Below are 55,610 nucleotides of genomic sequence, written 5' to 3' on the forward strand. Positions count from 1 at the left end.
CTGCTGGCCCTGGGTGCCCGGATCGACGCCATGGCCATCGCGGTGTCGGTGGTGGCGCTGTTGCTGGTGAGCGAACTGCTGCTGATCAACCAGATTCCCGATGCCGAAGCAGACCGGAAAATTGGTCGCCGGCACCTGGTGATTGTCCTGGGTCCGGTCAAGGCGACGCGCCTGGTCGCGTCACTGCTGCTCGGGAGCTACCTGCCGGTGGTGATTGGCATGATCATGGGATGGCTGTCCGGGTGGAGTGGCCTGGCCCTGCTGACATTGCCCTTCTCTGTCTGGATCGTAACGCGGCTGCCCCGGGTGATTGATCAGCCTGCGGCCCTGAACGCGGTGCTCGGCGCCAACGTGGCAGTACTCCTGTCCACGCTGGCGCTGCTGATAATCGGCCTCAGCCTCTGAATCCTCTCCGGATTCCACACCAATCTTGACCGGCCTCCTTGCAACCGGACTGACTTTGACCGATGGTTAAAATCGAATCTGGTTGATTTCATTCATGATATGGAGGTCTCCCCATGAGTGTTCTATTGCTACTGATCAGTGCCCTGGTACTGGTCTATCTGGGCATTGGCGGCACCGCCGCCGCGGCCGTTATGACGCTCGCCACGGTGATCGGCCTGTTCCAGGACGGTTGGCACATCGCCAGCATCCTGTTTGGTGGCGCGTTGCTCGCCGTGGCCCTGCTCCTGGTGATCCCCGGTGACCTCAGGCTCGACAAGCTCAGCCGACCACTACTGGGCTGGGTCCGAAACCGCCTGCCCAAACTCTCCGATACCGAGCAGGAGGCCCTCAAATCCGGCTCCGTGGACTGGGACGGCCAACTGTTTTCCGGCAAACCGGACTGGAACAAACTGCTGGATGCCAAGCCGGCGCACCTGACCAGCGAGGAACAGGCCTTCCTCGACGGCCCAGTGGAAAAGCTGTGCGACATGCTCGACGACTGGAAGATCACCCACGAGCATTACGACCTGCCCGACAAGGTCTGGAAATTCATCCGGGAAAAGGGCTTTTTCGGCCTGGTGATTCCGAAGGAGGACGGCGGACTGGGCTTTTCCGCCACCGCCCATTCCGAAATCGTCATGAAGATCTCCACCCGGAGTGTCTCGGCCGCGGTCACCGTGATGGTCCCCAACTCACTGGGCCCGGGTGAACTCCTGATGCACTACGGCACCGACAACCAGAAACAGCATTACCTGCCCCGACTGGCCAACGGTGAAGAAATCCCCTGCTTTGCCCTGACCTCACCGGTGGCCGGCTCTGACGCTGGCGCCATCCCGGACAAAGGCATCGTATGCAAGGGCCAGTGGAACGGCGAAGAGGTTCTAGGGCTGAAGGTCACCTGGAACAAGCGCTACATCACCCTGGCGCCGGTGGCTACCATCATTGGCCTGGCCATCAAGGTCTACGATCCGGACCATCTGGTGGGCGAAAGCGACGAAGTTGGCGTCACCTGTGTGCTGGTGCCGAAGGACACCGACGGCGTAAACGCCGGTGCCCGCCACCTGCCCATGAACACCGTGTTCATGAACGGCCCCACTTGGGGAACCGAGGTCTTCATCCCCATGGACCAGGTGATCGGCGGCCAGGACATGCTCGGCAAGGGCTGGACCATGCTGCTGGAATGCCTGTCCATCGGCCGCTCCATTTCCCTGCCGGCCCTGGGCACAGGCGCGGGCAAGGTTGCCAGCCTGGCCACCGGCTCCTATGCCTATACCCGGGAACAGTTCGGCCGCTCCATCAGCCAGTTTGAAGGCGTCCAGGAAGCCCTGGAACCCATCGCCGGCTATACCTACATGATGGACGCCGCCCGACTGCTGACCTCCGGCATGCTGGACCGGGGCGTTCGTCCGGCGGTTCCCTCGGCGGTGCTCAAATACCGCAACACCGACCTGATGCGCGAAGTGATCAACCACGCCATGGACGTGGTGGCTGGCCGGGGCGTGATCACCGGCCCCCGCAACTTCCTGGCCCGGGCCTACCAGGCCGTGCCCATCGGCATTACCGTGGAAGGCGCCAACATCCTTACCCGAAGCCTGATGATCTTCGGCCAGGGGGCGATCCGGTGCCATCCCTTCATCGTTGAGGAGATCGAAGCCGCCGGCATGGAGGACGAGGACCAGGCCGCCAAGAAATTCGACGGCATCTTCTACCGGCACATCGCCCACACCACCCGGAACGCCCTGCGCGCCCTCGTGCTGGGACTGTCGGGCGGCTTCCTTGAGTCCGTACCCCGGCAGGGCAACATCAAGGGCTACTACCGGCAGTTGGCCCGGTTCTCCGCGGCTTTCGCGCTGATGACCGATGTCACCCTGCTCACCGTGGGCGGTGGCCTCAAGGCCCGGCAGCGCCTGTCCGGACGCATGGCCGACTGCCTGGTGCAGCTCTACTACGCCACCGCCGTCATCAAACAATGGCATGAAGAGGGTTATCCCCAGGATCAGCGGCCACTGGTGGACTGGTGCCTGCAGACCTGCCTGAGAGACCTGCAGCAATCCATGCGCTCGGCGATCATCAACTTCCCGGTGGCACCGCTGCGCTGGCCGCTTCGCCTGCTGGTCTTCCCGCTGGGGGCCACCGGCCTCAACGGACCGGATGACAGGCTGGGCACCCGGGTCGCCCGCTCCATCGTGGACGACACGCCCGTGCGGATGCGCGTGAGCCGTGGGGTTTACCTGAACACGGATCCGGACGATCCGCTGGGCCGGGTTCTGAACGCCTATCAGCTGGCCAATGAGACCGCCGGTATGCGCAGCCGGCTGCACGATGCCATCCGCAACCGGGACGAGGATGAGCTGGACGCCATCGCGCTGCTGATGGGTCACCAGCGCAAGGAACTGGTGGACTGGGCCTGCGAGCAGGGCGTGATCAAGGAAGACGAATGCGACAAACTGGAAGAGGCGCTGACCGCCCTGTACGACGTGATCCGGGTCGATGCCTTCGACGGCGACGGACTCAAGGCCCTGTCCCGCTGTGCCAAAGGCAAACGCAAAGTGGTCGAACGGCCCGCAAAGGAATGATGGCCTGATCGGCAGGGTGCACCCGTTTTCGGGGAGCACCCTGCCGGAACCTCAGCTTCGACCGTTCAGGATGTCCACGATTTCCCGGGTGTCCTTGATGATGGTGTACACCCGATCCTCGATTTCCACCCGCTGGCGACGGCCATCGATGTCGTAGACCCGACCATAGTCCAGCAGCTCCCGATCCAGGTGATCGCCCCGGTGATAATCGAGTTTCTTCTGCCAACCCGGCGGCAGCGACTCACCCCGATCGACCTTTTTCTGCAGTCCCGGGGGCAGGCCATCGTGACCGGGTGGTGTTGCAAGAACCACCGCCGGTGACAGGGCGCCCAGTAAAACGGCGACTCTGAACAACATTCTCATATCGACTCCCGTTTCCGAAAAAATTTCATATACGCATCTTCAAGACGTATCGAGCCCCCGTATCGTTCCCCCAATTACGTACAAATACAACAAGGGCCATGCGGATTTCTGGCGGAAAACGACTTCACAAAATCCGCTTTTAGTTATAAAATTAAGGTTAGTTATTCTTTAATGGCATATATAAATAGGCCGACAAGTTATATGGAACTGAATTTCGAAAAGGTCACCAAGCGTTTCGGGGACCTCGAGGTCATCGGTGAATTCAACACCAGCATACAATCGGGCGAGATCGTCGCACTCGTCGGTCCTTCCGGCTGTGGCAAGTCGACCCTGCTGCACATGGTTGCCGGCTTGCAGTCTGCATCCGATGGGCAGGTGACTGCCGATGGGCGTCCCGTCAAAAAGCCTGCTCCCGAGCGTACACTGGTCTTCCAGGAGCATGCCCTGTACCCGTGGATGACACTGGTCGAGAACGTCGCGCTGGCACTTGAATTTCAAGACCACCCTAAATCCGAAGCGCTCAAGGAAGCCCGCACGTGGCTCGCACGCGTCAAACTTGCCGGGTTCGAAACCTATTATCCCCATCAGGTATCCGGTGGCATGCGTCAACGCTGTGCCCTTGCCCGCGCCTTCATCGCCCGGCCAAAGGTTTTACTTCTTGATGAGCCGTTTGGGGCGCTGGATGCACTGACGCGGATGACGCTTCAAAGTGTGCTTCGGGACCTGATTGAAGCAGAACGACCCACGGTTGTCCTGGTGACCCACGACGTCGACGAGGCCCTCTACCTGGCAGACCGCGTTCTGGTCTTCAGCAACCGCCCCGCCCGCGTGCTTCGGGAAATCTCACTGGGACACATCCCGAAAACCCACGATCTGTCAGCGTTCTCGGATATTCGCCGGGACGTTCTGGGCCTTCTTGGCATTGATACTGACAACTCCACTGATGCTGTATCGCAACTCGAAAAAGGAGAGACTGCATGATTCGCTGGTTAATGACCGCTGCTCTGGTACTCGCCGTTTCAGCCCCGGTATCCGCCGCTGAAACACTCAAAGTGGGCTATGTCCGGGTTATGGACGACGCCCAGGCCATGGTGGCCTACGAGGCCGGGCTTTACGAAAAGTACGGACTGGATGCCCAGCTGATCGAATTCAGTTCCGGCACCGACCTGATCAAGGGCATCGTCGGCGGACAACTGGACATCGGCGTACTGGGCTTTTCCAACGCCTTTACCTGGGCCTCCCGCGGTGCCAACCTTAAAATCGTCGGCGGAGCCCAGCGCGGTTACCATTCCCTGGTGGTCCGTGAAGACTCCGGCATCGAATCGGTCGCCGACCTGAAGGGACGCAACCTGGCTTCCCAGAAACAGGGCAGCACCGCCGATATCGTGCTCAAGGGTGTCATGCTCGAGAATGCCGGCCTCAAGCCGGGCGATCTCAATATCATGGGCGTCGCACCGGCCGTGGCGGTCCAGTCCCTCGTTGGCGGACGTGTCGATGCTGCGTTCCTTTTCGAGCCCTATGACCGCATTGCGCGGCTCGTCGCGCCGGTCAAGCAGATCTACCAGATCGGTGAAGTCTGGCCGTTCCCCTGCATGGTCGTCATCACTGCGGCGGACACCCTGAACAACCGGAAAGACGTTCTCTGGGCGGCCCTGGATGCGCAGCGCGAAGCCATTGATATGTTGGAAAACGACCCTGAAAAGGCCGCGCCGCTGATCACCGATTACTTCATCAAGGAAGACACCATCGACTCCAGGGACCAGGGCCCCATCCCGGCCGTGGATGTGATTACCCAGGCCATTCAGACCAACGACTTCAGCGCCAAGCTGACCGATAAGGACATTGATCGGATGAAGGAATTGGCCGGCATCATGCAGACTCAGGGCATCCTTCCCGATGAAGGAACCTTTGACGTCAACGCCCTGCTGGACCTGTCCTGGCAGAAGGCCCGTGAACTCTGATCATGAGTGACAAGCAAGCCACTGGCGTCGCCAGCAAACGAGCCTATGTCATCGCGATTGCCGTAATCCTGTTTTTCTGGCAGGTAGCGGCCTGGTTCCTGCCGGACTTCCTGATGCCGGATGTCAGCACCGCGTTTCAGAGACTCTGGGAAGAACTCAACAGTGCCGAGTTCTACCAGGGCCTCGCGAACAGCATGACACGGCTGGGTGCAGGCTACGGCGCAGCGATCGTGGCTGGTGTCGTTCTCGGACTCGTTGGAGGATCCCTGAATGCGGTTCGAAGCACCCTGAAAGCCGCCATCATCATCCTCCAATCGATCCCCTCGATTGCGTGGGTGCCGCTGTTCCTCATATTGATGGGTTTTGGCAATCTGCCCATCATTGTTGTGGTCGCCATTGGCGCTTTCTTCCCGACCGCCCTGAGCGTGATGAACGCCACGGAGAGCGTCGAAAAAGTGCATATTGCGGCTGCCCGGGTGATGGGCGCCTCCCGGATGCAAATGCTCAAGCGGGTCTATTTCCCCGCCGTGACACCGGAACTGATCACCGGTGCCCAACTGGCCTTCGGGAACGCCTGGCGAGCGCTCATTTCGGCAGAAATGATCGTCGGATTCAGCGCCGGTCTGGGAAAATCCCTGGCCTATGCGGGAGAAATCGCCGACATGACCGGCGTCATGACCAACATTCTGGTCATTGCCATCCTGGCGGCGGTGATCGACCAGGTGATTCTGGAGCGCATCAAACACCGATTGCTTCGGTACCAGTACCTCTGACCCGAGGACCCCGGCGATCAGGGGGTTCGCAAACCACCCCTGATCGCCTCGTCCACCAGCCACCGACGCAGCACCTGAAGCCCCGGCTCCTTCCGCCGGCTCGTCTTCCAGGCAAAATAGAACCGGTCCCCGGTCATCACTGCGTGGCAGGGCAAGCGCACGAACTCTTCCGAATCCTTGCGGGTACTGAGCATATAGTCGTTGGTCAGGGCGATCCCCTGATGGAAACGGGCGGCTTCCAGCGCCAGCAGCATATGACTGAAATGCTGCACCCGGGCTGTTGAAGGAATGCCCTGATCCACCTCCCGGAACCAGACTTCCCAGTCGCCGGACGCGCGCTCGAAAATGCTGTGCGTGGACAACAACGGGAACCGGGCCACTTCCTCCGGCGTTATCCGGACGTCCTCCACGGTTTCCAGATCCAGCTCCCGACGGATCTTCTGCCAGTAATCCTGGCTGCACACCGGAAACAGACGCTCCACATACAGCAACTCGTAACTGTAGGCCGGCGAATCCTTGTGAATGGTGATGAAACAGTCCGCCACCCGGTCCGACAGCACCGGACTCTCGCTGCTCATCTCAAGCGACAGCTCCAGCTGGGGGTAAAGACGTTGCAGATCCGGCAACCGGGGCACCAGCCAGCGAACGGCGAAGGAACTGAACACCGACAACCGCAGCCGCGAACTCTCCCGACCCAACAACTGCTCACTGGCACGCTCAATCTGCAACAGGGCCGAACCGATGGCATCGAAGTACTGTCGGCCTTCGTCGGTCAGCGACACCCGGCGGCCCGAGCGCCAGAAAAGCCGCTCGCCCAGGTAGGTTTCCAGCTGCTTTATCTGGTGACTGACCGCACTCTGGGTAATGGCCAGCTCTTCGGCGGCGAGCGAAAAACTCTCGAGCCGGGCCACCGCCTCGAATACGGGGAGCGCTTTCAGGGGAGGAAGTTTCATCTATCGAAATTTCTAATGCCTATGGAATATTCATCATTTTATCGGATATTAGCAACATCCTAGACTGCACCTCCAGAGTCAGGGATATGCCAAATCACAGAGGAGGGCATGCAGAATGTCAGGCAAAACCGTCAACAGCGCCATTCTTCTGCTGGTCATTGGCAACGCCATGGCCATCGCCTCCGACGTGTTCATCAAGCTCCTGGAACCCGGCGCCCCGATCTTTCAGTTCGCCTTCCTGCGTTGTGTGCTCACGCTGGCCTTCCTGCTGCCTCTCGCCGGTCAACTGAACCGGGGCCACCTGTTCACCGGACTGAAGATCCACACCCTCCGGGCCCACATCCATCTGGCCGGCATCCTGTGCATGGTCGTTGCTCTGAGCAATCTGCCGCTCGCTACCGCCAACGCGCTCTTCTACGGCGCGCCGATTCTGGTGATGGTGCTTTCGGCCCTGATTTTCCGGGAGCGGCTAACGCCCCTGAGCGTCGTGGCCGTATTCAGCGGTTTCACTGGGATCGTGGTCATCCTGCGCCCGGTGGAATTCAACTGGGCCGCCATCGCCGCCCTCGGCTCCGCACTGGCACTGGCGATCAATGCGGTCATGGTCCGGAAACTGCCGAAGCAGCAGTCAACGGTACACAAGCTGTTTCTCAATTACCTGCTGATCCTGCCGGCAGCCGGTGCCCTGGCACTCTGGGAGGGGGCCGAGTGGTCGCCCGGCATACTAGTGAGTGCTGCCGGGTCCGCCTTCTTTATTCTCGGCTACAACATCACCGTGCTGCTGGCCTACCAGCAAGTGGACGCCAATCAGGTCACCAGTGCCGAATACACCGGTCTGATCTGGGCCGTGCTGATTGGCTGGATCGGCTTCAACGAGATGCCCGATCTCTGGTTCGCCGTGGGCAGTGCCATGATTGTGGTGCCGCTTATTATGGTGGGGTTGCATTCGCGTCAGCGGAGTCAGAGAGTGTTCCGGGCTTATCCGGCGAATAGTTGAGAGTTTAGGACAATGGCTAAGCAAGGAGAACTGAGCTACAAGGATGTTCGTGGGCTTTTGGTTGACGCATAGATTTACCTAGAGCCGGGTTCTTCTATCGCTGCGGTCGCACGAGTGATTAATACCATTAATGCTGGGAATCGTGCCGAGTTCGAATGGATCTACACCTTTGATGCAGGCCACGTTGACAGAAAACTGATTTGGGTTCGAACGCCTTCTGTGGTGAGTGTATATCCCACAAATAGAGCAGAAGTAATGCTCAGCGGTCTTGGTACCGAACTGATAAAGACTCAGGTTTTCTTCGCCATGTACGACTTTAAACGCTGACATAGGCACCGGCGTTACGACCGCTCCCCGGCGCGAACACATTGAGCAGTTGCAGCGACTTAGCTCTTCAAATCCATTGGGAAGCTCAATCTCGAATTGAACGCTCCCGCAATGGCAGGCTCCCTGATTCAGACCTCTGACATCCATGTTTACAAATCTCCTGATTGTTAACGCTGAAGTGTAAGTGTGCGGCCCGACAGCGGCGTCAGGTGGCGGCCGCAAGCCGCAACTTATTTGACTTGTTAACCCCTGAGTTCAAGGTCTTCCCGAATAACTTCCGGATGCCGAAACGCAATCTCGATGAGCGCCTTTGCCGGCCCGGAAGGTTTACGTCGCCCCTGCTCCCATTCCTGCAACGTACGCGGAGAGATATGGAGCACCTCGGCAAACTCTCGCTGTGTGAGACCAGTCTTGCCGCGCGCCTCTGCGACCTCATTTGGTTCCACACGACTGACTCGTGCAGTTTTCCCGGCTTTCATTTCTTTGACAGATTGGAGCAGCTTGTTGCCAAGCTCCTCAGCACTCAGAGTCTCATTACTCATTTTCCAACACCTCACGAATCGACTTCAGGATATGCGCGGGTATATTCTCCTTGACGGCCTTCTTGTAGATCACCAACAGCCAGATCTCACCATTTGCCAATCTGGTGAAGTAGATGACTCGCACCCCACCACGCTTCCCTGAACCCGCTACCGACCAGCGAACCTTTCTACATCCACCGCTACCTGGAATGGGGTCGCCAATTTCCGGATTGGCTGCCAACCAGGCAAAGAACGCACTCCGTTCCTCTTCGGTCCAGATTTTTCTGGCATCTGCTTCGAATGTAGGGGTTTCGATGATCGTGAACACGACCACCAATATACGTCATTGACGGACTTTTGCAAGGTGGCCGGCAGAAGGGTTAACAGCCATCAGGTAGAGCGCCCGCCCGGGCAACCGGCGAGCGCCCCTGCCCCACTTCAGCGATGTGATCCCTCGATCAACGCCCGGCTGTCGAGAATAATCCGCGCAACCCGATACTCCGGCGGGATGTGATTGTCGTACCGGAAGGTCACCCGGTAACTGGTCCGGTGGCGGTCGTGATGATGACGCCGATGGTCATGGCGGTAGTCGCGGTGATGCTTGTGGTGATGCCGCTCATGCCCATACCCACGATGGTGCCTGTCATCCCGATAGCGATCATGGTCACGGTGACGTTCGTGACGCTCTTTCCGGTAATGGGCCTGCATGACGTTCTTTTTCTCGTGGCCCCGGTCGGCGTGCCGCTCCAGGCCCGGGGGATGGACGAAGCCGCCCGCCTGGGCACCTGCGGACAATCCCAGGGCCAGAACTGCAATACCGCTCAGAATGAATCGTTTCATGGCTGTTCTCCCGTCTGTCTCAGAGACTGGATGGATCCGCCGGACAGGTTTTCCGACGGCACTGAGTTCAGGGTATCGAACAGCGGGGAAATGTCAGCGGGCCCGGGCCGGCTTTGCAAAAGCTTTACGGAAACCCGGGGTCGCTTGACGTTTAAGCGTCTTCAGTAACGACAGATCGAAGGTGGGATTCGATGGCGAAGGTGTGGGCGCAGTCGTCGCCAAGCTCTCTGAGCGACTCGGCAAGACGTAACAGGTAGTCGGCATTCGCTCCGCTGGGGCCATGCGCTGAAGCAATCTGGCGGGCAATGTCCGCCTCCGGCGCGTCTCCGAGAAACGCCTCGTTGTCCTCGGTGGCGATATAGACCAGGCCTTCTGCTTCACTGCCATCATCGAAGGTCATGGGCGTGGCGAACCGCAGATACCCGTTCTTCTCACGGACATCCAGATGCTCGAATACGCTGGGGGACACGCGGTAGGCCATGCCGCGGCAGATCGCCCCTGGCTGTTGCACCAGGGTAACCACGCGGCCAGGGGCTTCCGGCGTGCCGCGGTGATCATGGGAGGCCTGCCAGAAACGGCGGACCCAGCCCCGGATCGACGCCGGGCGCTGCTCCAGGAAAGGGAAATCCACCTTGTAGATCAACGAACCATAACCAAACAGCCAGATAGCGTCGACGCCCTCGAAACTGAAGCGGGCCCGGTTATGCTCAACGGTATTGACGGACATAACGAATCACCGGGAACAAGTTCAGGGACACACTATAACGAGGCCGCCTCGGTGGCGGCAACGAAGCCGGCGATGCCGGTCAGCACAATTTCAGCCGCCATTGCCGAGAGGATCAGGCCGCTGATCTTGGACATGATGTTGAGCCCGGTCTTGCCAAGCACCTTCTCCAGGTAGCCGGACAGGTGCAGCAGCACCGCCAGGATCAACAGTCCGGACACCAGCCCCAGCAGGCCCCCGATCACGTCGGGTACGGTTTTCAGCTCCGCGCCGTAGACCATGATGGCACCAATGGTGGCCGGCCCGATCATCACCGGGATGGCCAGGGGCACCACGGCAATGTCATCACGATCTTCCTCGGGAAGGCCGGTTGCATGGCTCCGGGTACCGCTGTTCACCAGGCTGATGGCCGTCAGGAACAGCAGGGAGCCGGCACCAATGCGGAAGGAATTCAGGGTAATGCCGATGGCATCGAACAGTAGCGGCCCGGCAAAGAACAGCACCAGGCCCAGCACGAAGGCAGACACGATGGAGCGGCGAATGACCGACGACTTTTCCGCCGACGACTGCCCTCGGGTGAGCGCCAGGAACATGGTAACCACGAAGAACGGCGCCAGCAGGAACAGGAAACGGATGGTGCTGCTCAGGTAGGTGCTGAAAAAGGTCTCAAACATCGAGGAAATCCGGGCCAGAAAAAACCGTAAGCATAGCCGGTGGCGCGTCCAGCGTCCGTACGCAACAGAACCTATATCTGCCCGTTCGCCTTAAGTATTAGGGAACACTACCTATTCATATCGTAGTATTACCATCCCAATTTTTTGTCCCACTGTTTCTCTGCTGGAGCCGTTATGACCGAAGCCTCCCGAATCCACTGTTCCCGACTGCGAGAGCGCCTGATGAGCGCCGGGGAAGCCGCTGCCCTGATCCCTTCCGGAGCCAATGTCGGCATGAGCGGGTTTACCGGGGCCGGTTATCCCAAGGCCGTTCCGCAGGCGCTGGCGGCGCATATCCGGGAACGCCGGGAGCGCGGCGAAAACTATCGCATCAGCGTGTGGACCGGTGCCTCCACGGCGCCGGAACTGGATGGCGCCCTGGCCGAGGTGGACGGTATCGAAATGCGCCTGCCCTACCAGAGCGATCCGGTGTGCCGCCAGAAGATCAACGAGGGCCGGATGTCGTACATCGACATCCACCTGTCCCACGTGGCCCAGCATGCCTGGTCGGGCTTTTTCGGGGAGCTGGACGTTGCCGTGATCGAGGTGGCCGGCATTACCGAAGACGGCAAGCTGATCCCCTCCTCGTCCATCGGCAACAACAAGACCTGGATCGACCAGGCGGACAAGGTCATCCTCGAGGTCAACCACGGCCAGAGTGCCGGCCTGGAAGGCATGCACGACGTCTATTACGGAACGGCCCTGCCACCGCGACGGAAGCCCATCGAGATGACCCAACCGGACGACCGGATCGGGGAGAAATACCTGTTGTGCCCGCCGGAAAAGATCATCGCCGTGGTCGAGACCAACGCACCGGACCGTTGCTCCCGGTTCAGCGAACCGGACGAGACGTCGAACGCCATCGCCCGCCACCTGCTGGCCTTCTTCGAGATGGAAGTGGAGAAGAAGCGGTTACCGGAAAACCTGCTGCCGCTGCAGTCCGGCGTCGGCAACATCGCCAACGCGGTCCTCGCCGGCCTGAACGAAGGCCCATTCAGCGACCTGACCGCCTACACCGAAGTGCTCCAGGACGGCATGCTGGCCATGCTGCGGTCGGGCAAACTGCGCATGGCCTCGGCCACCGCACTCTCCCTGAGCCCGGAGGCCAGCAAGGAACTGACGGACAACATCGACTTCTACCGGGAACGGATCCTCCTGCGCACCCAGGAAATCAGCAATCATCCTGAAGTGATCCGGCGCCTGGGCATCATCGCCATGAACGGCATGATCGAGGCGGACATCTACGGCAATGTGAACTCTACCCACCTGATGGGCAGCCGCATCATGAACGGGATTGGCGGATCCGGGGATTTCGCGCGCAACGGCTATCTGTCGGTGTTCATGACGCCGTCAACGGCGAAAGGCGGCGCCATCTCCACCATCGTTCCCATGGTGTCCCACGTGGACCACACCGAGCACGACGTACAAATCGTGGTGACCGAACAGGGCCTGGCAGATCTTCGGGGACTGGCACCGCGGCAGCGGGCCCTGAGCATCATCGAGAACTGCGCCCATCCGGATTTCCGGCCCCGGCTGCGGGATTACTTCAAACGGGCCTGTGCCAGTGGTCGCGGGATGCACACCCCGCACCTGCTCGGCGAGGCCCTGAGCTGGCATCAGCGTTACGAGGAAACCGGGCAGATGTGATCTGCCCGGTTTGGAACCAAAGACAGGATCAGCCCGACCGGCAATCCGAGAACAGGTTGAGGTCGGGCTGAATCATTTTGGTCTGGACGTTCATCATCCCCAGCAGTGACGAGAACAGATTGTCCTGACTGACTGGCTTCTGGGCTTCTTTGGCCAGGCAGGCCATATCGATGTGATTGGCCTTCTGGAAGCCATCCGACAGCCACATGACGAAGGGCACATGGGTCTGCTCTTCCGGCGCCACGAGGTAGGGAATGCCGTGGAGGTAGAGGCCGTGTTCACCCAGGGATTCCCCGTGGTCCGACATATACACCATGGCGACGTTGTACCGGGATGACAGGGATTTCAGCATATCCACCGTCTGCCCCAGCATGTCGTCGGTCACCCGGATACTGTTGTCGTAGGCGTTTATGATCGTCTGCTGATCGCAGCTCTGCAACTCGTTGCTCTCGCACTCGGGCTTGAAGACCTTCTGGTCCGGCTTGCTGCGCTTGTAGTATTCCGGGCCGTGGCTGCCCAGCTGGTGCAACACCAGGAACTGGTCGTTTTTACCGTTCTTGTCGATCACCTTACGGGCGCCATCAATCAGCACCAGATCCTCACAGTACTCGCCCTTGCACAGGGCGGGAGTTTCCGGCTTGCTGGTCGGGATTCGGTTGCACATGTCCTTGCAGCCGGACTGGTTGTCCAGCCAGCTGGCGTCAATGCCCGCCCGTACCATGATATCCAGCAGGTTGTCGCTGTTCTTGGCTACCGACTCGTCATAATCGGACCGGGTGACCCAGGAAAACATGCAGGGAACCGAGAAAGCCGTGGCCGTCCCGCAGGAAGAGGCCTTCGGGAAGTTAACCAGGTTGGAGTCCGGCTCGGCCGCCAGCGCATTCAGCCTGGGCGTGGTGTCCCGGTCATACCCATTGAGCGTGAAGTGGTCGGCCCGTGCCGTTTCGCCCAGCACGAACACCACCAGATTCGGTTTGTCCCGCTCCGACGCTGCCGGGCTGACCTTGGCGTCCAGTCCCTTCTGCTGGTATTCCACCGGGAACTGGGCAGCAACGGCCTTGTTACCGACAGACACCAGCGCCGAAACGCTGCTGACCGGTACCACCATGTCCTTGATATCGCGGTGATTCCGGAAGGTCGAGGCCATTTCGTCGTAACTGGTCAGGGCCAGTAACAGAACCAGGGCAATGTCGGCCACGATGGGCAGCAGCCAGTGGGTGATCTTCCGGAATCCCGGCGGCCACTTGATCCGAACGAAATACAGGATCGCCACCGGCACCACAAAGAAAATCAGGGTGTGAATCAGCAGACTGACACTCAGAAGCCCCCGGACTTCATTGACGTCGGTCTCCATGGCGTTCTGCAGCATGTGCTTGTCGATCAGCGTGCCGTAGGCGTTCATGAAATAGCTGCTGAACGCGGCCGCGAAAAACAGGAAGATCAGGAAGGGCTTGAGCGCAAACCGGAAGGAAAACAGGCTGATCAGAAGATGGTTGACCAACAGCAGGAGGAACGCCAGCTTGACCATGAGCAGTGGCTGACCAAAGCCCACATACTCTTCAATCGCCTTGTAGAACGGCGCGTTGTAGAAGGCGGTGAACACGACCGCACAAATCAGGACCAGCCAGTGGGGTTTGAACTGCAACCATGAAGAAGTCCCGGCCCCCTTCGGGGTCGGGATAGAACCTGAGGAATTTAACGCCATACTATTACCAAGACACTACAGAAAGAATGCGGTGAGAATATTGCCTGCACAATCTTAAAGCAAACTTAACGCCCGCTTATTCGCCTTGTACGTACATGCGCCAACCTCCTTCCTGTTTACGCCACTGCCGGTGCCGACGCCGGTGACACCGCTTGCTGTTCGCAGTGATAGCTGGCTGCGTCAAATCGACGCGTCTGCTGGCGAAACTGCCAGGTGAAGCCCGGCCACAGGGTTGTGTTCTTGCCGTTCTCGTTCACATACCAGCTCTTGCATCCCGTCTGCCAGACCGAATCCCCCAGCTTGGCGTGAATGGACGCGTTATAACGGCTGAAGGCGTCCTGCTTCACTTCCACGCTGTTCCAGCCCCGATCCTGCATTTTCCGGAGCGCATCCAGGACGTACTGAACCTGGGATTCGATCATGTAAACCATGGAGCTGTGTCCCAGGCCGGTGTTGGGCCCCATCAGCATAAAGAAATTGGGGAACCCGGCCACGGTAGTGCCCTTGTAGGCCTCGGCCCCTTCGCGCCAGGCATCCAGCAAATCCTGTCCGTTGCGACCGAAGATCATGCCCCGCGGAATCGGCTCCTGGGCCTTGAATCCGGTGCCGTAGATAATGCAGTCCACTGTTCGTTCGACGCCGTGGTTATCAACAATCACATTACCCTTCACTTCCCGGATGCCATCGGTCAGCACGTCGACATGATCCTGGTCCAGCGCCGGGTAGTAGTTGTTGGAGATCAGCACCCGTTTGCAGCCGAAGTGGAAATCCGGCGTCACTTTCTTTCTCAGCGCCTTGTCGCGGATCTGGCTGCGAATATGTCGGCGGGCCTGCAGTTCCCCGAGCTTGAGGATGCGCGGGTTGCCGACAAAGCCCAGCACTCGGCCTTCGAGCATCCAGTAGATGCTCTGGCGGAAGGCGTTGAGGGTCTGCGGGACTTTGCGGAACATCAGCTTCTCAACGGGCCGGATTTCCCGGTCCGGCTTGGGCATGATCCAGGGCGGCGTGCGCTGGTACAGGTCCAGGTGGGCCGCCTCTTTCGCGACTTCCGGTACAAACTGGATCGCGGAAGCCCCGGTGCCGATCACGGCGACGCGCTTGCCCCGGAAATCGTAATCGTGGTCCCAGTCCTGGGAATGGAAACTGGTGCCGGTAAAGGTGTCGATGCCCTTGATGTCCGGATAGGCCGGGGTGCTGAGACCGCCCATGCCGGATACCAGCACGTTGGCCCGGAGTTTGTTCAGCGGCGGTAACGCCGGATCTGCCTGGTCCAGCTCGTCGCCCGGCTTCAAGCCTTTTTTCTTCATATAGTCCCAGAGCGCCGGGCTGTGGGAGGTTTCGAGGGTCCAGGTACTGGCTTTTTCGTCCCAACGGGCTCCGGTGAGGTGGGTGTTCAGCCGGATGTGCTTCATCAGGCCGTACTTTTCGGCGCAGCCTTTGAGGTAGGCCTTGATTTCAGGCTGTGTGGCGAACATCCGGCTCCAGTTCGGGTTCTGTTCGAAGGAGAAGGAGTAGAGGGCAGACTGAACGTCGCAGGCGCAGCCGGGGTAATGGTTTTCGTGCCAGGTGCCGCCGATGTCGTCACTCTGCTCGAGAATGACGAAGTCGTGGATGCCGGCTTCCTTGAGTTTGATGCCCATGCCGAGACCGGAGAATCCGGTGCCGATGATGGCGATCTGCGCGTTCTGTGTCATTGCTGCTCTCCTGCGTTGGCCTGTGTGGCCTTGCCTGTTATTGTCCGGGCGGTCATCATGACCGGTAGACACATGTATACATCAGCAGGTAGACAGCCGTATACATTGCGCACGCAAACAGTGCCCTAATGGCCCTAGCTGACAGATGGTTGTCCCCATTGCGCCTCAATTTCGGGGGACGACAGGTTGAGAGGACACAATGGAAATCCTGACCGGCGGAAAACTGAAACTGATCCAGGCCGCCCTGCGCCTGATCACCGAAACCCGGAGCCTGACGTCGCTGGGGCTTCGGGAACTGGCACGGGAAGCCGGACTGAATCCGAACACCTTCTACCGGCATTTCCGGAACCTGGACGAGTTCGGACTGCAGGTGCTGGGCTACATCGCCGAGGACATGAAAACCGGGGTGCGGGAGCTACGGCGCATGGCGGAATCCTCGGAACAGGCCTCCCATGACACGGTGGTATTCGTCTACCACTATTTCCTGTCGAATCCGGCTGCCACCACCGTCGCCGTGCGGGAACTCCATGGCCCCTCCCCCGTCCTGCGCCAGGCGCTGGAGGCGCAGCTGAATGCCAGTGCCCGGGAGATGGCCGAGGATATCATCGAGCGCGATCTGGTGTCGGGCGTCGACAGCGAGACCATCCACGAGATTTCCCACATGACCATCCGCTATATCCTGTTCCGGGCCATGGACTATCTGGAGAAGCCGGATCAGCGGGAGCGCATCCAGCGGGAGACGGAGCGGTTCATTAATCGACAGTTCCGGGGCGCGATGGTCGATCATGTGTCCAGCAGCACTCTGGAGGCCATTGCCCGGGAATCAGCGTGAGTTAGCCGGTCATTCGTCCGAATTGAAGAATCGCTGGATCTGGTTCGCGTGGGCCTGGCCGTCGCGGTAACCCAGCTCCATCAGGGTTTTGCAGAAATGGTTATCGAACAGGAGGTAGCTCGCCAGGTTGGCGCCGCCATCCGCCACCGATTCGGCCTCCCCGGTCAGGGTTCGGACCAGGGGCGGCAAAGCGCCCATGTGAGGCGCAGCCAGCTCGTCGAGGGGCTGCGAGGGGGAGATTTCCAGAATATCCACCGGATGAAGGTCCAGGTTGGCTTCCTTTAAGCGCTCTGGCGGAATCAGGGCCAGCAACTGGTTGATCATGCGGGAGTGTTCGATGTCGTATTCGAGGGTATCCAGGAACATACCATTGAACACCTGCGCCAGGATCTGGCTGAGGGAAGGTGTTTCCTGCTGGTGATGCCGTTTGGGCGGGCACATGGCGTTGGCACTCACCCCGATTACCAGCACTTTGGTCGCACCGAGTCGCAGCGCCGGGCTGATGTGGGCCATCTGGCGGGTCACGCCGTCGCCGAAGTATTCGCGGTTAATGGCCACCGGCCGGAAAAGGGTCGGGATGGCGGACGACGCCAGGATGTGATCGATCGTCAGTTCCGTGCGGGTGCCGGCGCGCTGGCCCTGGCTCCAGCCTTGCAGGTCGGGCCGTCCCTGGAAAAAGCAGACGTTCTGTCCCGAGGCATATCCACAGGCATTTAACCCGACGGCGTCAATGTGGCCGGCCGAGAGGGTATCCCGAACCCGTTCAAAATCGATGTGTTCCTCGAGCAACTTTCTCAGAGGGCGGTTGTCCAGAAAGGACACCGGTCCACCCTCCGACGGGCGAGCCAGCATGCGCCGGGCAATGCTCGTGACATTGCGCACCATGCTGAACGGATCGGCCCGGAAGACCTGATCCATGGTCAGGCCCGACCACACCTTCTCGAGGTGATCGATGCTGTGGCGGAAGCGACCGCGGCTGCCGGCAATGGCCATCGCATTGATGGCACCGGCGGAGGTGCCGACGATCACCCGGAACGGATGCTCCCAGTCCGGGTACATATCGGCGATCGCCCGAAGGACCCCCACCTGATAGGCAGCCCGGGCCCCTCCTCCGGTCAGTACAATTCCGTTTCCTGGCATCGGCGCCTCCGGAACCGGTTATTCCGTCGTGTTGAACACGTAGGAAGACACTGTGCCGTCCGGGTTGAAGCGCACCACCAGGTCGGTGGTTTCCGCATCGCCGAACGCAGACCAGCGGTATTTGCCGTAGGTCCAGGTGCGCTTGCCATCTTCGACCCCGGTGCGCCAGGGCTCACCGAACATCGTCTGGATCTCGGCACGGGTGGTTTCCCCGATCCGGATCTGGTCCACGTTGTGGGTGGGGAAATCCCGGCCCACCGTGGCACAGCCGGCGAGCGCGGCAAACAGGATGGCAAGCGCGGTGGTTTTCAAGGAACGGGCTGCGACCATTTCAAACTCCCTGTGGCTGACAATTTCCTTCATGATAGTCGCTGAATACGAAGACGCGATTACGGACCCGACAGATTCCCCGGCGACCGCACAGGCAAAAAAAAGCCGCAGGCCTCTCGGCGCTGCGGCAGGGGTACGATCGAAGGGTCGGTCAGTAAAGCTTGGCCAGGGATTTCTTCGCGAAGGCTTCCACTTCTTCCAGCCGGCCCTCTTTGACCTTGACCAGCCATTCCGGATCCTGAAGCAGGGCCCGGCCAACGGCGATCAGCTCGAATTCGTGGTTGTTCATGCGCTCCACCAGTTCGTCGATACCGGCTTTCTCCACGGCTTCTTTCTTACTGGCAAAGGTGCCGCTGATAAAGTCTTCCGTCAGGCCGACGCTGCCCACGGACATGGTGGGGACGCCCGTCAGTTTCTGGGTCCAGCCTGCAAGGTTCAGGTTGGAACCCTCGAACTCCGGCTCCCAGAATCGGCGGGTGGAGGCGTGGAAGATGTCGACTCCAGCCTCTACCAGGGGCTGAAGAAAACGATCCAGCTCCTCGGGGCTGTGCACCAGCTTCGCTTCGTAGTCCTGTTGCTTCCACTGGGAAAAACGCAACATCACCGGGAAATCCGGGCCAACGCGATGGCGCACTTCTTCCACAATCTCGACCACGAACCGCAACCGGTTTTCCATGCTGCCGCCGTATTCGTCGTCACGCTGGTTGGTCCCCTCCCAAAGGAACTGGTCCAGCAGATAGCCGTGGGCACCGTGAATCTCGACACCGTCAAACCCCAGCGCCTTGGCATCCTGGGCGGCATCGGCAAACGCCTTGATCACGTCCTGGATATCGTCCTGTGTCATGGCCTTGCCGTTCGGCTTGCCCGGCGCAAACAGTCCTGAGGGGCTGTAGCCGGGAACTTCCGGGTAGGGCTCTACCCCTTCCTTACGAACGGCCCCGACGTGCCAGAGCTGCGGGAAGATGGCGCCACCCGCCTCATGCACCGCATCGACCACCTTTTTCCAGCCGGCAAGGGCGTCATCGCCGTGGAATCTCGGAACATTGGGATAACCGCTGGCCGCAGGATGGTTCACCGTGGTGCCCTCGGTAATGATCAGGCCGATGCCGGCCTCGGCACGACGACGGTAATAGTCGACCACATCCTGCCCCGGAACACCGTTGGGCGAGAAGTTGCGGGTCATGGGTGCCATTGCCACCCGGTTGCGAAGCTTCAGGTTCTGGGTTTCGAACGGCTCGAACAGCGGGCCAAGATTCATGCTCATGATAATGTGCAACCTCACTAATCTGGTTTCTTAAAGCAACCTTATTAAATCTGGTTTTAAGATGCAACCCTATTCGGTACACTGGCAGGCATGGCCAGAAAACGTTTTGATGATTCCAGCTGCTCCGTTGCCCGCGCCCTCAATGAAGTCGGCGACTGGTGGTCCCTGTTGATTGTGCTGCACGCCATGTATGGCACCCGCCGGTTCGTGGATTTCCAGCAGGAACTGGGCATCGCCAAGAATATCCTGTGTGATCGGCTCGGCCGCCTGGTCGACAACGGCGTCCTGCGGAAGGTCGATGTCGGGGAACACGGCTCACGCTTTGAATACCGCCTGACCGACAAGGGCCGGGATCTGTTTCCCGTGGTCATTGCCCTGCGCCAGTGGGGCGACAAGTGGAATCCGGCCCCGGAACAGGAGGCGCTGGATCTGAGGGACCGCGCTACCGGCCGTCCGGTGCAAACGGTTCTGGTCCGGGATGCCGACGGCCAGCCCCTGAGCATCCGCGACGTCTTCATGCCCGAGGACAGCCTGCCCGAGGCGAAAAAGGGCTAGGCCAGATACCGGCTCTATCCCTGCAAACATCCCGATTTCTTGAGTTGCGTCAATCCGGCCACCAAAGGCCGCCCGGCCGCCAGCCTGAATTGTTTTATATCAAGTTTGTCCATCCCGCGATCATTAATCTGTGTTCATCAACGATTCTGATCAAGGAGATGGCCCATGTCTTACTCTTTTAAACTCGGTATTCTGGCAGCAGCAGTCATGGCGGCTGCTCCTATGGCACACGCTTATGAAGCTGGCGATTTTATTGGGCGCCTGGGAGCGGCAACCGTTGCTCCGAACGCATCCAGTGACGAAATTGCCGGAGGCAGAGTAGATGTCGACAACGACACCCAACTTGGCCTGACCGCAACATACATGCTGACCAATCAGATTGGTGTTGGCATCCTGGCTGCGACGCCCTTCAAGCACGACATCAAGGGCGACGGTGCTCTAAGTGCAGCCGGCAAATTGGCTGAAACCAAACACCTGCCGCCGACCGTGACTCTGCAGTATTTTCCAATGCCCAGCGGCAGCAAGTTCCAGCCCTACGTTGGAGCCGGTCTGAACTACACAACCTTCTTTGATGAGAAGACAGCTGGCATTCTCAAAGGAAAGAACATCAGGCTGGATGACAGCTTTGGTCTGGCCGGTGAGCTGGGCGCCGACTATATGGTCACCGACAAGGTAGGCGTTAACGCGGCGGTCTGGTACGTGGATATCGATACCGAAGCACAGATCGAAGGCTTTGATGCATTTGACGTTTCCATCGATCCGTGGGTCTACATGGTCGGCGTATCCTATAAATTCTGATCCCCGTGCCTTCCGGCGACTCCTGGTCTGTGGGTCGCCGGACGGTGCGTTCTCCTGTGCGGGGCCTCCGGCCCCGCTTTTTTATGCCTGATCAGGCGCTCTGGCGCCGGCCCTGTTGTCCGCTTCCCTGACCGCGACCACCGCTTCTACCGCCAGGCTTGGCGCCGAAACTGCGGGGTTTGCCACCCGGGCGGCCATTACCACCACCGTTGCCACCGCGACCTCGAGCTTTGCTCGGATCGGCCTTGGCTTTGGGTTTCAGGGGCAGGTTGTTCTTCGGTTCGAAACCTTCCACTTCCTTGCGCGGAAGTTGTTTCTTGATCAGCTTCTCGATGCCTGCCAGCAATTTGCCTTCGTCGGCACTGACCAGCGACAACGCGTGGCCATTCTCACCGGCACGACCGGTCCGGCCGATCCGGTGCACGTAGTCTTCCGGCACGTTCGGCAGTTCGAAATTCACCACCTGCGGCAGTTGTTTGATATCCAGGCCGCGGGCGGCGATGTCGGTTGCAACCAGCACCCGGATATCGCCCTGCTTGAACTCGGACAGGGCACGGGTACGGGCACCCTGGGATTTGTTGCCGTGAATAGCAGCGGCGGTGATGCCGTCCTGCTCCAGCTTCTTGGTCAGGCGGTTGGCGCCGTGCTTGGTGCGGGTAAAGACCAGCACCTGCTCCCAGCTGTTGTCCCGGACCAGTTTGCTCAGCAATGCGGTCTTCTGGCTCTGGTCCACCGGATAGACTGACTGTCTGACTGTTTCCGCAGTAGTATTACGGGCCGCCACTTCCACCTGGACCGGATCGTTCAGCAGACCCTGGGTCAGCTTCCGGATGTCATTGGAGAAGGTGGCGGAGAACAACAGGTTCTGGCGTTTGGCGGGCAACAGCGCCAGGATCTTGCGAATGTCGCGGATAAAGCCCATGTCGAGCATCCGATCGGCTTCGTCCAGTACCAGGATTTCCACTTCGTTGAAGCGAACCGCATTCTGCTGGTACAGGTCCAGCAGACGTCCCGGTGTCGCCACCAGCACATCCAGTCCCTTGCGCAGCTTCATCATCTGCGGGTTGATTTTCACGCCCCCGAACACGACGGCGGAGCGGGTCGGCATGTATTTGCTGTACAGGGCCACGCTGTCGTGAACCTGCGCGGCCAGTTCCCGGGTCGGGGCCAGAATCAGCGCCCGTGGGCCTTTACCGGTGCGCGGCTGTTCGGCCAGGCGCTGAAGCAAAGGCAGGGTGAAACCGGCGGTCTTGCCGGTGCCGGTCTGGGCCGCGGCCATCACGTCCTTGCCGGACAACACGGCGGGAATGGCCTGTTGCTGGATGGGGGACGGGGTTTCATAACCCTGGTCGGTGGTGGCACGGACCAGTTGCTCGGACAAACCGAGAGAAGAAAAACTCATATAAAATAAACTCTTGATTGAATCTGCCTCCACGAACACCGTCGATCGGCGAATGCGGGCAGAAGCCATGATGATCCATGGAAAAATGACGACTACGGTCTCACGCCGGTTGCGGCGGGACGTCCTCTGACAGGTCGTATGGATGGTTCGCAAGGGCGGCCTGTGGCCGGAAACTGCGGAATCCCTAGAGGCAGGATGCAGGCACAATACCAGAGGCGGTACAGGAAGACTATAAGTATTTGTGTACTGCAACGCCGGAATCAGACCAGGACGAACGTGAGCGCCGCCGTCAGCAGGCTGGCGAACGCCAGCCCCGACAACGACAGCCCCACACTCCACCGAAAGGACGCATCCACCGCCCGGTAGCCGGTCAACCGCTCCATGATCAGGGCATTGGCGGCAAACGGGGTTCCGAAGGCGGTAATGCCCCAACCGGTGACCATAGCTATGGCCAGGCCCAGCTGGGCGGCGGTTGGCCAAAGCGAACCCAGAATGCCGCCGATCAGAGTGGCAATAATAATCGGATTCATACCCGCCAGCCCGGCGGCAAAGAACACCCAGGGCACACCCGCTGCCAGCAGGGCCCAGAGCCACACCGGCAATTCCGGCTGACCGCTGATCTGGCCCAGTACCACGCCGCTGAGTACCGCCCCGATAAACGCCGAACCACCGACAATCGCCAGCTCATTGCTGACATTGGCCATGCTGGTCATCGGCGGATTTTCCCAATTCAACCAGCCCAGAACCCGATACAACAGTACTGCAGCCAGACAGCTCAGGGCCACCGCATGGGCATAACTCAGCCCGAACCGATGGCTGAGCCAGAGCACACCCACACAGATCGCCAGAATCAGCCCGCCAAACCGCAACCAGCTGCCCGGACCAGCACGGGTAACGCTCTGCTCTGTGCTTTGCAAGGGTTCCGGTTCTCGCCAACGTAGCCCGGCCAGCACCATCAGCACAGAAAACGGTACGGCCAGTGACAATAGCGACAGCAAACTCACCTGAGGCAACAACGTCAGAGTGAGCACCACCGAAATGGAAAGGGGCGAGAACATGGGGGCGACGCCGAACCCTCGCAACACCGCCCGTGTGGCATTGCGGGTAGATTCCGAATCACCATTGCGACGGATACGCTCGCCCACAAGGCTGCCTACCACGGCGACCGAGCCGAAATTCAACGGAACAGACACCAGTGAGGTGCCGAAGGCGAGGCTGAGATATCGGGGTAGAGGCTTACCGCCAAACAGACTGGTGGAGATCTGTTGCAGGTCCTCCGTGCGGGCCAGAACATTCGACAGCAGCATCACCGCCAGCATCAGCCCTGCCAGCCGGGTCACATTACCGGAGGCCGTCCCAATCAGCTCCGGGTTGTACCCCAGAGCGAACATCAGCATGGCCAGAGCCACCACAAACACCGCTCGGGGCACATTACGCATGTCCTGCCAGCCCAGCAGTACCGTCGCACCAGCGGCGGCTGCACCCACATACGTCATTCCTGGCAGGATCGCCAGAACGGCAGAGAGTAAGGCAACGTAGGCTAAAGCGGAGCGGAGTGACAGCAAGACCGTTTTCCCGGACAGATCAAAGGAACCTGAAAAGACGATCTATGTTAAGGAAGCTACCTTTACCACGCTATCAGCAATTATGGGGATGGCGATCACACCAGGCCGTGCTCCCTGGCACTGGCTTCCAGGCGGGCCTGCTCTTGTTTCAAGAGTTCGCTGACCGCCGTTAACTCGGCAATCCGGGCGTCCACCAGGGCCCGTTTGCGCGCCATCACAGCCGCACCCTGCAGGCAATCAATCCGGTCGGAACGAACCGCATCCAGCAACTCGCGGATTTCGTTCAGCGAAAACCCCAACCCCTTGAGCTGCCTCACCATCAATACGCGTGCGACCACCTGCTCCGGGTAGTCCCGATAATTGTTGCCGCTGCGGCCCACTTCCCGAATCAGCCCCTGCTTTTCGTAGTAGCGCAGCGTATCCCGGCTCACCCCGGTGCGTCGTTCAAGTTCCGATATTCTCATGCCAAGCACTCTCCCTGTTGACCCTGGAGCATACTCCATACTTTAGGCTGCGTTCGACTCAATGAACAAGGAACGCACCATGACCATCCTGATCACCGGCGCCACCGGTTTTATTGGCAAATATCTGTGCCTCACCCTGTTGCAGCAGGGGCACGAAGTGCAGGCACTGACCCGCTCCCAATCCAGCCTGACCCAGCTCATCGGCTTTCTTCAACAACAGGGCATCGCCATGGAGCGGTTTTCCGCACTGGAAGGAGATCTTGAAAAGCCTGAACTGGGGCTAATCACCTTGCCGGGCCGCATCGAATGCATTGTGCACCTGGCCGCCCGGTTCGCCTGGAACCTGCCTGAACACGATGCCCGGCATACCAACGTAACCGGCAGCCTCCGGGTGGCGGAACTGGCCCGCCAACTACGCTGCCGGTTGGTGTTTATCAGTGGCTTCATGCTGGCAAACACCGAGCACCTGTCACGGCTTGGGATTAATGGGAGCCATCCGGAGCAGACCGACTGGAGCCGGGTGTACCGGCGGGCCGGTGGATATGAGGCCAGCAAACTGGAATCCGCCTTCCGGTTGCGAGAATTCGTGGCAAGGCATGGGCTGGATGCGGTCGAGATACAGCCGGCGACCGTTGCCGGCCACCGTTCAACGGGGGAACTTGACCCCGCCCAACCGCTGCATGGCCTGCTCGATAATCTCTACCACGGGCGCATGGCCATGATTCCGGGGTCGCCGGACCACTGGTTGCCACTGGTTCCGGTGGATAGCCTGGCCCAGGTGATTGCGGCATCCTGCGAGGCCAATCACGCGCCCGATACGCTGTTGGTGCTGGACCAGAACACGCCCAACCTGGCAGGGCTTTTACAGGCAGCGGCGCAATTCCTTGGTAAGCCTGCCCCCCGAAGGCATCTTCCTATCGGTGTGATGAAAGCTCTGTTGGCCATACCGGGCCTGCCCGGGCTGCTGAAGGTGGCCCCGGAATCCCTGGCATTTATTCAGACCTGCCGTTTCGACACATCCCGCACGGAGCGGTTTCTGGCACAGCAGAACGTACCGTTACCGCCGTTCGCTCAGTATCTGGAAGCAAGCTGTCGACACTACTGCCAGCGTCTCGGTGTCGCCGGAGGAGCAGTAACGAGCGGGGCCTGACTCAGGCCCCGAACAACGCCGAGCGTAGCGGGCGAAGGAAGCCGGTTGAACGGCCTTCGCTCGCGCGACTGGGCTTGCCGTCGAATTCCAGGTAGCCATCCTCGATCGGCTCGAAACGCAGGGTTTTCACGTCCTCCAGGTAGTTCTGGGTGGACTTCCACGGCCCATGGGTGCCTTGCCGGGGCAGGCGATCGTCGGCCCGCTTGATATAGCCCGAGTTCAGGGATCCGAGAATCGTGTCCTCGCCACGACTGTTCTCCGTATCCCGGGCCACCACCGAGTGGTATCCCCGTTTGTCCATCAGGTTGAGCAACCGACACAGATACTCGGCTGCGATATCCACCTTGAGGGTCCAGGAGATGTTGGTGTAGCCGAAGATCATGGCCGCGTTGGGTATCCCTTCCACCATCACGTTCTTGTAGATGATCTTGTCCCGCATGACGACGGGCTCGCCGTCTACCCGTGGCTTGATGCCGCCGAGCATCTGGATCTCCAGGCCCGTTGCCGGAATGATGATGTCCGCTTCAAGCGTCTCCCCGGACTTCAACCGGATACCTTTTTCGGTGAATCGCTCAATGTGGTCAGTGGCAATGGAGGCTTTACCCGACTTGATCACGTCGAACAGGTCTCCGTCCTTGACCACGCACAGCCGCTGGTCCCAGGGGTTGTAGTCGGGCGTGAAGTGGCGCATGTCGGCCTTGCCGTCGAGCTGGCGCCGGATGATCGAGAGGAAAAGCCGGCGCATGGCTTTCGGACTTTTGCGCGACCGCTGATACAACAAACGGGAAATGGAAATATTGCGCGCGCGGGTAAGCCTGTAGGCCAGCTTTTCCGGCAGGACCTTCTGCAGGCCCAGGGTCACCTTATCGGTAGAGGGCAACGGCATCAGATAGGTGGGCGAGCGCTGCAACATGGTCACGTGCGCCGCCTTTTCCGCCATGGTGGGCACCAACGTTATGGCGGTAGCGCCACTGCCAATCACGACCACTTTCTTACCGGCGTAGTCCAGATCCTCCGGCCAGTGTTGCGGGTGAACCACCTGCCCCTTGAAATCACTCTCACCCGGGAAGTCGGGCTTGTACCCGTGATCGTAGTTGTAATAGCCGGTACAGCCGATCAGGAACTCCGTGGTGAAGGTCTGTTGTTCGCCGGTCGATTCTTCTTCGGCTACGACGGTCCAGCGTTTGTCAGCACTGGACCAGTCGGCCGTGATGACCTTCAGTCCGTATCGGATGTGGCGATCGACGTTGTTTTCGCGGGCGGTCTCCCGGACGTAATTCTTGATCGAAGCGCCGTCTGCCAGCACCTTGCCACCGGTCCAGGGCCGGAAATTGTAGCCGAAGGTGAACATGTCGGAGTCGGACCGGATGCCCGGATAACGAAACAGATCCCAGGTGCCGCCCAGTGACTGACGACGCTCGAGGATGGCGAAAGACTTGCCCGGGCATTCCCGTTTCAGGTGGCAGGCCATGCCGATGCCGGAAACGCCGGCGCCGATGATCAGAACGTCAAGGTGATGTTGGCTCATGGTGCGGCCTCATAAAGGTTGAACCCATTCCGGCTCCCACACGACGGCGGGAGCTGGGATACGATGACCCAACACTAAGGGGTTTTCGGGCGCCAGGAATTGGCCCTCACCACAACCGGCATCCGTTCGACCGGTCAGTCGTGGTGGCCGATGGGCCCGTCCCGGAACAGGAATTCTTTCAGGTGCTTGTCCATGGTCGGGTCCTTACGCCGGATCCACTCCAGCACCATGGCCGCGTGCTCCTTCTCTTCGTCCCGGTTATGCTCGAGGATCGCTTTCAGTTCCGGATCCTTGCAGGCATCGACACGCTGGTTATACCAGTCCACCGCTTCGAACTCTTCCATCAGTGAACTGATGGCCCGGTGCATGTCACGGGTATCGTCAGTCAATTCGTTGATCGGTTCGTGGTAGCTGTCACTTGCCATTCTCTTCTCCTTTATTGGATTCAAACCAGTTTGGTATTCGGGGCCTTTTGACCATAGACCACCTGTCGATGGCAGACCAGACCATTCGGGTCATGGCATTGAAAGTCGCTAGCAATTAATCGGTGTCGAAAAAACACCTGAGGCCTTCCGAAACGTCATTTCCGGCAGCGGGACGGCCTCGCCATCCAGTTGCATGGGCATCAGCCGAATATGGAATTCGTCTGACGCCGGCTCCAGAGGCAGCTCGATAACGAAGTGTGCCGGGAGATCGGACAGATCGGAAACAATCCAGCGGAACCGCTTTTCGCCACCACCGATCAATACCCGGTCGACTTCGGTTACTGTGCCCGTTTTCCTGTCCCGTGTCTTCACCGCGTCAAATACGTGCGGTTTGCCGTTCACCAACACGGTGTTTTCGAGCAAAGTGATGGAATGACCCTGCGGGATATCGAAGCCGACCATCAGTTCGGGTTGGAGATGGCCTTTTATCACGGCGACCTCGAGAGTGACCTCTCCGAATTCGAGAATCACGTGGTCTTTAGGACCGGATCCACAGGGGCCACCCTTCAGCACCCCCGGCGGATCCACCGGCTGAAAATAATCGACCCTGACCAGAGCACAGCCGGCCAGAAGGGCAAAGGCAAGGAGCCATGTTCGAGCGGTCGTCTTTACCATACAAAACCTTCCATTGCGGCCCTATCGTCGAACTATGGCATCGCTCTGGAGATCTGGATACTTTTTCCGAAGCCGATGGAGACGGATGATGGTGATGATGTTGGTCACCAGTACCATGCCCTCGGCCAGAGTGCCGCCCAGCGAACCGATGACAAGGTTGTTGAGCATCCACGACAACGCTGCCAGGCCGAGCACGATTCGCAGCGGAATACCTCGCAACATGAACATACCGAAAGTGCCCAGTACCGCAGCAGTGAGCGGGAAAATGTCGGTGACCGTTTTCCAGGTGGCCCAGGCCACGACCAGATTGACGGCAAGCAGCACAGCCAGGAATACCCGGTTGCCCGGATAGCGGCGAGCCAGGGTAATGCGCACGATCACCAGCACCGTCAACGCCGCCGCCGTCCAGCTCTGGAAACAGGCAAACATCAGGGCGAAGGCAACGTTGGCTGAGATCAACAGCACCATCAGTCGGTCGTCGTTCCGGTTGGCAAAACCGGCAATGCAGAACGCCAGGGCGATAACGCCAAAAATCTGCCCGAAGATCTCCGCGGTGCTCATATCGGTTTTCCCTCTCCCCGTCTGTGCCGCGACCCTGCCACAATCGGAGTCATTGAGCCAATCGGGGCTGTATGCGACAGTCCACTCAGTCTAACAACCCGGACGCACTGCCATGAAAACCGTTTTTTCGCCCCTGCACAGCCGTCGCCACGTCAAAACCGAACTGGATGGCGGCCTGCTGATCGAGCCCCACGAGAAGCCTTCCCGGGCAGAAACCATTCTGGCGCGGGTCAGGGACCAGGCGCTGGGTGAGATCCTGGAACCGGAGGAATTCGGGCTGGAACCCATCAAGCGGGTCCACACCGATGACTATCTAACCTTCCTGGAGACCTGCTGGGACGACTGGGTGGCGGACGGCAAACGTGGAGAGATCATTCCCACCTTCTGGATTGGTCGCGGCATGCGCCATCGCCTTCCGAAGGACATCGATGGCCGGGTCGGCTATTTCAGTCTCGGCGCCGATACCTCCATTTCCGAAGGCACCTGGGAAGCTGCCCGGGCCTCTGCCAATGTGGCCCTTACTGCCCAGAAGCTGGTTGCCGACGGTGAACGGGCGGCCTTCGCCCTTTGCCGGCCACCAGGACACCATGCCCACGCCGACCTCTTCGGCGGCTACTGCTTCCTCAACAATGCCGCAATCACGGCGCAGGCATTCCGGGACCAGGGCTACGAACGCGTGGCGGTCCTCGACGTGGACTTTCACCATGGCAACGGTACCCAGGCGATTTTCTACCACCGGAGTGACGTGCTGACGATCAGCCTGCACGGCGATCCCGACCTGGTGTTCCCCCACTTCTTGGGATTCGACGATGAAATTGGTGAAGGCGAGGGCGAAGGCTTCAACCTCAACATCCCGTATCCGCCCAACACGCCCTACAGTGTCTGGAGCCAGGGGCTGGAGACCGCCTGCGAACGTATTGCACAGTTTCAGCCGGAAGCGCTGGTCGTCGCCCTGGGGGTGGATACCTTTGAGGAAGATCCCATCTCCTTCTTCAAACTGACCTCGGCGGATTACCTGTCCCTCGGACAACGGATTGAGAAACTGGGGCTACCAACGGTGTTCACCATGGAAGGCGGCTACGATGTGGACGCCATTGGCGTGAACGCTGTCAACGTGATGCAGGGATTCGAGGGCAAACGCTGAGCATTGCGGGCAATGGCGTTGGAGGAATTGGCCATTGCCCGTAGCTTGCTATTTAGCGAGTATGGGTTACTGATACTCCGACCTGCGGACATTCCATGGAACGTTATCTCAAACCAACCGCTTTTTTCGATTACGACCAGCCGGATGTCCGTGCCTGGATCGAGGCCCAGCTCCAGGGCGTGAAAGCGGATCCGATCGAGCAGATCAAGGTGCTCTACCTGGCGGTCCGGGACGGTATCCAGTACAACCCCTACGTGTTCCGGACCGATCCGAAAACCTTTTCCGCCAGCTATGCGCTGGACAGCGGCGAGACCTACTGCATACCCAAGGCCGTTCTGCTGGGTGCGGCAGCCCGTTCCATCGGCATCCCCAGCCGGCTGGGCCTTGCGGATGTGCGCAACCACCTCTCCAGCCCGAAAATGATCGAATGGCTGCGCTCCGATGTGTTCCGGATGCACGGGTTCATTGAGCTGTTTATCAACGGGCGTTGGGTCAAGGCCACACCCGCATTCAACCGCCAGCTCTGCGAACTGATGAATGTGGCGCCCCTGGAATTTGATGGCGTGAACGATTCCATGTTCCAGGAGTACACCGAATCCGGGGAAGCACACATGGAGTATGTCAGTGATCACGGCGTCTTCGACGACGTGCCCCACGACTTCATCGTTTCCGGTATACGGTCGGCTTATGGCCACCTGTTCGGGAAGGACGCTCCAAACCGGGAAAACCAGAGCCTGGAGCGGGATCTGGAATCCTGAAGTCCCCTTATTCCGGCGTCTGGTTGGTTTTGAAGTCGAGGTACAGAGGGCCGGCGATTTCCTGGTAGACACCCTGGGATTTCAACGCTTTCAGGGACGTTGACAGGGCTTTGACAAACGCCCGGTTCCGCTGGGTGTTGTGACAGGTCAGTCGATCGAAACTCTCCAGAAGCGGGTGCTCCGGGGCGTAGGAGAGTTCCCCGAGCAATGGGCGGATATCCGGTAACGCCGCAATCATGGTGTCGAAACGACCATGCTCGAGCATCGCCAGATTGATCGCGTCGCTCCTCGACCAGAACACTTTCAGATTCCGGCCGGAAAGAATCGGATCCAGATAGATTTCATGGCCGATCACGGCACCGATTTCGCGACCCTGCAGTTCGTCCAGGCTCGTGGGCGGCGGCTCGCCCTTTGTCGAGAAGAGATAATAGACAAACTTCCCGAGTGGGTAACTGGCAACCACCGCATCCTGCCCCAGCTTCTTTTCCAGCACATCGGTGAAGGAATAAATGCAGTCCGCCTGGCCCTGCTGGAATACCATCAAGGCCCGTTTGTAGGGGTAGAAATGCTCGGTGACCTGCCAGGAGGTACCATTGATGGCGCGATCCATCAGACGCTGATAGACGCCGTCCTGTTGCTCGGTCAGCAGGTTACTGATATCCGGTGTCGCCACCCGCACGGGAACCGCCGCACCAGCAGCAAGCGGGACAAGCATCAACGTCATAATGACGCTCAGGATCAGGTTTTTCGGAGATATCATGAAAGAATCTTCGCCTTACGCCACCGATCGGCGTGCCGTCTTTATGTACACACCGGACAGTATACTAACACTCGATCGTGCCCGACATAAGACCTTAGAATCTGTACGGATATTTACCGAATAAAAAAGGCACCGCCACCGCGGTGCCTTTTGACCCTGAACGAGCGAAGCGGGTGTCAGGCCGCGTCTTCGCTATCGTCCTCCACAGAATTCCGGATCAGGTAGTCGAACGCGCTCAACGCTGCTTTCGAGCCTTCACCCATTGAGATCACGATCTGTTTGTACGGCACTGTAGTGGCGTCACCGGCAGCAAAGACACCCGGGATCGACGTCTCGTTGCGGTCGTTCACGACGATTTCGCCATGCTGACTCAGTTCAATGTCGCCCTTCAGCCACTCGGTGTTCGGCACCAGTCCGATCTGGACAAACACCCCTTCAAGGGAGATGTGGTGCTGTTCGCCGGTGTTGCGATCAATGTAATTCAGCCCGTTGACCCGGCCGTTCTCGCCAGTGATCTCACTGGTCTGGCCGGACACGATGATTTCCACGTTTTTCAGACTGCGAAGCTTCTTCTGAAGCACGTCATCGGCGCGCATTTCCGACGCGAACTCGATCAGGGTCACATGACCAACAATGCCGGCCAGGTCGATGGCCGCTTCGACACCGGAGTTACCGCCGCCGATCACCGCCACGCGCTTGCCCTTGAACAGCGGGCCGTCGCAGTGCGGGCAGTAGGCCACGCCCTTGTTCCGGTACTCTTCCTCGCCTGGCACACCCATCTGGCGCCAGCGGGCACCGGTAGACAGGATCAGGCTGCGCGCCTTCAGGGACGCCCCGTTCGCCAGCCGGACCTCGTGAAGCCCACCCGCGCAGGAAGCCGGTATCAGCTTCTCGGCACGCTGCATGTTCATGATGTCCACGTCGTATTCCTTGACGTGCTGCTCCATAGCGGACACCAGCTTCGGACCTTCGGTGTAGGGCACGGAGATCAGGTTTTCGATACCCATGGTATCCGCCACCTGACCGCCGAAACGTTCCGCCGCAATACCGGTGGAAATACCCTTACGGGCCGCATAGATAGCCGAAGCAGCGCCGGCCGGACCACCGCCGATTACCAGCACTTCGAACGGATCCTTCTGGTTGATCTTCTCCGCTTCCTTCTCATCGGAGCCGGTATCCAGACGGGCCACGATTTCTTCCAGGGTCATACGCCCCTGGCCCCAGGACTCACCGTTCAGGAAGACGCTCGGTACCGCCATCACTTCCCGCTGTTCGACCTCGTCCTGGAACAGGGCGCCGTCGATGGCGGTGTGACGGATGTTGGCATTCAGTACGCTCATCAGGTTGAGCGCCTGAACCACATCCGGGCAGTTCTGGCAGGAGAGGGAAAAATAGGTTTCAAACTCGAATTCACCCTCGAGATTCTCGATCTGCTCGATCACCTCCTGGGAGGCCTTGGAGGGATGCCCGCCCACCTGCAGCAGCGCCAGGACCAGGGAAGTGAATTCATGACCCATGGGGATGCCCGCAAAACGGACCCCGATGTCTGTGCCGACGCGGTTAATAGCGAAGGATGGACGCCGAACGTCCTGAGCGTCATCCGTGCGCAGACTGATCTTCCCGGACATCGGCTCGATTTCTTCAAGCAGCTCCTTCAGTTCCTGGGACTTCTTGCTGTCGTCATACGCTGCCACCAGCTCGATCGGCTGTTGCAGTTTTTCCATGTAGGCCTGGAGCTGTTGCTTGATACTGGCATCCAACATAGTGCGAATTCCCCTCTTGATCAGATGTCTGGAAACGGCGTGTCAGGAGTCCGAAACCGTCTCTGTTTAATGTTGGATACACAATAGGCATTGTCTACCTGAGGCTCAAATTAATTGCCCCAAATCGTTTGATAGCGACTACCTATATAAGGTTTTATCCAACCCGACAGACAGATCGCTATCCCGGTCTTCAGATACGCAATTGCCGAAAACTAGGACGAATAGCCAATGTTGGTATTGATGGGGCTCCACTATCATGGCGCTATCCATCAAACCGGCTTGGCACCCCACTCCGGTGAGCGTTGAAGGCACAGCATGTTTCTAGATCGATTTTACTCCGTCCGTGACGGACGCATCTGCATTTCCGCATTCCAGGCAAGCCAGTTCGCCAAGGAAGTGGCCGGGGACTTCAACCCGATCCACGATCCCGATGCGCGGCGTTTCTGCGTGCCCGGCGATCTGCTCTTTGCCGTCGTGCTTTCACGGTTCGGGCTCTCACAGAACATGACGTTCCGGTTTCGCAGCCTCGTCGGCGATAGCATTCCATTGGCCTTCCGCGAAAATGGGGAGCACGGGATTGATGTCTGCGACGACAACGGCAAGGTCTACCTCGAAGTCGAACGAAGCGGCGCCATCACCCATGACGAGCAATTCATCGAGGACTTCACCCGGGGCTACGTGGCCGCCTCTGGCAAAAACTTCCCCCACACCCTGAAGCCGCTGATGGAATCCAGGGGCGTGATGTTCAATCCGGATCGTCCCATGGTGATGTACGAAAGCATGAGCCTGGCGCTGGACACCGTCGATGCCTCCTCGCCCGAACTCGAGTTAAGCAACGCGGATCTCGAAGCTGCGGGCAAGCGGGGCAACGTTACCCTGGAATATCAGCTCACTGCCGACAGCAAGCCGGTCGGCGAAGTCACCAAGCGTCTCGTGCTGGGCGGGCTTCGCCCCTACTCTCCCGAGGCCATGGCCGAGGTGATCGAGGAATTCTATCGCCTCAAAGCCCGGGGCGCCGATTACGGCAGCGAAGCCGCCAGCTCCTGACCCCTTCCCCCAGACGCAAAGAACCCCGGAAAACCGGGGTTCTTTGACGGCTTCGGGCCTGCTCTGCGCAGGCCCTTGCCCAGTGTTTCACCGGTTGAGTGAAACTTAGATCTTGCCAACCAGGTCCAGTGACGGAGCCAGAGTTTCCTCACCTTCTTTCCACTTGGCCGGGCAAACTTCACCAGGATGGTTGCGCACGTACTGAGCGGCTTTAACCTTGCGCAGCAGATCGTCAGCGTCACGGCCGATGCCTTCAGCAGTGATTTCCATCGCCTGGATAACACCATCCGGATCGATCAGGAAGGTAGCGCGGTCGGCCAGGCCCTGACCTTCACGCATTACACCGAAGTTGTTGGTGATGGTACCGGTCTGGTCACCAACCATGTAGTAGTTGATCTTGCCGATGGTCTCGGAAGTATCGTGCCATGCCTTGTGGGTGAAGTGAGTGTCGGTGGAGACAGAGAACACTTCAACGCCCAGCTTCTGCAGCTCTTCGTACTTGTCAGCCACGTCGCCCAGCTCGGTCGGGCAGACGAACGTGAAGTCGGCCGGGTAGAAGAAGAAGATCGCCCACTTGCCTTTCACGTCAGCTTCGCTGATTTCAACGAACTCGCCCTGCTTGAATGCAGTTGCGTTGAACGGTTTGATTTCGCTGTTGATGATGCCCATTAAGGTATCTCCTTCGAGGTGCATTTAACGGTTGATGAAATACGTGATCAAAGATACGGCTTTCATCCGTTTCGTCAAAATTGATTATTTCCAATCCCTGGATAGGAATTCTCTATCTACCGCCGGGATGATAAACCTGTAGAACAACCGGCTGAAATCGCGAACCCGGTCGTGGGGACTACTATGGGGTCTCATCCGACAAGTTCAATCGCCAGAATTCAAAAAGCCAAAAACCCCGCCGTTTCCGAAACTTGTGCTACCTTTTGGTTGACCCGCGATTTCCAGGATCGATCACCGCCATGGCCTACTTCAGCAAGCATTACCACAGCCCCGGGACGGCACCCGGCACATTGGTGTCGACGTCACCTTCCACCCGTCCGGTTTCCATTCACCTGATCGACTACACCGAAGAAAACGTGGAAGAAGAGCGCCTCGCCTCGCCACAGGAATGCCAGGCCTATCTGGAACGGGACACCAAGACCTGGATCCAGGTCAACGGGCCGGTCAACGTGGACACGCTCAGGACCCTGGGCGACATGTTCAACCTGCATGACCTGGCGCTGGAAGATGTGCTGAACAGCGGGCAGCGTCCCAAACTGGAACTCTACGACGATCAGCTGTTCCTCATTGCCGCCATGCCGATCCTTCAGGACGATGCCCTGGAGATCGTCCAGGTCAGCCTGTTCGTCGGGAAAAACTACCTGATCTGCCTGTGTCCGCTGGAAGAGGATCCGTTCGAACCGATTCGAAAACGCATGCGCAACCCCAGCAACAAGCGGTTCGCCAGCCGGGATATCGACTACCTGCTCTATGCGTTGCTCGACCTGATCACAGACTCGGCGTTTCCCGTACTGGAGGCGTTCGGCGACAAACTGGAAGGGATGGAACTGGAACTGCTGGAACAGCCCCGCAAGCAGACCCTGTCAGACATTCACCGCCTGAAGCGGGAACTGTTGTTCATGCGGCGTGTGCTCTGGCCGCAGCGGGAATTGCTGACCACCCTGATGCGGGTGGAAGACCCGCTGATCAACCCGGATACCCTGATCTACTACCGGGACTGCCACGACCACAGCGTGCAGATTATCGAACTGCTGGAAAGCTTCCGGGACATGGCCACCGGCATGCTGGACATCTATCTGTCGAGCATCAGCCAGCGCACCAACGAGACCATGCGTGTACTGACCATCATCGCCACCATTTTCATCCCCCTCACCTTCATCGTTGGTGTGTACGGTATGAATTTCCAGAATCCGGACAGCCCCTGGGCCATGCCGGAACTCGCCTGGTACTACGGCTATCCGATGGTCTGGGGGCTGATGATCGCCATTACCGCCGGACTGGTGTGGTTCTTCAAGCGGCGGGGCTGGCTGTAGCCGGTCGCCTGGGACGCCGGAACAGCACGTAGTTGCCAAGGATGGCCAGCGCTGCGCCGGCAAAGGCGAAACCGGTCCACACGAACCCCTCCAACCAGGTGGACACGCTCAAGGCCACCACGGGGAACAGCACGGTGGCGTAACCGGCCTTGTCGGCACCGAGGGTCCGGATCACCGTGATGTAGCTGAAAAAGGCAATGATGGAACCGGGTATGGCAAGGAACAGGGTGGCACCCCAGAACACAGAGCCCTCCGGCAGCGTCCATTGCACCCCCTGAACCAGGCACCAGAGGCCAAGCGCGGCAGCCCCGTAGGTCATCGCCCAGGCGTTGCCCGCCAGCAGCGGAATGTCTGCCGACCGGACCTTCAGGCTGATCAGGTTGCCCAGTGAGAACCAGAAGGTACCCGCCAACGCAAAGGCCAACGCCGCTGGCGTCGCCTCCCCGCTCCGGAGATCATGCCAGAACAGCAACGCCACACCGGAAACGCCCAGCGCCACCGCCGGATAAACCCGGGGCGAGGGACGCGTGCCCAGGAACAGCCGTCCGTTAAAGGCATTGAACAGCGCCGCCAGGGAGAAGATCACCGCCAGCAAGCCGCTGGTCATGCTCTCGGCCGCCCGGTAGATCAACAGGAAATTGATGCTGTAGAGCGTCAGACCCTGCAGTACCAGCCAGCCGTGCTGACGGGCGGTAAAGCGCGGCAGCCGGCGCAGCAGTGCCAGCCCACCCAGGGCCACCGCCGACGCCAGAACAAACCGGTAGAACACCGCAAGATCCACCGCCGTCGACTCCACCTGAAGACGGATGGCGGTCCAGGTCAGCCCCCAGATCAGGACCGTCAGTGCATAGTGGGCTCCAATCGGCATTGCAGAATCCTCCGGTGTTCATCGGGAATTCAGCCTAGCCGGAGCGATGACCACGGGCTTGCCAGATCTTGCGCAACGGTGGAAGATTCCTGCTATCAGGTAACGGAAAGATCGGGAGCCGAGCGGAATGGCCGCAGACCGGGAGCAGTCCAGAGATATCGTCACGGCCCTGACCCGGGCCGGGGCGGCGCCACGACGCCTGCTCGAACTCAACGACGGCCGGGCCCTTGCCCACTGGCACAATGAGCGTGGTGAAGCCCGGTATGAACGTCCACGCCACCATGCCCTGAGCATCTACACACGGGGCGGGGAAAAGACCAGCCGACAGGTCAACGGGCGCGCGGTCAGCCAGGGCTTCCCGGGGGCGGTGTGCCTGTTTCCGGCGGGCAGCCAGTCTCAATGGCGGATCGAGGGGCCGTTCGAGTTCCTGCATTTCTACTTCACCGACCAGGACCTGCACCGCTGTATCGAGACCACCTGGGACCGGGAGCCCGGCAGCCTCGCATTGGAAGAGCGTTACCAGATTCAGGATGAGGTCATCGCCAAAGCCGGCCAGCTTCTTGACCTGACGGACTGGGCAACCGCCGACCAGCCCCAGGCCATGGACCACCTTGCGCACTGGCTGATTGTGCAACTGGCCGGTCGGTACGGGACCCGATCCCTTCCGGAACCCATCGTTACCGGGCGTTTTTCAAAGGCCCGACAGCGCGCCCTTGCGGAACGCATCGAAGCATCGCTCGGACAACCTCTGGATCTCGCCACCATGGCCGGCTGGACCAACCTCAGCCCCTACCACTTTGCCCGCCTGTTCCGGGCCAGCTTCGGCCTGGCACCCTACCAGTACGTTCAGGAGCAGCGACTGCTCCGGGCGAGGCGGAAACTTTCCGAATCGGCGGACAAGATCACCGTTATCGCCCTGGAGTGTGGTTTCGGGGACGCCAGCCAGTTCAGCCGGGCGTTCCGGAAACGCTTTGGCGTACCGCCGTCTCGCATCCGCTCCTGATCACACGCGCTGTCATCAGGGAGCGGGCTTCCAGTTCCGGGCAATCAACTGTCTCTCCTGCGACGGATCGACTGCCTCTCCGTCCACCATACGATCGAGAGTGTCGTCCAGAACCGAACCGCCGGTGGCGGTCTGGTATGTTCCGTTGGACTGGGTCATCGCCACATTCCTGCTGGCCACATTCGTCCAACCCTGCCTGTCCGCCCCGTCGCGACAGGCAATGTTTTCCGAGGCGCTCCCGTCACGTTCCAGACGGTACTGGCGGCAGTACTGTCCATCCCGGTTCACAAACGTAAGCCTTGGCAGTATTCGCCCATCGTCCGGAAGGACTCGCGGCTCACCGCTGGGAGTGGCCTCCAGTGCCTCGGCGACAGCCTCCCAGTCGGCCCCCTGGCCTGAATCCGGGAACGGGATCAGCTGTGCAATTCCAAACCCGAGTACCAGGACCGCCGCCACGGCCAGGCCTACCTGCTGATGCAGCCCATGCCGCACTTTCCGCCACCAGGGCAGGGCCACAACCGAAGCCGGTTCAGGGTCGGAAAGCATCTCGGTCACCGCTGTCGGCAACGGTCTTTCATCAATGGCGGAATAGTGTTTGAGCAGTTGATCATCCGCCGAGGCCAGGGCCTCGAGACGCTCCGCCAGTTCGGGATCTTCACGGAGTCGATCACGGAGCGCCTGCATCTGTGCTTCGGGCAGTTCCGAATCCAGAAACGCGGACAGAAGTTCATCAGTGGTGTTCATGGCAATGTCTCCGGTGATGCGGCTTTCAATAACTCACTCAGTGCCGCCCGGGCCCGGGCCAGGCGACTCATCACGGTGCCTTTTCGAATGGCGAGGATCTCAGCCACTTCCCCGTAGGAAAACCCTTGCAGGGCAACCAGTGCAATGATCTGGCGCTGGTCTTCCGGCAACCGGGCCATGGCCGTCTCAACCCGGTTGAGCTCGATTGCCGAGCTCGTCTCCTGTTCGCCCTGAACCACCTGGCCTTCGGACAACTCCGGCCGTTCGGCGGCCTCCCGGCGAACCTTGCGGGCACGACATTCATCAATCCAGACGTTCCGGCATACGCGAAAGGCCCAGGGCCCGATATCGGCGTCCTCCGGCATCTCCCGCGTCAGTAATCGTTCCACGGTGCTCTGTAACACATCGTCTGCGTCCGCCATGGAGCCGGTCAGCGAATAGGCAAACCGTCTCAGGCCGGGCAAAATCTGGGCTATTTCCTGTCGCATGGTTCTCGCTGTTGATCCGTGATAACTGTAAAACGGTTCAGGCGGCAAAATATTCCCGGGATCCGGGAATATTTCTGTCCCGGGGCCGTTAACCTGACAGAGACATTCTTTGCAACGGATACAGACACGATGAAACACCGCTCCCCGATCCGGTTCGTCGGCACATTCGGCCTGATTTGCATAGTGACGGTGGCGGACTGGAGCAACCCCGCGCACGCGCAGGTCCCGGGCGACCTGATCCGCCAGCCCGCCGATACGATCTCACAGCAGGTCGAGGAACGCGTGGAAAACCGGGTGGAACAATCCGTTTCCCAACGCCTGAACCAGCAAGTGGAAGAGCAGCTGTCGACAACGGCCAAAGCCGCCCGAAAACTCAGGGACAGGCTGGCCGTCCGGACATCGTCGGGCAAGGTCGCCTTTCATCAGGTCTCACTGCCAAACGGAGACATTGCCGTCGAACGACAGTGGCTCTTCACCGGCACCGCCGAGGAGATCGCCCGTCTTCGCCAGTCGGACATCCGGATAATCCAGCGGCAATCCCTGGAAAGCCTGGGACTGACGGTGGTTCGATTCGAAGTGCCCGACAACCTGGATTCGAGAGACGCGCTGGCCAGGCTGCTGCCCGACGCGGCCGACCGACTGGACCGGAACCACGTCTACCGGCCCCAGGCGGGGGCCGGGCCCTCCTCTCCGAATAATCCGGAGCCGAATCCCGCGGGAACGTGCCCGATGCCGACACCTGTGGGCATGGTGGATACCGGTGTTGAGGTGGATCACCCAATGCTGAAAGGTGTTCAGGTAGAACAGCGGCAATTTCTGGAGGAAGACGGAGACACCCTGGCTGAACCCCGGAAACACGGCACGGAAGTGGCCGGCATCCTCGCCACTCACTTGAGCGCCGAAGCGTCTTCTGACGCCCGGCTGTTCAGCGCCTCGGTGTTCCATGGCCAGGATAACCGGTCGGACGGGGCAACCCTGGGGCATCTGCTGCAGGGCCTGAACTGGCTGGCCAGCCAACCGGTCAGGGTCATCAACATCAGCCTCACCGGGCCAGACAACCGCATTCTGGAAACCGCCATTCAGGCGCTGGAAAAGCGGGGCATTCTGCTGGTGGCGGCCGTTGGCAACGCCGGGCCTTCGGCGCCGCCGCTTTATCCGGCCGCTTATCCGGGGGTCATCGGCGTAACCGCCATTGATCGCGACGACCGGCTCTACCGGTGGGCCAACAGGGGCAATCAGGTCATGTTTGCCGCCAGGGGCGTCAACATTCGCGTTGCCGATCCCGGTGGCGGACAGTCTGTGCAGAGTGGCACTTCACTGGCGGCACCGGTGGTATCGGCCATGCTCGCCTGCGAACAAACCGGCCAGTCACCGGACACCGCTGTGCAGCTCCTCAAAAACCGGGCCCGGGATCTGGGCCCGCCGGGGCGGGACCCCGGCTATGGCTACGGTGCAGTCGGTCCCTAGCCGGCTCAGAATCCGGCTTTGAGCGTGACGCTGGCCACCGTTTTACGATAATCCTCGGAATCCACAGCGGCGTGATAGAAGCCCTGGGACAGCTGTGTTTCGAGGCTGAAGATGCTGGAAAGGTCCACCGTCCAGCCCGCCTGAAAGACACTGGCGGTCTCGGCGCGGTCCTGGGTTTGGGTCGTGGTGGTGGGGGATGCGAACGGATTGAACAGCGGGTCCTGGGCCGCCGGGTCGGTGCTGGTCAGCACCACATCGTCGTAATCCCGCTTCTCGAAACGCCAGCCCAGGCTGAACCGGTTCCGGTGTCCGGACAGATCAACGGTATGCACGAGTTTCGACCGGAAACGGACCAGGCGGTTGTCGTAATAGTCCGACCGCGCATCCTCCCGGTCACCATCGACACCCAGCAGCACGTGGGAGTGCGCATCGTTGAAAAACAGATACGCTTCGCCGGTCACGCCCTGGATGTCCGCATCCCGAGCCTCGCTGTCCTCAAAGGATTTCCGCTTTTTCTGCACACTGCCCCGCAGGTACACGTCGTCGCTCACCAGTGATCCGATAAAGACACTGGTACGGGCGTAATCGAGGAAAGGGTCCGAATCGAGCGTCGCGTGGGAGAAATGGTAGCTGGCTCCCAGCGTGAACGGATCAAAGTCATAGCCGGCCTCGGCGGACAGCAGATGAATGTCCTGGTCGAACTCGTCATAGGTCTGGTAACGGTTACCGGTGAACGAGTAGCCCAGGTTCAGGTGAGCCCTGTCACCCGGATTCCATTCGCCGTCCACGCCCGCCCCGATCAACCAGGCTTCATCACTCTTGCCGGACGCGGCATTCAGGTTGTCCACCGTCAGGTTGCTATCGTATTCCATCCCTGTCTCAACGTGGCCGCTCAAGCCGGTACTGGACTCGGCCCACACAGCGGGCGCCGATACCGCAAGACAGAGACTCAACATCGTTCTGGAACAGGATTTTCCGTACAGCATGAAACACCTCTTCAGAGCGAAGACAACCGGGTCCTGTTGCAGACCCGGCCGTCACGTTTCAATGGTTCTTAAAGCAGGCCGTCCTGAGTCGCACCCTTGACGCTGCTCTTGACGTTGTTGCGGACCTCATTGCGCACGCTTTCCGATACAGACGCACCCACCTCGCCGCGGGTTTCAGTCCGTACCTCGGTCTTCCGTGCCTCCTCGACCCGGTTTTTCACTTCGTTCTGTTCCCGGGCCGCCGTATCCTGAGACTCCTCGGCTTTTGCCTCGGCCGTCGTCCGCACTCTTTCGCCAGCCTGAACGGCAGTGCTCTTCATCGCCTGTGACTCCTCGCGGGCCTGCTCACGGACTTTCTGGCCGTTTTTGCGCGCCTGCTCCCGAACGGCATCCCCGTGAACGTTGGCATCGCCGGAGGCCGATGCCCCGCCACTGGTTTGCACGCCGTCCTGGCCGCTGGCCTGGGCGCTCATGTTGGCTTGCGCATTTACGTTGGCATCAGCAGAACCGCCAGCCTGGGCCGCGGAAGCACCGGTGGCAACGAGTGAACAGATGGCAAGAGTAAGTAGCTGCTTTTTCATGGTACGTCCTCCTTCTGAATGACCCATTTGGGTGACTTTCATCAGGAAGACGGCTGGGGAGAGAGGTTATTCCATATTTTTTTCAGGCGGTGTCCAGACCGGCACATCTTCCCGCCTTGGTTCGTCCCAGTCCTGCTGCATGGCACCACTGAGCGCTTCCTCAAGTTTCATGAACAACTCGCTGTAACGGGGACTGAAACTGATGCCCTCCTGGATGTCTTTCCAGGCCTCGAACAGTTGGTCTTCGTGGGCACGCTCATTTTCAAAGAAGGCCCAGGTCATCTGGCGGGCCCGCATGGGGTGAACGCCCATTGCGGTCATGGCATGCCCCCCCAGTTCCAGCGCCGAATGATAGGTCTCGCTCACCACATCATCAGCGCCGGCCTGACGGAGTCGATAGCCGTGGCCGCGGTCAAACGCCCGGGCCAGCACCCAGACACCGGGATGAAACTGCTTCACGTGCTCCACCATCTTGACGGCCCGGTCGCGATCATCGATTGCCACCACCAGCAGCCGGGCCTCATCAATGCCCGCGGTTTCCAGCAAATCCGGGCGGCTGGCGTCGCCGAAATAACTTTTCAGACCGATCTGGCGGACGTTCTCGATCTGTTCGATTTCGTGATCAAGCACCACTGTGGGAATGTTGTTGGCCCGGAGCAGGCGGCACACAATCTGGCCAAAGCGCCCGACCCCGGCCACGATCACCGGTGCCTGTTCCTCAATGGTGTCCGCCTCACGATCCGCGTTCTTTGTTCGCCGGTACCAGGGCAACACCACGCGGTCGTAGACAATAAACAGCAAGGGCGTCAGGAACATGGACAGGGCCACCACCAGCGAAAGCAGCTGGGACAGGTCCGTGGGAATCACCCGGTTCTGGACACTGTAGTTGAGCAGTACGAATCCGAATTCACCGGCCTGGGCCAATCCGAGCGTGAACAACCAACCGTTGCTGCCCCGCACTCCGAACAGTAGCGCCAGCGCCCAAAGAATCAGCGCTTTCACCAGAATCACCGTCAGCACCAGCGCCAGCACCGTGCCCCAGTCATCCACCAGCAGGCCGAAATTGATTCCGGCACCCACGGTGATGAAGAACAGCCCCAGCAGCAGGCCTTTGAACGGCTCGATATTGGCTTCCAGTTCATGCCGGAATTCACTGTTGGCGAGCACCACGCCTGCGAGGAAGGCGCCAAGTGCGGGGGACAGATTGACCAGGCTCATCAAAGCGGCAATGCCGATGACCAGCATCAGGGCGGTGGCGGTAAACACCTCCCGCAAACCCGAGCGGACGACATAACGGAACAGGGGGCGTCCCAGATAGAAGCCGCCACCGATCACGGCGGCTACGGCTGCGACCACCACCAGGGCGTGGGCCCAGGCCGGAAGTCCATCCACGAGATTCAGATGCTCACCGGTCGCCAGCCCGGATCCCGACTCCTCTGCTCCGGGAATCACCGCCAGCAAAGGGATCAGCGCAAGAACCGGGATGACGGCTATATCCTGGAACAGCAGCACGGAGAAGGCGCTCCGGCCCCCTTCCGTCTTGCCAAGGCCCTTCTCATTCAGGGTCTGAAGAACGATCGCCGTCGACGACAGTGCGAAGATGAAGCCGACCGTCAGTGCCGTCTGCCAGACCAGGCCAAACCAGAGACCGACCCCCAGGCCGGCCAGTGCCGAGACCGCCACCTGTAATCCGCCCAGTCCGACCAGCCGAACCCGCATGGCCCACAGGGCCTTGGGATCGAGTTCCATGCCGACCAGAAACAGCATCATGACGACACCAAATTCGGCAAAATGCTGGATGGTGGAGGCCTCCTGGCCGACCAGACCGGCCACCGGGCCGATGGCAACGCCGGCAACCAGGTAGCCCAGCACGGAGCCGAGTCCGAATCGCTGGGCCAGAGGCACGGCGATGACCGCCGCAACGAGGTAGATAAAGGCCTGGACGAAATAGGCGGTCATTCAGCTGCTTCTTGTCAGGTGTGGGTTCAGCGCTTCCGGCGATAATCCGGATCGGTCCAGCACACCGGAAGCGGCTCGCCGGAGGGAAAGACCAGTTCGGTTTTTGGGAAAGACTCCGGGTCCTGGGCTTCCTCACCATAGTGCAGGCTGCCTTTCACGCTGTTCACATGGGGATCGAACAGGTCGTTGGTATCCAGTACTTCAATCAGGTGGCCGTTGCTTTTATCCGCGACAAACATGGCAGCACTCCTTTTCCGAACCGTTTTTTTAACGGTAACAGAGAACCGGGTATTGTGCCGGTCCCGATTGCCCGGGGTTGAAAAAAACCTATACCGGTCTAATGGTTAGTTATATACGTATTCAAATTCATCACGAGCAAAAGGATCAACGACATTATGACGATTGATCAGATGCAGTCGATGATTGATAGCTGGAGTGGCCTGGGTGTCTGGCTGGCACTGGTAGCGGCCAGTGTCATCTGGGTGGTGTATGACCTGCAAACCCGGAACAGTCACATTCCCTCCATTATGCAATGGGTCTGGATTCTCACGGTACTTTACTCCGGCCCGATCGGGGTCGCGGTGTACCGCTATTCAGGTCGCAAGGAAATCCCCACGGATAACCTGGCCAGAAAGGGTTTCCGCTCGGTCGCCCACTGCTACTCCGGATGCGGCATGGGTGAGGTACTGGGTGTGCTTCTGGCGGTCGGACTGCTGGCCACAGGTAATTTCTGGGCATCCATCATCACCTTCATCCTGGCCTACATTTTCGGCTTCGCGCTGAACGTCGGGCCGATGATGCAGAACGGCATGGCCTTCGCCGATGCGGTCAAAGGCGCCTTTGTGGCGGAAACCATCAGCATTACCGTGATGGAGGCGGTTGCGATCTCCACCGGGCTGCTACTGGGTGGTCAGGCCGGCATGGGTGACGCCCTGTTCTGGACCTCACTCTATATTTCCCTGTCACTGGGGCTGTTCGCCGCCTGGCCCGCCAACATGCTGCTGATTCATTTCGGCCTGAAGGGTGGCATGGGCGATCCCCGCGACGTTCACGCCCAGCACGCGCACTGCCATTAAGGCAGTGGCAGTCAGAGCCTGATGAAATAGGGCACCGCCATCAGCACCACACCGGCAACGATCAGGGCGTAGACGTTGGCGATGAAATAGGGAATGCCCATCAGGCCAATACCGGCGGCAAGCGGCACGATCGACTTCTGCCGCTTGCCGTACAGTGCAAACCCGAAGCCAATGGCCCCGAACACGATCCCCCAGATCAGTTGCCCTTCACTCTGTAGTCCCACTGCTATCTGTGCCTCCCCAGTCGTGATTTAAACGTTGTCGTTTCATCGCGTACATGCCCGCATCCGCCGTGCGCAGCAGCTGCTCGGCAGACTCTCCGTCCCGCGGATACAGCGCCAGGCCGATGCTGGCCCGCATGGCGAACGACTCACCACACAGCAGCATGGGCGCCGCCAAGGCCTCCCTGAGCTTGAGCAGCGTGTTCTGCGCCGATGATGGGCCGGTCAGGCCGGTCAACAGGACCGTGAATTCGTCGCCACCCATTCTCGCCACCGTGTCCGCTTCCCGGGTATTGGCCTCCAGCCGCCGGGCCACCTCACGCAGCATGAGATCGCCCAGTTCATGGCCCTTTGAATCGTTGATCTGCTTGAATCCGTCCAGATCGAGGTACAGCAGAGCCAGGACTTCACCGCTGCGGCGGGCCGATCTCAACGCCGTTTCCAGGCGGTCGTAGAACAGTGAGCGATTGGTCAGGCCCGTGAGCGGATCGTGGTGCGCCAGGAAGCGCAGGTCTTCCTCAACCCGTTTGCGTTCTACGGCCGTCGCCAGCTGGGTCGCCACGAATTCCAGCAAATCCCGGTCTTCCGTGGAGTAATGCTCGGCGGAGGACAGGCTCTCGACGACCACCGCACCCAGGATGCGTCCCCGGGATTCCAGCGGCACCCCCAGCCAGCTGGCCGCCTGGTGTTCAACCGGGCCCGTGCGCCCAAGCCCGGGTCGGTCGGGATTGCTCCTGGCCAACAGCGCCTGCCCTGTCCGAATCACCTCCGCCATGGCCGAGTTTGCCTGCAGCGGGCCATCCACCCAGGCTTGTTCGCGGTCCGTCGAAAAGTAGGGATAGGAAACCACTTCTTTCTTATCGTCGTAGAAGGCCAGGTAAAGATCGTTCGTGGAAAAGAGCGCGCCGATAACCCGGTGGATCTCTTCGCACAATGCGCTCAGGCTGTCGGCGGCATGGGCGGATTGGGAAATCCGGTACAACGCGTCGCGGGTCTGATCGGAGCGACGCAACGCGGTCACGTCTCGCGCCACCGCAATGCGCACACGTTCTTCCTCTAGCCAGCGGGCAGACCAGAGGATAGTGATCGTGTTGCCATCCTTGTGCACGTAACGGTTTTCAAAGTCGATGTGGGGGGCGCCGGCCATCACTCTCCGGGCCGCCGCGAGCGTGCGCTCCAGGTCATCGGGGTGGAGGTAATCCAGTATCGGCGTACCCCTCATCTCCGCCGGGCGGTAACCGAACACCTGCTCACAGGCGTCGCTGATAAAAACAATGATGCCCGACTCGTCCACCACAAGCACAGGATCAAGCAGCAAATGAACCAGCTTGGGATACAGTTGGTCGAGATTGACGGTGCTAGTCGGCGGCATAGGGATCGATGCATAGGAACTCTCTGACGATCATAGTGCCGTTTGGCGATAAGCGACAGCCGCAGTATGCCGTTGAATGATGCAAATCACGCCCCAAATGGATAGCATTCTAACCGGATTCACCAATTTGAGGTCCTATGAACCCGTCTACCGACGCTCCCAACCTTAGACCCAACGACCTGCTCACGTTCATCATGGCCCTGGCCTGTGGCGTTGCGGTGGCCAACATCTACTACGCCCAGCCACTGCTGGACACGCTGGCCCGCTATTTCGACGTCGGTCAGGGCTCGGCCGGCATCATCATCACCATGACGCAGTTGGGTTATGCCACGGGACTGATTCTGCTCGTTCCGCTCGGCGATCTGCTTGAACGCCGGCGGCTGATCACGGCCATGTCCGTGGTCACGGCACTGTCCCTGGCCGGGATTGCCCTGTCGCCCACTATCGAACTGTTCATCGTCACCGCCCTGGCCACCGGGGTAACCGCGGTGGTCGCCCAGGTCCTGGTGCCGTTTGCGGCCCATATGGCCAGTGACGCCGAACGCGGACGAGTGGTTGGCCGGGTGATGACCGGACTGCTGCTGGGCATCCTGTTGGCGCGGGTGGTGTCCGGAAGCATTGCGGACCTGCTGGGTTGGCGAGCCGTGTACTGGATAGCGGCGGGCATCATGATCCTGCAGACGATCATGCTGGCCCGTCTGCTTCCAAGGGAGCCAGCACAATCGGCCATGCCATACGCCCGTTTGCTGCTGTCAGTGCTGACGCTGATGCGGGAAGAGCCCCTTCTGCGTCGGCGCATTTTCTATGGTGCCCTGGGTTTTGCCGCCTTCAGCGCCTTCTGGACCACCATTCCGTTCCTGCTGGCACAGGCGCCCTACCATTATCCCGATTCCATGATCGGCCTGTTCGGCTTGCTCGGCGTCGCCGGCGCACTCTGCGCCAACCTCGCCGGCAGCCTGCACGACCGGGGCCATTCCCGAAGCGGGACGGTGCTGTTCCAGGCGATGATCGGCGCCTCGTTTGTGTTGATGGCGGTCTACGCCCACAGTCTGGCGGCGATCATCGTGGGCATTATCCTGCTGGATCTTGGCGTGCAGGGTAATCAGATCCTCAACCAGAGCGCGATCTACCAGATCCGCCCGGATGCCCGAAGCCGCATTACCACCGCCTACATGACCTGCTATTTCCTGGGCGGCGCAGCGGGTTCCGCCGGCGCTGCCTACCTGTACCAGTTTGCAGGCTGGACCGGCGCCTGCACGCTGGGCGGCGCTCTTGGGCTGACCGGCGTCCTGTTCTGGCTAACGGAGCCCCGAGAACAGAGCGCCAAATCTGTGTGAATTCCGTACACAAATCGCTACACGAAAAACGGTCGATTTGTCGCCAGATCGGCGCTAGGATTTGAGGAGAACCCGGGCCCACAACAACAAGGCAACCACAATGGCCGACTGTAGGGTGAAACGACCTTGAGCCTCCTGCGAGTTCCTCATTTCCTGGCGCTGCTGTCGCTGCTCGCGGTATACACGACCGCATGGGGCGAAGGCACAGGCACCAACGTCGTCAAACCATCGGCGCCGATCACGGCCCATTTCCAGTACTGGGAGGATCCGGCGGGCACGGCCACCATCGATGACGTCCTCCGGCTCAGTCCCTCGCAGTGGCAGGCTAATAACTCCGGCAACGCCACCTTCGGTATCACGAAATCGGCCTACTGGCTTCGCTTTCCCGTGGTCAACCAGACCTCCGAACGCCTGAACCTTATCGCCGAACTGGCCTATGCACCGCTGGACGACGGTATTTTCCATGTTTTCGAAAATGGCCGCGAAGTCCGCACCTTCCGCACCGGTGACACCCATCAATTCTATCCACGGGACGTCGACAACCCGAACCTGCTGCTCCGATTCTCGCTGGAGCCGGGGGCAACCAAAACCATCTATGCCCGGGTACAGACGGCCGGAACCATGGTCATACCGCTACGAATCTGGCGGGAAAACCGGTTCTTCGAAGCGGCCGCCAATGAACAGAAACTGCACTTTTTCTATTACGGCTGCCTGGCGGTCATCGTACTGATCAACCTGGCGGTGTTTCTCACCCTCCGGGAGCGCCTGTATCTCTACTACGCGCTGGCCGTGGCTGGTTACGTGATGTTCTTCGCGTCCATCAAGGGTTTCACCTTCCAGCATCTGTATCCGGATTTCCCCCAGGTCCACGCCCGGGTACTGCTGGCCTCGATGCCTTTCCTGGCGTTGTTCTCGCTCCTGTTCTGCCGCGACTTCCTGAAAGTTCGTGAACACAGCCCGAAACTGGATATGGCGCTTCGGGCAATGATGGTATTCGAGTTCTCGTTCCTGATGGTGTCACTGGTCATCAGCTACAACGCCGCCATCATGCTCTCCTCCGTGTCTGCGCTCGTTTTCTTCTCCCTGTTGCTTGTCGCCGGTCCCGTCTCCTGGGCGGCGGGCGTTCGCGCGGGTGCCTTCTTCACCGTCGCCTGGACACCCCTGACCATCGGCGTTCTGGCCACAGCCGGCCGGTCGCTGGGGGTATTTCCGGAGAACTTCTTCACCGAATACGCCATGCAGATCGGTTCGGGACTGGAAGCCTTCATACTGACCCTGGCACTGGCGGACCGCCTCTATTGGGAACGGGAAGACAAGATCAAGGCCCAGGCAGAAAGCCTGCGCCAGGAGAAAGCCCGCAGTGAGGCACAGAACCAGCTGACCGAAGCCATGACCCACGACCCGGTGACTGGCCTGCCCAACCGCAACCGGTTTGAACGCATGGTGAATCAGCAGCTGCAGCGACATCCGGGCGGCCACTACATGGTCGGTGTCGCTCGCATCACGCGGCTGGATGAGATCAACCGGACCCTGGGACTGACCCGAAGCGACCGCCTGTTGAAGGATATTGCCGCCCAGATGACCGAACTGGCCGGACGCCTGCCGATCGTCAAAGGCAGCCTGGATCATCATGGTCGCGAGGAACGGGTCTACCAGTTATCAGGTGACAGCTTTGGTGTGTTCGTGGACGCCGAAAGTGCCACAGATAACTTCCAGGCCCTGAACCGGGCGCTGCGGAAACTGTCCGAGCCCATTTACCTGGACAGCCTGGCCATCGAGCTGCATCCGAAGTTCGGCGCCGCAGCCTTCCCGATGCATGGCAACAATGCCGCCCAGCTTATCCGGAATGCCCATGTCGGCATGGAAATCGCGCCCCACGGCCCGTTCGAAACCGGTGTGTATTCACCGGACTATGACATCTACAGCGAGAGCCGCCTGACGCTCATGTCCGACCTGCGGGAGGCCCTGCACAGCAACCAGACCCAGATGCATTACCAGCCCAAGATCGACCTGGCGACGGGACGGGTCGTGGGCCTGGAGGCACTCATTCGCTGGCATCATCCGGAGCGCGGGGACGTTGGTCCGGCGGAATTCATTCCGCTGGCCGAAGAAACCGGCGTCATCCGGGAAGTCACCCGCTGGGCCCTGGACCGGAGTATCCAGGACCTTGCCCGATTGGGGGCCAGGCATCAGTTACTTGGCCTCTCGGTCAACATTTCCGCCCGGGATCTGATGTCACGGGACCTGCCGGCAGTTATCGAGGATCTGCTGGCCCGGTATTCGGTGGCGCCAGAACGACTGACCCTCGAGCTGACCGAGACTGCCGCCATGGAAGATCCGGAAAGCGGGCTCAAGGCTCTGCAGACCCTGGCCAACATTGGCTTGCAGGTGTCCATCGACGATTTCGGCAGTGGCTACTCTTCCCTTTCCTACCTCAAGCAATTGCCGGTGAGCGAAATCAAGCTGGACCGCTCGCTGGTCATGGATATCGCTACCAGTGAGAGCGCTCGCGTGATTGTCGAAACCGCGATCAACATGGCCCATGGCCTCGGTTATCGCATCGTCGCCGAAGGCGTGGAAACCGACGACGCGGCCGAACTGCTGAGGGACATGCGCTGCGATACCCTGCAGGGCTTCTGGCTCAGCCGGCCCATCGCGCTTGATGCCCTCTCGGACTGGCTCGCCGAGCGGCCACATTTCGCAAAATCGTGAATGTCTGCGCCCGCTGCTAGCATCCAGACCAATAAAACATGCCCGATTGCTTTCCGAGGATTGTTGCCTCGATTCGTTGTTTCGCCGCCTTGCCTGCCATTCCGTAACACACATGCAGTGGCAACAGATGTTCCTCACGTGGGTGGCAGAATCGGGCGTGAGGTGCCGCCTCCCAGTGCACCAGGCGATCGAACCGCGCGCCTTCACTCATCCCGGGATCGGTACAGGTTTCCTCAAGCCAGTCCTCGAAAGCCTCGTTCCGGGCCTGGATATCGGCTGTCGTCGGCGCAAAGAAAGCCCGCATGTTATGGAACGAGAAGCCAGAGCCGATGACCAGCAGGTTGTCATGGTCCAGTGCCTGGAGGGCACGGCCAATATCCAGATGGGTCCTGGCATCCAGGGTATTAACCAGCGACAGCTGGACACAGGGGATATCCGCCTCCGGATACATCAGCTTCAGGGGCACGAACAACCCGTGATCGAAGCCTCGCTGATCGTCGAGATTCGCCGGTATCCCGGCTTTCTCCAGCGCCGCCTGAACCTTTCCCGCCAGCGCGGGTTCGCCGGGGCAGGGGTACTGGATGTCATAGGACTCGGGAGGAAACCCGTAGTAATCGTAGATCAACGAAGGCGACGACCCGGAGGTAATCGTCGGTACCGATTCTTCCCAATGCGCGCTGATGACCAGTATCGCCGAGGGCTTAGGCAGGGTTTGGGCAATTTCCGTGAGCCGATCCACCATCTCCCGGTGACCAGGATCCCCCAGCAGCGGCATCGGACCGCCACCGTGAGAAATGAACAGAATATCGGTCGTTTTTTGCATGTTGGTTACTCCCGAAAGGGTGTTCCCGGACAGGTCCGGGAACACCCGTAATCCTGACGATCGCCGGTTATGCCGCCGCAGGCTTGCGGTACCCGGCCCCGCTACCGAGACGCTCGAGCAGGACATTATCCAGCGCGAATCGTCCGCCTCCCTGAATGGCCAGCGACAGACTCACTACAAACAGGGTCAGGGCATACTCATACCCATTGTTGGCCATGAACAGACCGTTCTGGATATGCACACTGAAGATGGCAACCAGCATGGTAAAGGCCACGACCAGCGCCGCGGGCCGGGTCAGCAGGCCCAGGGCCAGCGCCAGGCCACCAAAGAACTCGGCACTGCCGGCCATCAGCGCCATCAGGTAGCCCGGTTCCAGACCAATGCTGGCCATCCACTGCCCGGTGCCTTCCAGGCCATAACCGCCAAACCAGGCAAACAGCTTCTGTGAACCGTGAGCCGCCAGCGTCAGGCCGACCGGAACTCTCAGGACGAGTGCCGCCAAGCCGCCGCTGGAACCAAAAAGTGTTTGTGCAAACCGGGTATTCATAAGGGTCACCTTCAATCTTTCGCTGTTGGATGGTTCTGAAGCCCCGCTCCAGAAGATGGGACCACTTTACTATCCCCAAAACAAAAGACTAAGACGCCCATTGTTGGTTTATTAGCAACGTATAGTTGATAATCATCAAGGACGCCAAAACCAGGACAAGCTCATGGATCGTATCGACGCCATGCGTGCCTTTGTCACCGTCGTGAACGAGGGCACCTTCACCCGCGCGGCTGACCGGCTGGAGATGTCACCGCAGCTGGTCAGCAAATATGTCTCCCAGCTTGAACAGCACCTGGGTGTACGCCTGCTGAACCGGACCACCCGAAAGCTCCACCTGACCGAAGCTGGCACCCGTTACCACCAGCGGGCCGGACAGGTGCTCAACGACATCGACGATCTGGAGAACCAGCTGGGCGACCTGCAGAGCGAGGCCAGAGGCCTGCTTCGCATCAGCGCGCCGGTCTCCTTTGCCATCCGCCACATGGCCCCGCTGCTGACCGGGTTCCAGAAGGCCCACCCGGCCGTGGATATCGACCTGCAACTGAACGACAGGAAGGTGGATATTGTCGAGGAAGGGTTCGATATTGCCCTGCGTATCGGCCACCTGAAGAGCTCGTCCCTGATCGCCAAACGCATCGCCCCGGTGCGGCTGGTCACCTGTGCCTCACCGGCCTATCTGGCAGAGCACGGCACACCGCAGCGGCCGGAAGACCTCCGGGATCACCGTTATCTGCGCTACAGCTATATGGATCAGGATGCGACCGGACAGGTGCACCGGTGGCTGCAGGGGACGGAGACACATTCGGCTGGGGATATGGTCAGCAACAATGGCGATGTGCTGGTGGAGGCCGCCATTGCCGGAGCCGGCATCGCGGTCCAGCCCACGTTCATCGCCGGCTCCGCGATCCGGGAGGGCAGGTTACAGATCATCCTCCCCGATCACGAACCCGAACCGATGGCGTTATACGCGGTGTACGCGCACCGCCAGCTGCTGGCCAGCAAGGTGCGCAGTTTTGTCGACTTTCTCGACGGCTATTTCGGGGAACCACCCTACTGGGACCGGTTCGACTGAGACCGCGTCTCAACCCTCGGACAGGCCTGCCGCCCGCGCCCGGGCCGCGTGCAGCTTCTTGTAGCTCTCCACCAGCCGCAGGTGCTTGTCCAGCCCTTCCAGCTGGGTATTGGTCGGTGTCAGGCCATGGAAGCGCACGGTACCCTCGACGGAACCGACCACCGCGTCCATGGTGTCGTCGCCGAACATACGGCGGAAATTGACGATGTAGTCGTCCAGCTCCAGCTCTTCATCCAGCGTGACTTCCAGTACCGCCTGCATGGCCTGGTAGAACAGGCCCCGTTCCACCGTGTTGTCGTTGAACTGCAGGAACATCTCGACGAATTCCAGCGCTTCCTCGTGCCAGCCCAGAGCCAGGCAGATCAGCAGCTTCAGCTCCAGGATGGTCAGCTGCCCCCAGACGGTGTTCTCGTCGAATTCCACCCCGATCAGGGTGATGATCGTCATGTAGTTGTCGAGCTGGCTGGCCTCCAGACGCTCCGCCAGGTCCGCCAGCTGCTCATCACTCAGGGCATGCAGGTTGAGGATGTCTTCCCGGTAGTCCAGGGCCATGTTGGTGTTGTCCCAGATCAGATCCTCCACCGGGTAGACCTCGGAATACCCGGGCACCAGGATGCGGCAGGTGGGTGCGCCCAGGTCCTCGTGGACCGCCACATACACCTCCTTGCCCAGTTCCTCGAGGATGCCGAGAAGATGCGCCGCCTCCTCCTCGTTGGTGCCGGAGAAGTTCCAGTCACTGAACTCGATGTCCGACTTCGCGCTGAAGAACCGCCAGGACACCACACCGGTGGAGTCGATGAAGTGCTCGACGAAATTGTTGGGCTCGGCCACGGCCAGGCTGTTGAACGTGGGGGGTGGCACGTCGTTCAGCCCTTCAAAGCTGCGGCCCTGCATCAGCTCGGTGAGGCTGCGCTCCAGGGCCACGTGGAAACTCGGATGGGCACCGAACGAGGCAAACACGCCACCGGTTTTCGGGTTCATCAGGGTCACGCACATCACCGGGAACCGGCCGCCCAGGGAGGCATCTTTCACGAGGATCGGGAAGCCCTGTTGTTCCAGGGCCTCGATGCCTTCCACGATCTCCGGATACCGTTCTAGTACATGGCGGGGTACGTCCGGAAGCGCGATTTCCTGTTCGATGATCTGCTTCTTCACCGCCCGCTCGAAGATTTCCGAGAGGCACTGCACCTTGGCTTCAGCCAGGGTGTTGCCGGCGCTCATGCCGTTGCTCAGAAACAGGTTTTCCACCAGGTTGGAGGGGAAATACACCACCTCGCCGTCGGACTGGCGTACGTAGGGCAAGGCGCAGATGCCGCGATCCACCCGGCCGGAATTGGTGTCGATCAGGTTGGAGCCACGCAGCTCCCCCTCCGGGTTGTAGATGGCCAGACAGTGATCATCCAGGATGCCCTCGGGCAACTCGTCCTCCGGCCCCGGCTGGAACCATTTCTCATCCGGGTAGTGGACGAACTCGGCATGGGCGATTTCTTCCCCGAAATACTGATCGTTGTAGAAGAAGTTGCAGTTGAGCCGCTCGATGAATTCGCCCAGCGCCGAACACAGGGCGCTTTCCTTGGTGGCGCCCTTGCCGTTGGTAAAGCACATGGGTGAGGCAGCATCCCGGATGTGCAGCGACCACACGTGGGGCACGATGTTGCGCCAGGAAGCGATCTCGATCTTCATGCCCAGCTCCCGCAGGATGCCGGTCATCTTGGCGATGGTCTGCTCCAGCGGCGCATCCTTGCCCTCAATGAAGGTGTGGTGCTCGCTGTCCGGCTCTACCATGAGCAGCGCCTGGGCATCCTCATCCAGATTCTCCACCGTCTCGATCTCGAACGTCGGGCCGGTCTGCACCACCTTCTTCACCGTGCAGCGCTCGATCGACCGCAGGATACCCTGCCGGTCCTTCTCGG

The 55,610-nt window shown here is 60.0% G+C and carries 56 protein-coding genes (2 of these 56 cut by a window edge); 21 read left to right on the forward strand and 35 right to left on the reverse strand.

The window, feature by feature from the left end; genetic code table 11:
* Positions 1-405 carry the 3' end of a prenyltransferase gene (locus MLD04_RS07175; protein ID WP_248156266.1) on the forward strand. 486 nt of this gene lie to the left of the window's left edge, so the window shows 405 of its 891 coding nt (coding positions 487-891); its start codon lies off the left edge, out of view; its stop codon occupies positions 403-405.
* 113 nt (positions 406-518) lie between these two features.
* Positions 519-3,020, forward strand: a complete 2,502-nt coding sequence (locus MLD04_RS07180) for an acyl-CoA dehydrogenase (RefSeq protein ID WP_248156274.1) — start codon at positions 519-521, stop codon at positions 3,018-3,020.
* Between the two features lie 51 nt (positions 3,021-3,071).
* Here the strand turns inward: MLD04_RS07180 and MLD04_RS07185 are convergent, their stop codons facing one another.
* Positions 3,072-3,383, reverse strand: a complete 312-nt coding sequence (locus MLD04_RS07185; protein ID WP_248156276.1) for a hypothetical protein — start codon at positions 3,381-3,383, stop codon at positions 3,072-3,074.
* Positions 3,384-3,584: 201 nt separating this feature from the next.
* Between MLD04_RS07185 and MLD04_RS07190 the strand changes: the two genes are divergently transcribed.
* Genes MLD04_RS07190 through MLD04_RS07200 form a run of 3 tightly spaced genes read left to right on the forward strand, consistent with a single transcriptional unit; the run spans position 3,585 to position 6,117 of the window.
* Entirely contained in the window at positions 3,585-4,364 is a 780-nt protein-coding gene (locus MLD04_RS07190) for an ABC transporter ATP-binding protein (RefSeq protein WP_248156278.1), read from the forward strand.
* Positions 4,361-5,344, forward strand: a complete 984-nt coding sequence (locus tag MLD04_RS07195; RefSeq protein ID WP_248156285.1) for an ABC transporter substrate-binding protein — start codon at positions 4,361-4,363, stop codon at positions 5,342-5,344. The genes MLD04_RS07190 and MLD04_RS07195 overlap by 4 nt, the downstream gene beginning before the upstream one ends.
* Positions 5,345-5,346: 2 nt before the next feature.
* Complete coding sequence (locus tag MLD04_RS07200) at positions 5,347-6,117, forward strand: ABC transporter permease (RefSeq protein WP_248156287.1); 771 nt, start codon at positions 5,347-5,349, stop codon at positions 6,115-6,117.
* Positions 6,118-6,134: 17 nt separating this feature from the next.
* Here the strand turns inward: MLD04_RS07200 and MLD04_RS07205 are convergent, their stop codons facing one another.
* Positions 6,135-7,070 (reverse strand): LysR family transcriptional regulator, encoded by a 936-nt coding sequence (locus tag MLD04_RS07205; protein WP_248156289.1) that lies wholly within the window; start codon positions 7,068-7,070, stop codon positions 6,135-6,137.
* Positions 7,071-7,185: 115 nt separating this feature from the next.
* Here MLD04_RS07205 and MLD04_RS07210 point away from each other — a divergent pair, with 115 nt between their 5' ends.
* Positions 7,186-8,067 (forward strand): DMT family transporter, encoded by an 882-nt coding sequence (locus MLD04_RS07210; protein ID WP_248156291.1) that lies wholly within the window; start codon positions 7,186-7,188, stop codon positions 8,065-8,067.
* 78 nt (positions 8,068-8,145) lie between these two features.
* On the opposite strand, the gene MLD04_RS17665 is transcribed toward MLD04_RS07210, so the two are convergent.
* The 6 genes from MLD04_RS17665 to MLD04_RS07240 form a co-directional block, all read right to left on the reverse strand.
* Positions 8,146-8,541, reverse strand: coding sequence for a GFA family protein (locus tag MLD04_RS17665; protein WP_282451788.1), 396 nt, complete (start codon positions 8,539-8,541; stop codon positions 8,146-8,148).
* A gap of 95 nt (positions 8,542-8,636) precedes the next feature.
* A complete protein-coding gene (locus MLD04_RS07220; protein WP_248156293.1) occupies positions 8,637-8,936 on the reverse strand; it encodes a helix-turn-helix domain-containing protein in 300 nt (99 codons plus the stop codon).
* Positions 8,929-9,243: a transcriptional regulator gene (locus MLD04_RS07225; protein WP_022990377.1), complete on the reverse strand. Its 315-nt coding sequence runs from the start codon at positions 9,241-9,243 to the stop codon at positions 8,929-8,931. Before MLD04_RS07225 ends, MLD04_RS07220 begins: the two co-directional genes overlap by 8 nt.
* Before the next feature lie 110 nt (positions 9,244-9,353).
* Complete coding sequence (locus MLD04_RS07230) at positions 9,354-9,755, reverse strand: hypothetical protein (protein WP_248156295.1); 402 nt, start codon at positions 9,753-9,755, stop codon at positions 9,354-9,356.
* Between the two features lie 151 nt (positions 9,756-9,906).
* Positions 9,907-10,482, reverse strand: a complete 576-nt coding sequence (locus MLD04_RS07235) for a gamma-glutamylcyclotransferase (RefSeq protein WP_248156297.1) — start codon at positions 10,480-10,482, stop codon at positions 9,907-9,909.
* 32 nt (positions 10,483-10,514) lie between these two features.
* Positions 10,515-11,153 carry a MarC family protein gene (locus MLD04_RS07240; RefSeq protein WP_248156299.1) on the reverse strand — a complete coding sequence of 213 codons (639 nt, stop codon included), beginning with the start codon at positions 11,151-11,153 and terminating at the stop codon, positions 10,515-10,517.
* 174 nt (positions 11,154-11,327) lie between these two features.
* Between MLD04_RS07240 and scpC the strand changes: the two genes are divergently transcribed.
* Complete coding sequence (gene scpC / locus MLD04_RS07245; protein WP_248156301.1) at positions 11,328-12,839, forward strand: succinyl-CoA:acetate CoA-transferase ScpC; 1,512 nt, start codon at positions 11,328-11,330, stop codon at positions 12,837-12,839.
* A gap of 28 nt (positions 12,840-12,867) precedes the next feature.
* Here the strand turns inward: scpC and MLD04_RS07250 are convergent, their stop codons facing one another.
* On the reverse strand, positions 12,868-14,484 hold the full coding sequence (locus tag MLD04_RS07250; protein WP_248156303.1) for a phosphoethanolamine transferase: 1,617 nt from the start codon (positions 14,482-14,484) through the stop codon (positions 12,868-12,870).
* A gap of 176 nt (positions 14,485-14,660) precedes the next feature.
* Entirely contained in the window at positions 14,661-16,238 is a 1,578-nt protein-coding gene (locus MLD04_RS07255) for a flavin-containing monooxygenase (RefSeq protein ID WP_248156305.1), read from the reverse strand.
* A 199-nt stretch (positions 16,239-16,437) separates the two neighbouring features.
* Between MLD04_RS07255 and MLD04_RS07260 the strand changes: the two genes are divergently transcribed.
* On the forward strand, positions 16,438-17,070 hold the full coding sequence (locus MLD04_RS07260) for a TetR family transcriptional regulator (RefSeq protein WP_248156307.1): 633 nt from the start codon (positions 16,438-16,440) through the stop codon (positions 17,068-17,070).
* 9 nt (positions 17,071-17,079) lie between these two features.
* On the opposite strand, the gene MLD04_RS07265 is transcribed toward MLD04_RS07260, so the two are convergent.
* The 3 genes from MLD04_RS07265 to MLD04_RS07275 form a co-directional block, all read right to left on the reverse strand.
* The gene (locus MLD04_RS07265) at positions 17,080-18,210 is read right to left on the reverse strand and encodes a patatin-like phospholipase family protein (RefSeq protein WP_248156309.1); all 1,131 of its coding nucleotides are present in this window, start codon (positions 18,208-18,210) and stop codon (positions 17,080-17,082) included.
* 18 nt (positions 18,211-18,228) lie between these two features.
* Positions 18,229-18,540 (reverse strand): outer membrane protein assembly factor BamE domain-containing protein, encoded by a 312-nt coding sequence (gene bamE / locus MLD04_RS07270; RefSeq protein WP_248156311.1) that lies wholly within the window; start codon positions 18,538-18,540, stop codon positions 18,229-18,231.
* A 151-nt stretch (positions 18,541-18,691) separates the two neighbouring features.
* Positions 18,692-19,804, reverse strand: a complete 1,113-nt coding sequence (locus MLD04_RS07275) for an NADH:flavin oxidoreductase (RefSeq protein ID WP_248156313.1) — start codon at positions 19,802-19,804, stop codon at positions 18,692-18,694.
* A 90-nt stretch (positions 19,805-19,894) separates the two neighbouring features.
* On the opposite strand from MLD04_RS07275, the gene MLD04_RS07280 reads away from it, so the two are divergent.
* Entirely contained in the window at positions 19,895-20,359 is a 465-nt protein-coding gene (locus MLD04_RS07280; RefSeq protein WP_248156314.1) for a winged helix-turn-helix transcriptional regulator, read from the forward strand.
* A 165-nt stretch (positions 20,360-20,524) separates the two neighbouring features.
* A complete protein-coding gene (locus MLD04_RS07285) occupies positions 20,525-21,157 on the forward strand; it encodes an OmpW/AlkL family protein (RefSeq protein WP_248156316.1) in 633 nt (210 codons plus the stop codon).
* 91 nt (positions 21,158-21,248) lie between these two features.
* Here the strand turns inward: MLD04_RS07285 and MLD04_RS07290 are convergent, their stop codons facing one another.
* The 3 genes from MLD04_RS07290 to MLD04_RS07300 form a co-directional block, all read right to left on the reverse strand.
* Positions 21,249-22,559 (reverse strand): DEAD/DEAH box helicase, encoded by a 1,311-nt coding sequence (locus tag MLD04_RS07290; protein WP_248156318.1) that lies wholly within the window; start codon positions 22,557-22,559, stop codon positions 21,249-21,251.
* Between the two features lie 260 nt (positions 22,560-22,819).
* The gene (locus MLD04_RS07295; RefSeq protein ID WP_248156319.1) at positions 22,820-24,124 is read right to left on the reverse strand and encodes a hypothetical protein; all 1,305 of its coding nucleotides are present in this window, start codon (positions 24,122-24,124) and stop codon (positions 22,820-22,822) included.
* 95 nt (positions 24,125-24,219) lie between these two features.
* Entirely contained in the window at positions 24,220-24,588 is a 369-nt protein-coding gene (locus tag MLD04_RS07300; protein WP_248156321.1) for a MerR family transcriptional regulator, read from the reverse strand.
* Positions 24,589-24,667: 79 nt separating this feature from the next.
* Between MLD04_RS07300 and MLD04_RS07305 the strand changes: the two genes are divergently transcribed.
* The gene (locus MLD04_RS07305; protein ID WP_248156323.1) at positions 24,668-25,738 is read left to right on the forward strand and encodes an SDR family oxidoreductase; all 1,071 of its coding nucleotides are present in this window, start codon (positions 24,668-24,670) and stop codon (positions 25,736-25,738) included.
* A 1-nt stretch (position 25,739) separates the two neighbouring features.
* On the opposite strand, the gene MLD04_RS07310 is transcribed toward MLD04_RS07305, so the two are convergent.
* The 4 genes from MLD04_RS07310 to MLD04_RS07325 all read right to left on the reverse strand — a co-directional run bounded on the left by MLD04_RS07310 (position 25,740) and on the right by MLD04_RS07325 (position 28,927).
* Positions 25,740-27,266, reverse strand: coding sequence for a flavin-containing monooxygenase (locus MLD04_RS07310; RefSeq protein ID WP_248156325.1), 1,527 nt, complete (start codon positions 27,264-27,266; stop codon positions 25,740-25,742).
* Positions 27,267-27,400: 134 nt separating this feature from the next.
* The gene (locus tag MLD04_RS07315) at positions 27,401-27,691 is read right to left on the reverse strand and encodes a ferritin-like domain-containing protein (protein WP_248156326.1); all 291 of its coding nucleotides are present in this window, start codon (positions 27,689-27,691) and stop codon (positions 27,401-27,403) included.
* 108 nt (positions 27,692-27,799) lie between these two features.
* Positions 27,800-28,366 (reverse strand): hypothetical protein, encoded by a 567-nt coding sequence (locus MLD04_RS07320; protein WP_248156328.1) that lies wholly within the window; start codon positions 28,364-28,366, stop codon positions 27,800-27,802.
* A 21-nt stretch (positions 28,367-28,387) separates the two neighbouring features.
* Positions 28,388-28,927, reverse strand: a complete 540-nt coding sequence (locus tag MLD04_RS07325) for a YgjV family protein (protein WP_248156330.1) — start codon at positions 28,925-28,927, stop codon at positions 28,388-28,390.
* A 112-nt stretch (positions 28,928-29,039) separates the two neighbouring features.
* Here MLD04_RS07325 and MLD04_RS07330 point away from each other — a divergent pair, with 112 nt between their 5' ends.
* Together MLD04_RS07330 and MLD04_RS07335 are read left to right on the forward strand one after the other, a co-directional pair.
* Positions 29,040-30,071: a histone deacetylase family protein gene (locus tag MLD04_RS07330; RefSeq protein ID WP_248156332.1), complete on the forward strand. Its 1,032-nt coding sequence runs from the start codon at positions 29,040-29,042 to the stop codon at positions 30,069-30,071.
* Between the two features lie 95 nt (positions 30,072-30,166).
* Positions 30,167-30,829, forward strand: coding sequence for a transglutaminase-like domain-containing protein (locus MLD04_RS07335; protein WP_248156334.1), 663 nt, complete (start codon positions 30,167-30,169; stop codon positions 30,827-30,829).
* 7 nt (positions 30,830-30,836) lie between these two features.
* Here the strand turns inward: MLD04_RS07335 and MLD04_RS07340 are convergent, their stop codons facing one another.
* Positions 30,837-31,589, reverse strand: a complete 753-nt coding sequence (locus MLD04_RS07340) for a substrate-binding periplasmic protein (RefSeq protein ID WP_248156336.1) — start codon at positions 31,587-31,589, stop codon at positions 30,837-30,839.
* A 176-nt stretch (positions 31,590-31,765) separates the two neighbouring features.
* Complete coding sequence (gene ahpF / locus MLD04_RS07345; RefSeq protein ID WP_248156338.1) at positions 31,766-33,352, reverse strand: alkyl hydroperoxide reductase subunit F; 1,587 nt, start codon at positions 33,350-33,352, stop codon at positions 31,766-31,768.
* A gap of 315 nt (positions 33,353-33,667) precedes the next feature.
* On the opposite strand from ahpF, the gene MLD04_RS07350 reads away from it, so the two are divergent.
* Entirely contained in the window at positions 33,668-34,399 is a 732-nt protein-coding gene (locus MLD04_RS07350; RefSeq protein ID WP_248156340.1) for a DUF3581 domain-containing protein, read from the forward strand.
* A gap of 105 nt (positions 34,400-34,504) precedes the next feature.
* Here MLD04_RS07350 and ahpC read toward each other — a convergent pair whose 3' ends face one another.
* A complete protein-coding gene (gene ahpC, locus MLD04_RS07355) occupies positions 34,505-35,068 on the reverse strand; it encodes an alkyl hydroperoxide reductase subunit C (protein WP_082780548.1) in 564 nt (187 codons plus the stop codon).
* Between the two features lie 299 nt (positions 35,069-35,367).
* Between ahpC and corA the strand changes: the two genes are divergently transcribed.
* Positions 35,368-36,441 carry a magnesium/cobalt transporter CorA gene (gene corA / locus MLD04_RS07360; protein WP_248156343.1) on the forward strand — a complete coding sequence of 358 codons (1,074 nt, stop codon included), beginning with the start codon at positions 35,368-35,370 and terminating at the stop codon, positions 36,439-36,441.
* Here corA and MLD04_RS07365 read toward each other — a convergent pair.
* Complete coding sequence (locus tag MLD04_RS07365) at positions 36,419-37,309, reverse strand: DMT family transporter (RefSeq protein ID WP_248156345.1); 891 nt, start codon at positions 37,307-37,309, stop codon at positions 36,419-36,421. The genes corA and MLD04_RS07365 overlap by 23 nt on opposite strands.
* Positions 37,310-37,436: 127 nt before the next feature.
* Here MLD04_RS07365 and MLD04_RS07370 point away from each other — a divergent pair, with 127 nt between their 5' ends.
* A complete protein-coding gene (locus MLD04_RS07370; RefSeq protein ID WP_248156347.1) occupies positions 37,437-38,312 on the forward strand; it encodes a helix-turn-helix domain-containing protein in 876 nt (291 codons plus the stop codon).
* Between the two features lie 15 nt (positions 38,313-38,327).
* Here MLD04_RS07370 and MLD04_RS07375 read toward each other — a convergent pair whose 3' ends face one another.
* Both MLD04_RS07375 and MLD04_RS07380 read right to left on the reverse strand, forming a co-directional pair.
* The gene (locus MLD04_RS07375) at positions 38,328-39,056 is read right to left on the reverse strand and encodes a hypothetical protein (RefSeq protein ID WP_248156349.1); all 729 of its coding nucleotides are present in this window, start codon (positions 39,054-39,056) and stop codon (positions 38,328-38,330) included.
* On the reverse strand, positions 39,053-39,544 hold the full coding sequence (locus MLD04_RS07380) for an RNA polymerase sigma factor (protein ID WP_248156351.1): 492 nt from the start codon (positions 39,542-39,544) through the stop codon (positions 39,053-39,055). Before MLD04_RS07380 ends, MLD04_RS07375 begins: the two co-directional genes overlap by 4 nt.
* A 129-nt stretch (positions 39,545-39,673) precedes the next feature.
* Here MLD04_RS07380 and MLD04_RS07385 point away from each other — a divergent pair, with 129 nt between their 5' ends.
* Positions 39,674-41,011, forward strand: coding sequence for a S8 family serine peptidase (locus MLD04_RS07385; protein ID WP_248156353.1), 1,338 nt, complete (start codon positions 39,674-39,676; stop codon positions 41,009-41,011).
* 5 nt (positions 41,012-41,016) lie between these two features.
* Here the strand turns inward: MLD04_RS07385 and MLD04_RS07390 are convergent, their stop codons facing one another.
* From MLD04_RS07390 to MLD04_RS07405, 4 genes are all read right to left on the reverse strand, one after another.
* A complete protein-coding gene (locus MLD04_RS07390; protein WP_248156355.1) occupies positions 41,017-41,883 on the reverse strand; it encodes a porin in 867 nt (288 codons plus the stop codon).
* Positions 41,884-42,065: 182 nt separating this feature from the next.
* Entirely contained in the window at positions 42,066-42,578 is a 513-nt protein-coding gene (locus MLD04_RS07395; RefSeq protein ID WP_248156357.1) for a hypothetical protein, read from the reverse strand.
* A 66-nt stretch (positions 42,579-42,644) separates the two neighbouring features.
* Positions 42,645-44,537 carry a monovalent cation:proton antiporter-2 (CPA2) family protein gene (locus MLD04_RS07400; RefSeq protein WP_248156359.1) on the reverse strand — a complete coding sequence of 631 codons (1,893 nt, stop codon included), beginning with the start codon at positions 44,535-44,537 and terminating at the stop codon, positions 42,645-42,647.
* A 26-nt stretch (positions 44,538-44,563) separates the two neighbouring features.
* Complete coding sequence (locus MLD04_RS07405; protein ID WP_008939937.1) at positions 44,564-44,776, reverse strand: hypothetical protein; 213 nt, start codon at positions 44,774-44,776, stop codon at positions 44,564-44,566.
* 156 nt (positions 44,777-44,932) lie between these two features.
* Between MLD04_RS07405 and MLD04_RS07410 the strand changes: the two genes are divergently transcribed.
* Positions 44,933-45,613, forward strand: a complete 681-nt coding sequence (locus MLD04_RS07410; RefSeq protein ID WP_248156361.1) for a DUF4396 domain-containing protein — start codon at positions 44,933-44,935, stop codon at positions 45,611-45,613.
* 11 nt (positions 45,614-45,624) lie between these two features.
* On the opposite strand, the gene MLD04_RS07415 is transcribed toward MLD04_RS07410, so the two are convergent.
* Positions 45,625-45,837: a hypothetical protein gene (locus MLD04_RS07415; protein ID WP_248156362.1), complete on the reverse strand. Its 213-nt coding sequence runs from the start codon at positions 45,835-45,837 to the stop codon at positions 45,625-45,627.
* Complete coding sequence (locus MLD04_RS07420) at positions 45,821-47,206, reverse strand: sensor domain-containing diguanylate cyclase (RefSeq protein ID WP_248156363.1); 1,386 nt, start codon at positions 47,204-47,206, stop codon at positions 45,821-45,823. Before MLD04_RS07420 ends, MLD04_RS07415 begins: the two co-directional genes overlap by 17 nt.
* Positions 47,207-47,343: 137 nt before the next feature.
* Here MLD04_RS07420 and MLD04_RS07425 point away from each other — a divergent pair, with 137 nt between their 5' ends.
* Together MLD04_RS07425 and MLD04_RS07430 are read left to right on the forward strand one after the other, a co-directional pair.
* The gene (locus MLD04_RS07425) at positions 47,344-48,543 is read left to right on the forward strand and encodes an MFS transporter (protein ID WP_248156364.1); all 1,200 of its coding nucleotides are present in this window, start codon (positions 47,344-47,346) and stop codon (positions 48,541-48,543) included.
* 126 nt (positions 48,544-48,669) lie between these two features.
* A complete protein-coding gene (locus MLD04_RS07430) occupies positions 48,670-51,255 on the forward strand; it encodes an EAL domain-containing protein (protein ID WP_248156366.1) in 2,586 nt (861 codons plus the stop codon).
* 16 nt (positions 51,256-51,271) lie between these two features.
* Here the strand turns inward: MLD04_RS07430 and MLD04_RS07435 are convergent, their stop codons facing one another.
* Positions 51,272-52,078, reverse strand: coding sequence for a DODA-type extradiol aromatic ring-opening family dioxygenase (locus MLD04_RS07435; RefSeq protein WP_248156368.1), 807 nt, complete (start codon positions 52,076-52,078; stop codon positions 51,272-51,274).
* A 67-nt stretch (positions 52,079-52,145) separates the two neighbouring features.
* Positions 52,146-52,625 (reverse strand): DoxX family protein, encoded by a 480-nt coding sequence (locus MLD04_RS07440; protein WP_248156370.1) that lies wholly within the window; start codon positions 52,623-52,625, stop codon positions 52,146-52,148.
* Positions 52,626-52,788: 163 nt separating this feature from the next.
* Between MLD04_RS07440 and MLD04_RS07445 the strand changes: the two genes are divergently transcribed.
* Positions 52,789-53,697 (forward strand): LysR family transcriptional regulator, encoded by a 909-nt coding sequence (locus MLD04_RS07445; protein WP_248156372.1) that lies wholly within the window; start codon positions 52,789-52,791, stop codon positions 53,695-53,697.
* A gap of 9 nt (positions 53,698-53,706) precedes the next feature.
* On the opposite strand, the gene MLD04_RS07450 is transcribed toward MLD04_RS07445, so the two are convergent.
* Positions 53,707-55,610, reverse strand: partial view of an OsmC domain/YcaO domain-containing protein gene (locus tag MLD04_RS07450; protein WP_248156374.1) — the 3' portion only. The gene runs 292 nt beyond the window's last position; only the last 1,904 of its 2,196 coding nucleotides appear in the window; its start codon lies off the right edge, out of view; it ends in the stop codon at positions 53,707-53,709.

The sequence above is a fragment of the Marinobacter koreensis genome (assembly GCF_023156285.1).
In the GTDB taxonomy this organism is placed as follows: Bacteria; Pseudomonadota; Gammaproteobacteria; order Pseudomonadales; family Oleiphilaceae; genus Marinobacter; species Marinobacter koreensis.

Coding starts and splice junctions, on each gene's coding strand:
- MLD04_RS07390 (WP_248156355.1), bottom strand. CDS start 41,883: ATGGAATACGATAGCAACCTGACGGTGGACAACCTGAATGCCGCGTCC.
- MLD04_RS07180 (WP_248156274.1), top strand. CDS start 519: ATGAGTGTTCTATTGCTACTGATCAGTGCCCTGGTACTGGTCTATCTG.
- MLD04_RS07205 (WP_248156289.1), bottom strand. CDS start 7,070: ATGAAACTTCCTCCCCTGAAAGCGCTCCCCGTATTCGAGGCGGTGGCC.
- MLD04_RS07445 (WP_248156372.1), top strand. CDS start 52,789: ATGGATCGTATCGACGCCATGCGTGCCTTTGTCACCGTCGTGAACGAG.
- MLD04_RS07410 (WP_248156361.1), top strand. CDS start 44,933: ATGACGATTGATCAGATGCAGTCGATGATTGATAGCTGGAGTGGCCTG.
- MLD04_RS07275 (WP_248156313.1), bottom strand. CDS start 19,804: ATGAGCATGAATCTTGGCCCGCTGTTCGAGCCGTTCGAAACCCAGAAC.
- MLD04_RS07285 (WP_248156316.1), top strand. CDS start 20,525: ATGTCTTACTCTTTTAAACTCGGTATTCTGGCAGCAGCAGTCATGGCG.
- MLD04_RS07420 (WP_248156363.1), bottom strand. CDS start 47,206: ATGCCGCCGACTAGCACCGTCAATCTCGACCAACTGTATCCCAAGCTG.
- MLD04_RS07235 (WP_248156297.1), bottom strand. CDS start 10,482: ATGTCCGTCAATACCGTTGAGCATAACCGGGCCCGCTTCAGTTTCGAG.
- MLD04_RS07330 (WP_248156332.1), top strand. CDS start 29,040: ATGAAAACCGTTTTTTCGCCCCTGCACAGCCGTCGCCACGTCAAAACC.
- MLD04_RS07350 (WP_248156340.1), top strand. CDS start 33,668: ATGTTTCTAGATCGATTTTACTCCGTCCGTGACGGACGCATCTGCATT.
- MLD04_RS07395 (WP_248156357.1), bottom strand. CDS start 42,578: ATGAAAAAGCAGCTACTTACTCTTGCCATCTGTTCACTCGTTGCCACC.
- MLD04_RS07220 (WP_248156293.1), bottom strand. CDS start 8,936: ATGAGTAATGAGACTCTGAGTGCTGAGGAGCTTGGCAACAAGCTGCTC.
- MLD04_RS07335 (WP_248156334.1), top strand. CDS start 30,167: ATGGAACGTTATCTCAAACCAACCGCTTTTTTCGATTACGACCAGCCG.
- MLD04_RS07255 (WP_248156305.1), bottom strand. CDS start 16,238: ATGACACAGAACGCGCAGATCGCCATCATCGGCACCGGATTCTCCGGT.
- MLD04_RS07320 (WP_248156328.1), bottom strand. CDS start 28,366: ATGGTAAAGACGACCGCTCGAACATGGCTCCTTGCCTTTGCCCTTCTG.
- scpC (WP_248156301.1), top strand. CDS start 11,328: ATGACCGAAGCCTCCCGAATCCACTGTTCCCGACTGCGAGAGCGCCTG.
- MLD04_RS07230 (WP_248156295.1), bottom strand. CDS start 9,755: ATGAAACGATTCATTCTGAGCGGTATTGCAGTTCTGGCCCTGGGATTG.
- MLD04_RS07185 (WP_248156276.1), bottom strand. CDS start 3,383: ATGAGAATGTTGTTCAGAGTCGCCGTTTTACTGGGCGCCCTGTCACCG.
- ahpC (WP_082780548.1), bottom strand. CDS start 35,068: ATGGGCATCATCAACAGCGAAATCAAACCGTTCAACGCAACTGCATTC.
- MLD04_RS07370 (WP_248156347.1), top strand. CDS start 37,437: ATGGCCGCAGACCGGGAGCAGTCCAGAGATATCGTCACGGCCCTGACC.
- MLD04_RS07325 (WP_248156330.1), bottom strand. CDS start 28,927: ATGAGCACCGCGGAGATCTTCGGGCAGATTTTTGGCGTTATCGCCCTG.
- MLD04_RS07340 (WP_248156336.1), bottom strand. CDS start 31,589: ATGATATCTCCGAAAAACCTGATCCTGAGCGTCATTATGACGTTGATG.
- MLD04_RS07435 (WP_248156368.1), bottom strand. CDS start 52,078: ATGCAAAAAACGACCGATATTCTGTTCATTTCTCACGGTGGCGGTCCG.
- MLD04_RS07425 (WP_248156364.1), top strand. CDS start 47,344: ATGAACCCGTCTACCGACGCTCCCAACCTTAGACCCAACGACCTGCTC.
- MLD04_RS07375 (WP_248156349.1), bottom strand. CDS start 39,056: ATGAACACCACTGATGAACTTCTGTCCGCGTTTCTGGATTCGGAACTG.
- MLD04_RS07290 (WP_248156318.1), bottom strand. CDS start 22,559: ATGAGTTTTTCTTCTCTCGGTTTGTCCGAGCAACTGGTCCGTGCCACC.
- MLD04_RS07265 (WP_248156309.1), bottom strand. CDS start 18,210: ATGCCAGGAAACGGAATTGTACTGACCGGAGGAGGGGCCCGGGCTGCC.
- MLD04_RS07310 (WP_248156325.1), bottom strand. CDS start 27,266: ATGAGCCAACATCACCTTGACGTTCTGATCATCGGCGCCGGCGTTTCC.
- ahpF (WP_248156338.1), bottom strand. CDS start 33,352: ATGTTGGATGCCAGTATCAAGCAACAGCTCCAGGCCTACATGGAAAAA.
- MLD04_RS07365 (WP_248156345.1), bottom strand. CDS start 37,309: ATGCCGATTGGAGCCCACTATGCACTGACGGTCCTGATCTGGGGGCTG.
- MLD04_RS07380 (WP_248156351.1), bottom strand. CDS start 39,544: ATGCGACAGGAAATAGCCCAGATTTTGCCCGGCCTGAGACGGTTTGCC.
- MLD04_RS07195 (WP_248156285.1), top strand. CDS start 4,361: ATGATTCGCTGGTTAATGACCGCTGCTCTGGTACTCGCCGTTTCAGCC.
- MLD04_RS07280 (WP_248156314.1), top strand. CDS start 19,895: ATGGCCAGAAAACGTTTTGATGATTCCAGCTGCTCCGTTGCCCGCGCC.
- MLD04_RS07400 (WP_248156359.1), bottom strand. CDS start 44,537: ATGACCGCCTATTTCGTCCAGGCCTTTATCTACCTCGTTGCGGCGGTC.
- MLD04_RS07305 (WP_248156323.1), top strand. CDS start 24,668: ATGACCATCCTGATCACCGGCGCCACCGGTTTTATTGGCAAATATCTG.
- MLD04_RS07440 (WP_248156370.1), bottom strand. CDS start 52,625: ATGAATACCCGGTTTGCACAAACACTTTTTGGTTCCAGCGGCGGCTTG.
- MLD04_RS07385 (WP_248156353.1), top strand. CDS start 39,674: ATGAAACACCGCTCCCCGATCCGGTTCGTCGGCACATTCGGCCTGATT.
- MLD04_RS17665 (WP_282451788.1), bottom strand. CDS start 8,541: ATGGATGTCAGAGGTCTGAATCAGGGAGCCTGCCATTGCGGGAGCGTT.
- bamE (WP_248156311.1), bottom strand. CDS start 18,540: ATGGTCGCAGCCCGTTCCTTGAAAACCACCGCGCTTGCCATCCTGTTT.
- MLD04_RS07260 (WP_248156307.1), top strand. CDS start 16,438: ATGGAAATCCTGACCGGCGGAAAACTGAAACTGATCCAGGCCGCCCTG.
- MLD04_RS07200 (WP_248156287.1), top strand. CDS start 5,347: ATGAGTGACAAGCAAGCCACTGGCGTCGCCAGCAAACGAGCCTATGTC.
- MLD04_RS07190 (WP_248156278.1), top strand. CDS start 3,585: ATGGAACTGAATTTCGAAAAGGTCACCAAGCGTTTCGGGGACCTCGAG.
- MLD04_RS07300 (WP_248156321.1), bottom strand. CDS start 24,588: ATGAGAATATCGGAACTTGAACGACGCACCGGGGTGAGCCGGGATACG.
- corA (WP_248156343.1), top strand. CDS start 35,368: ATGGCCTACTTCAGCAAGCATTACCACAGCCCCGGGACGGCACCCGGC.
- MLD04_RS07210 (WP_248156291.1), top strand. CDS start 7,186: ATGTCAGGCAAAACCGTCAACAGCGCCATTCTTCTGCTGGTCATTGGC.
- MLD04_RS07315 (WP_248156326.1), bottom strand. CDS start 27,691: ATGGCAAGTGACAGCTACCACGAACCGATCAACGAATTGACTGACGAT.
- MLD04_RS07405 (WP_008939937.1), bottom strand. CDS start 44,776: ATGTTTGTCGCGGATAAAAGCAACGGCCACCTGATTGAAGTACTGGAT.
- MLD04_RS07240 (WP_248156299.1), bottom strand. CDS start 11,153: ATGTTTGAGACCTTTTTCAGCACCTACCTGAGCAGCACCATCCGTTTC.